Here is a 55,627-nt window from a genome sequence, read left to right on the forward strand (position 1 = left end):
CCAATGGAACACCTTCCCCCGCCTGGCTCGGTCTCGTCTCAGCCGCGTTTTGGAAGTTGTCGCAGTCTTCGTAGACCCTGGAGAGATAAGGGCGAGGGGCCAGCCCCTGCGGACCGGCCCCTCACCCATCTACCGATTACTCGTCAGCGGACTCCTCCGAGTCGCTTTCTTCGCGGGTGCGAGTGCGACGGCGACGACGCTCGCCGCCACGCTTCTCGCCATCCTCGCGGCGGTTACGGCGACGCGGGCGATCCTCTTCTTCCTTCGCGCTCTGCTCGGCCTCAGCGGCCAGCTGCTCGTCGGTGAGGACCGCGTGGAGCGAGAGCTTGCCACGCTGATCGATCTCGGCCAGCTCGACCTCGACCTTGTCGCCAACGTTGAGCACGTCCTCCACGGCGTCGATGCGCTTGCCACCGACCAGTCGGCGGACCTGCGAGATGTGCAGGAGGCCGTCCTTGCCCGGGGCCAGCGAGATGAACGCACCGAAGGTGGTGGTCTTGACCACCGTGCCCACGAAACGCTCGCCCACTTCCGGCATCTGCGGATCGGCGATCGCGCTGATGGTCTGGCGGGCGGCCTCGGCCGACGGGCCGTCGTTCGCGCCGATGTAGACCGTGCCGTCGTCCTCGATCGAGATCTCCGCGCCCGTGTCCTCCTGGATCTGGTTGATCATCTTGCCCTTCGGGCCGATGACCTCGCCGATCTTGTCCACCGGGATCTTGATGGAAATGATGCGCGGGGCGGTCTCCGCCATCTCGTCCGGGGCCGGGGCGGCTTCCTCGATGAGGTCGAGGATCGCGAGGCGGGCCTCGTGAGCCTGGGTGAGCGCCTGGGCGAGGACCGCGGCCGGGATGCCGTCCAGCTTGGTGTCAAGCTGGAGGGCCGTCACCATGTCACGCGTGCCAGCCACCTTGAAGTCCATGTCGCCAAGCGCGTCCTCGGCGCCGAGGATGTCGGTAAGCGCAACGTAGCGCTGCTCGCCCTCAACCACGCCGGAGATCAGGCCCATGGCGATACCGGCAACCGGAGCCTTGAGCGGCACACCCGCGTTGAGGAGCGACAGGGTGGAGGCACAAACCGAGCCCATCGACGTCGAACCGTTGGAGCCGAGAGCCTCAGAAACCTGGCGGATCGCGTAGGGGAAGTCCTCGCGCGCGGGCAGGACCGGGACCAGGGCGCGCTCGGCGAGCATGCCGTGGCCGATCTCGCGGCGCTTGGGCGAGCCCACGCGGCCCGTCTCACCGGTCGAGTACGGCGGGAAATTGTAGTGGTGCATGTAGCGCTTGGCCGTGACCGGCGAGAGGTTGTCCAGCTGCTGCTCCATCTTGAGCATGTTGAGGGTGGTCACGCCCAGGATCTGGGTCTCGCCACGCTGGAACAGGGCCGAGCCGTGAACGCGCGGAAGCACCTCGGTCTCGGCCGTGATGGTGCGGATCTGTGCCGGGGCACGCCCGTCCATACGCACGCCTTCGGTGAGGACGCGGTAGCGCATCTCCTCCTTCCAGTGCTGGTTCACAGCCAGGGTGAGGGCCTGCTCGCGGTCCTCGAAGCGGTCGGACAGCTCGGAGACGATGGTCTCGGTCAGCTCGTTGAGGGCGTCGTCGCGCTCGTGCTTGTCCACGATGCCCCACAGGGCCTCGAAGCGGCCGTTGATCTGCTGGCCAACAGCCTCGAACTCCTCGTCCTCGTACGGCAGGAAGCGCGGCAGGTCAAGCTCTTCCTTCTCCACCTGCTCGGCGAGCTTGAGCTGCGCCTCGCACAGGGTGCGGATGAAGGGCTTGGCGGCCTCGAGGCCCTCGGCAACCGAGGTCTCGGTGGGCTTCGTGCCGCCCTTGGCCACGTTGTCCAGCGCCTCATCGCCAGCCTCGGCCTCGACCATCATAACGGCGATGTCGTCGCCAACAATACGGCCGGCCACCACCATGATGAACGTGGCATCCGGAAGCTCGGAGTAGCGCGGGAAGGCCACCCACTGGCCGTCGATGAGGGCCAAGCGCACGGCACCAATCGGGCCCGAGAACGGCAGGCCGGAAATCTGGGTGGACATCGAGGCGGCGTTCATGGCGACGACGTCGTAGGCGTCATCCGGGTGAACCGTGAGCACGGTGGCCACGATCTGAACCTCGTTACGCAGGCCCTTGGCGAACGCCGGGCGCAGCGGGCGGTCGATGAGGCGGCAGGCCAGGATCGCGTCGGTGGACGGGCGGCCCTCGCGGCGGAAGAACGAGCCGGGGATGCGGCCGGCCGCGTACTGGCGCTCTTCGACATCAACGGTCAGCGGAAAGAAATCGAACTGTTCCCTCGGCTGAGAGGAGACGGCGGTGGCGGACAGGATGGTCGTCTCGCCGTCGAGGTAAGCAAGTGCCGAGCCGGCAGCCTGGCGGGCAAGCAGGCCGGTCTCGAAACGAATGGTACGGGTGCCGAACGAGCCGTTGTCAATAACGGCTTCGGCGAACTTCACGTCTGGACCCTCCATGGATCTCCTTTTCATCTGCCCGCGGTCATCGATTGTCATTGACGCTTTCGTGAGCGGCAACCACAACCGAGGACCGACGGGGATAACTTCTTCTACGTTCGCCCACCAGGCGGTGAGACGAACAATCGGCCCGCTCCATGGGGAGCGAGCCGATCGGGCGTCTAGCGGCGCAGGCCGAGACGCTTAATCAGCGAACGGTAGCGCTCGATGTCTTCGTTCTGAAGATACGTCAGAAGACGCTTGCGCTTACCGATGAGGAGCATCAGGCCGCGGCGCGAATGGTGATCGTGCTTGTGGGTGCGGAAGTGCTCCGTGAGTTCAGAAATACGAGCCGAGAGCAGAGCGATCTGCACTTCGGGAGAGCCGGTATCGCCCTCATGAGTCGCGTATTCCTTAATGATGTCGTCCTTACGCTCCTTGGACAGAGCCATACGATTCTCCTTCTACTCGTTGCGCGGAGCCTGGGGCATGTTCTCCCAAGCGATGACGCTCCGCGGCCGATCGAACGGCTTAGCTAGTCTAGCACGGCGCGCAATCACGCCTCCGTGGCCGCATGGGTGATATGCGCCTCTGTCAGTTAGCGGGCCGTGACGTCCTTCGGGTCCACCCTGTGCGAGACCGGCACGCCGAGGATCTCCGCGCTCTTGCGCAGATCGTCATCCATCTGGGCCTGCAGCTGTTCCACCGAGTCCATCTTCATCATTGGGCGCACGTAATCTACGAAGTCGATCGCGATCTCCTCCCCGTACAAGTTCAGGTCGGCGCGCCCGAGCACATGGGCCTCCACCGTGCGCTCCTCGCCGTCGAACTGGGGGTTCGTGCCGATCGAGATCGCGGCGGGAAGGTGGACTGTCGCCGTCGATCCCTTCACCTGCCGCACCACCCAGCCAGCGTAGACGCCGTCACGCGGCACCTCCCCCACGCCCGAGCCGGGCAGGTTCGCCGTGGGGAATCCGAGCTCGCGCCCGCGCTTGAAGCCGTGCTGGACGATCCCGCGCAGCCGGTGTGGCCGGCCGAGGATCTTCGCGGCCTTACGCACGTTGCCCGCCTCGAGCAACTCGCGCACCCACGTGGAGGAATAGCGCCTGCCGGACGGCCCGCCCAGGTCGTCGATGAGCGTCACGTCGATCCGGCCCTCGCCGTACTCGACCAGGAACTGCCCGTCCCCGGCGTTACCCTTGCCGAAGCGCACGTCCTCGCCGACGACGACGGCCACCGCCTTCAGCTTCCCGATCAGCTCCTCGTCCACGAAGGCCTTAGGGGTCGTCTCGGCGTAGTCGAGGTCGTACTTTTGCACGACGACGCCGTCCAGGCCTGCCGCCTCCAGCATATTGAGACGGTCCTCGAGGGTTGAGATGAGCGGGAGGTCGACGTCGGGACGGTGGACGTGGCTGGGGTGGGGGTCAAAAGTGAGCGCCACGGAGGCAACGCCGCGCTCGCTAGCCTGCTCCACGGTCTGGGCGAGAATCTCGTGGTGTCCGCGGTGGACGCCGTCGAAGATACCGATGGTCACAACCGAGGGGCCGAGGTCGTAATCCTCGGCCGAGTGAAACACCTTCACTGCCCGCGCAATCCGAGCTGCATCCGGCCCTCGGAACGATCGTCTGGGGCGCCCGCGGGGGTGTTAGCCGTGCGCACGCCGTGGTGCTTACCCTTGCCACCGCAACCGCAGCCGCCACGGCCCTGCCCGTGCCCGTGGCCGCCGCACCCGCAGCCGCCACGGCCGTGGCCGTGTCCTTCGTGGCCCTTGCCACCGCATCCACATTGTTCACTCATAGGTTCATCCTAACGGATGCCGCCGCCGGATCCCCCACCGAACGAACCGCCACCGCCGCCGGAGGAGGAGAAGCCGCCCCCGCCCGAGGACGAGGAGGTGGCGTCGTTGTACGCGGAGCTGAGCGAGGAGGAGATCGAGGAGGCCATGGACACCGAGTTCGGGGTGAAGCTGGACTGTGTCGCGTAGTCCGGGTCCACGATCTTGAACTGCTCCTGGACCTCCTGCGCGATCCCGAGGTAGCCGGCCCACACCATGTACTGGTCCCACAGCAGCACCTGGGAGGCGCCGCGTTCGGCGAGCAAGGAGAAGTCCGTCAGGTAGTTGCGCAGCATGACGACGCGGCGGGCGAGCTCCTTGCCGCGGCCGGTCGCGTCGTACTTGGTGGTGGGGAACACACCCAGCACTCTCTTCTTCGTCTTGACCATGAGGCCCTGGTGGATCATCTCCAGGCGTGACTGATCGAGCGCTTCTTCCCGCCACCGCTTCATGGTAGAGACATTCCTGCGCGTGTATCGCTCGATCTCGCTGGCCTGCAAGATCCCGTCCTCGCCGGCAGCTGCCATCATTATGGACCACAGCCATTGCTCGGTGGGCCCTTGGATCACGGGCTCGCGCTGGATAATGAAGGCCGGCTCGTCGCGCTTGAAGAAGCGGCCCCGCTCCATCGTCGTCTCACGCACGGCCCCCTGCCCCACCCAGGTGAGGAAGAGCGCGGTGGCGAGTCCGGGCAACGGAGAGCCATAGAGGGCCACGAGGTCCTCCAGTCGGCCGTCGTAGGGGATGTCGCGCCAGTACTCGTCCTTTTCCACCCGGCCCGCGAAGCCGTGCTTCGTCGAGTTCTTCGACCTCCTGGCCACATCGAGCCCGATCGCAACGAACGCGATGGTGAGAAGCGCGGGGATGGGGATCGACAGCAACTTGCCCGTCGATGACGATTCTCCCGTGACCAAAAAGTCGCCCTCGGAATCGTCGCCGCGATCGGAAAAGTCCGAGCCCTCCTTCGCCTTCGCCTCGAGGGACTCGGCGGTGTGGTCGAGCTGCGAGGTGGTGGCGAAGGGCCCCTCGGGGAAGATCGCGAGCATGACCATGTGGTCCGAGGAGTCGATCGGCCCGGAGGAGCTGGCCGTTAGCGCGCTAGCTGTGATCGCCGTGCGGCCCTCGTAGCCGAACCCCCACACGCGCGAGTTTTCCTGCGTGTAGGTCATGCCGATCGCGTTCGTCAGTGAGATCGAGATCGACTCACTGTACGTCATGTTGTAGGGGATGAACTCCCAGTACACGGCCTGGGCGCCGTCGGTGAGGTTCTTGACCACGTTCGTCACCGTGTACGTCATGACGGCGGTGTGGGTGCCGTACGTGCCAAAGCCGAAGGCGAGCTCGTAGCCGTCGTCGAGGGTCACGACGCCCGACTGGCCGGCTTTCTCCTCCAGGCTGCGGTCCACGTCCCACTCGCCCACGTCGGTCAGCAACTTGCCATCGAGCACCACGGAGAAGTCCGAGACCTTCGAATCGGCGAGGTTGCCGAGCGAAATGTAGTGCTCGGTGCCGTCCTGCGCCGTGAACGTGCGGGTGTCGGTCACGCGCATCGACCCGTCCGATTGCAACTCGGCCACGATGTCGATGCTTGAAATCTCGGTCGCCTGTGCCGGGATCGGGGCGAAGAGCGCCGGGATCAGGACAAGTGCAAAGGCGAAGACGAGGCGTTTCATGACCAGCCCGGCATCTCGTTCTTCGTGGCCGTGTTTTCGAAGTAGGCCTCCTGCTTGAAGCCGAACAGCGCGCCGACGATCATCGAGGGGAACTGGCCGCGGTAGCGGTTGAGTTTGGTCACCGCGTCGTTGTAGAACATGCGCGAGTGGCGCACGTTGTCCTCAAAGCGCGTCACTTCGCCCATCGCGGACTGGTAGGTCTCCGACGCGCGCAGCTGCGGGTAGGCTTCCGCGAGCGCGTTGAAGCGGCCGAGCATCGAGCCGAATGCCTGGTCGTCCGCCGCCACGTCGGCCGGGGTGGAGGTGGGGCGCAGGGGCGCGCGCTCCTTCGTCACGGCCAGAAGGGTCTCGGCCTCGTGCTCCGAGTACTGTTTGGCGGCGGCGATCACCGAAGTCAGGGCATCCCAGCGGGATTCGATCTGGGTGGCGATCTGCCCCATTGCGTTGCGAACGTTCTCCCGCAACGCCACGAATCGGTTGTAGGTGACGATGACCCACCCCATGAAGGCCAGGAGCAGGAATCCGATGATAAGAATGATGAGCAATAATGTAGGCATGGCCCCCATTATGACATCATGGCGCACGCCACTGCACCAGGGGAGATCTGGCAGATACCCCTAAGCGAACTGACGTCAGGATTGCGCTTCCACGAACCAGCCGTACGTGAAGACCACGCCGAGCTCTTGCCCCACCTCTCGCGTCCGCATGGTTTCCGGCTCGGTCACCACGAGGGTGCCGAGCGGCGTCTCCACCTCGTACTCCATGTGCGTGCGCGCGAAGATGGCACGCATGACCCGGCCGGTCACCATCCCCTGTTCCGGTTCGGTGAGCGCAAGGGTCTCCGGCGGCACGACGACGTCGGCCCGGCCCGGTACGAGTTGCTGGACGGTGGGCAGCCCCAGCCAGACTCGCCCAAACTCCACGTGTGCCACGCCCTCGCTGGCCCGGCTGATCTTGGCGCTCAGGATGTTGGGGATGCCCATGACGCGCGCGCAGAATGCGGTGGCGGGCTGACGGTAGAGCTCGGCCGGCCTTGCGCACTGGACGATGCGCCCGCGATCCATGATCGCCATGGTATCTCCAAGCCGGCATGCCTCCTCCACGTCGTGGGTGACGTAGATGGCGGCGATCTTGTTGCGCCGCACCTGCTCGATAATCGTGGATTGGATCGAGGCGCGCAGGGAGGGATCGACGTGGACGAGCGGCTCGTCGAGGAGGAGGATTCGCGGTCGGCGAACGAGGGTGCGGGCGAGGGCCACGCGCTGGGTCTGCCCGCCCGACAGGTGCTCCACGCCCACGTGTGCCAGGCCCAGGATGTTGAGTTGGGCGAGCGTGAGGTTGACCAGGTCCTCGCACTGGGAGGGGGCAAGGCCGGTGTCGTCGAGCCCGAAGGCGACGTTGTCCCACACGTCGCGGCCGGGAAAGAGCACGGAGTCTTGGAAGACCGTGCCCGTGGGGCGCCTGTGCATGGGCAGAGAGTCCAGGTCACGGCCGAAGCTGATGCGCCCCGAAGCCCGGATGGCCCCCGAGATGGCGTGGACCAGGGTGGACTTGCCGCACCCGGATGGCCCGACGATCGAAAGGACCTGCCCGGGTTCCACCCGCAACGACACGTCCTGCACTATCCCCGCGCTCACACGGTCGACGACGAGCGCCATCGCTTCCTCCTCACTTCGATCCACAGCACGCCGGCCACCGCCAGCAGGGAGATCACCAGCATGCTCATGATGATGCTCAGGCCGAACGCTTGCCCGTCTGCGGCGGCGGCGACCTGACTTTGGACGGCCAGAGGGGTCAGGGCAAGTCTGCCCCCGACGTCGATAAAGATGGCCGGCGCGCTGCGCGTGAGGACCAGGCCCGTCAGCAGCGCGACCGCGATCGTGAGGGTGGGCCACACGATCGGGAGAAGCTCGCCGGCCAGGCGCAAGCGGTAGGCCCCCGCGTCACGCATGGCAGCAACGAAGGGCCGGATGTCGAGGCGGACGATCACCATCGCCAGCACCGCCAGCGGCAGCACCAGCAGCAGGTAGGCCAACACCACCCCGAGGAAGCCCTGGTAGAGCGAATCGACGCCCACGATCGGCGGCACCAGCTTCGCGCCGGCCAGCTCCATCCAGTCGCTGTGCAGGGCACTGACGAACACCCCGCCGGTGGTCTGCGCACTAAGGACGAGCACGAGCGAGGGATAGACGAGCAGGTGTGCGCGGCGCACGGGCACGGCCATGACGATAAGGCCGGCGAGGATGAGGGCGACGGTCACGACGACGAGGAGGATGGCCACGGTCGTCGTGACGGACAGGGAGGCAGAGCGCCTCGCGTTGGCCGCCACGATCCAGGCGAGCGCCACCAGGGGAACTGCGAGCGCGAACAGCAGGCCAGCCCAGGGCTGCGGGGCCGGCGGGCTGGGTGAGCCGGGGTCGACACTGCGGATCCGCGCCGTCAGCGCCCGGCTGAGCGGGAGCGAAACGAGCGCCGCGATCGCACACGAAATAGCGAGGGCCGCGGGCATGGCACCGGGCCGGTTGGTCGACATGCCGATGAGGATCTCGGAGGCGAAATACCGCCGCGTGCCACCAAAGACAAGGGTGAGCGTGGGGTCGGTGAGGGTGAGCAGGCCGGCCACGGCCGTGGCCATGAGAACGCCCCGGGCCGCTTGCGGCGCCACCAGCCTGGCGGCGATCGCGGAGCGCGGCAGACCGAGTGCCCTGGCCTCGATGAGATGGCGATCACCCACGGCCGCCAGGGCCAGGAGCGACACAGCAAAGCCGATCGGCACCGAGGAGATCGCGCTGGCGAGGATCACCACGCCCGTACCGTCCACGTCCAGGCCGAAGGGAGGGTAGGTCAGGGCCAGCGCCCACGTGGCCGGCGGCAGAAGGAAGGGCGTGACGGCCAGCATGGCAGTGAGCACGCGGAAGCGGCCGAAGCGGTAGCCGAGCGCCAGGGCCATGCCCGCCAGCGCGGAGACGAGCCCGGCGGCCAGCGCCACGACCAGGCTGCGCGGCAACGCCTCCAGGTAGGGCGAATCGCCCAGCCGGTCACGCTCCCACGTCGCGATGAGCTCGGAGCGGTGGGCGCCCGCCCGCTCGATGTCCTCCCCGAAGATCGGCACCGCCACGGCATCGAGCGTGGTGCTCAGGTTACCAGCGAGCGCCGCCGACGTCGGATACTGCGTGGAAGCCGCCGCACTCACCATCTGCCCCTCATCGGCGATGGCGTAGCCGACAAAGGCCTCGGCCAGCTCGGGGCGCGTGGTCCCGGCCAGCACCCCCACCGAGCCGATCTCGAAACCGACACCGTCGGCGAAGTAGACCGGGTGGACCGCCTTGCCAGCGTTCCGCTCCGCCAGACAGTAGGAGTCAAAGGTGAGAGCCAGGGGAAGCCGCCCGCCGGCCACGATCGGCGCGGGGAACGTGCCCGACGTGGTGTAGGTGCCCACATTCTTCTCCAGCGCCCGATAGTAGGCCCGTGCCCCGTCCTCCGAGCCAAGCCGCTCGACCTGGCTCCACAAGATCGTGGCCGCCGTTCCCGACGTCGACGGGTGCGGCATCGCGATCGCATCGGCGTAGGCCGGGTCGATGAGGGCGTCCCACGAAACTGGCGCCACGGCGTCGTTGGCCACGCACAGGCTGAGTACGCCGCCGTAAATCCCAAACCAGCGCCGGCCGGGATCCTTCCAGCGCCCCGGGATCGAGTTGGCCGGCTCGCTCGCAAGCGGGCGCAGCAGACCGTCGGCGGCGGCCTGGGTGTAGGCCTCGGCTGGGCCGCCCATCCACACGTCGAACTCGCCGCGCGCGTTGGGCGAGGAGATGTGGGCGAGGGCCTGCGACGTCGGCACGCGCACCACCAGCGCATTCACCCCCTGAGCCGCCTCGAAGGAGTGCGCCACCGCCTCGCACGCCTCGGCCTTGTTCGAGCACAGGATGGTCAGGTCCGGCTCCGTCTGACGTGTGAGGAGCGCCCCGATGATTCCCACCGCGATCAGCGGCGCCACCACGAGCCAGGCATGGCGGTGGAACCAACGGGAATGACGCATAGAAGAGAGCATAGTCGCGCTACTTCCTTCTATGCGCCATCCCGCACTCGCCGATTACTCGTTGCCCTGAGTCTCCAGGCGTATGAGTTCCTCGCGAGCCTCCATCATCTTCCTCTCATCCTTACCCACGATCATCATGAGGACGAAGGCGAGGACCACGATGGCGGTCAGCGTGGCGTACGTGACGTTCCAGCCGAAGCGGTCAATGAGGATGCCGACGCCGGTCGAGGCGAGCGTTGCGCCGAGCAGATAACCGAACATGCCGGTGAAGCCCGCCGCGGTGCCCGCCACCTCGCGCGGCGAGAGGTCAATGGCCTGCAGGCCGATGAGCATGACGGGGCCGTAAATGAGGCCACCGATAATGGCGATGAGCACGTAGAAGATCCAGATCGGGGCGGTGGCCGGCAGCTGCCAGTAGGCCACGAGCGCGATACCCACGCCGGCGATGAACAGCATGCCTGCGCCCGAACGCCAGCCCTTGAACACCTTGTCCGAGATCCAGCCGCACAGGATCGTGCCGACAATGCCCGCCAGCTCGTAGATCGCAAACCCGATGATGCCGGTCTTGATGTTCGCGCCATGGATGACGTCGGTGAGGTAGACCGGGATCCAGGACAGCACGCCGTAGCGCAGTGTGTAGACGAACACGTTGGCGATGGCGAGCAGCACCACCACGCGGTTGGTGAGGACGTGCTTGAACAGCATCGTCTTCCACGGCAGGTTCTTCTCCTTGCTCTCCACCTTCGCCGGGTCGTTACGGTACTCCTCGATCGGGGGCAGGCCCACCGCCTCCGGCCGATCGCGCAGCATGAAGAAGATGAGCACGGCGATGACGAGCGCCACGATGCCGGGGACGAGGAACGCAGGCGTCCAGTCCGAATCGGAGGTCTGGAACTGGTCCAGCGCCCACACGGCCAGCAGGCCCAGGCCACCGGCGCCGACGTTGTGAGCGGTGTTCCACAGCGACGTCATCCAGCCGCGCTCGGAGGTGGAGAACCAATGCACGAGGATGCGGCCCGACGGCGGCCAGCCCATGCCCTGCGCCCAGCCGTTGATGAACATGACGGTGGCGAAGATCCCCACCGACCCCACGATCGAGGGCACGAAGGAGATGACGATGTTGATGATGGCCGACAGGGCCAGGCCGATCGGCATGAAGTAGCGGGCGTTAGCTCGATCTGAGAGCATCGCCATGAAGAACTTCGACAGGCCGTAGGAGAAGAGAACGGCGTTGGCCACAATGCCAATCCCGACCGTGTTCATCAGGTCATATTCCTTGAGCAGGCCCGAGACCAAGGAGACGTTGTTGCGGATGAGGTAGAAGGCTGCATACCCGATGAAGATGCCCATGAAGACCTGCCAGCGCATGCGCTTATAGGTCTTGTCAATCTTCTCTTCGGGGAGCCGGGGCGCGGCCGGCGGTGCTAAGAGCACACCGAGCCCGCGTGATGTCTGTGCCATGATTGTCCCTTTCGCATGAGCGCATCGTTGCGCCGATACGTCGATGCTAAAAGGGGGCCAGTAACAGCGCCGGAAGGCAAAGTTACACTTGGTAACCGGCCCGTTACTCTTGGGCCGAGGCTTGCTCCTGGACCGAGTAGCCCTCCCCGCGGTGCGAGCGGATCACGACGCCGACCCCGGACTTCTCCAGCGTCTTACGCGTGCGGTAGATCGCGGTTTTGAGCATCTCGCGCCCGCCGTGGTGGTCGGGGGCGCCCCACGCCTCGTTGAGGAGCTGACGGTGGGTGACCACGGCGCCGGCGTGGCGAATGAGGGTGGTGAGGAGGCGGACCTCGGTGGCGGAGATGTTGAGGCGACGCCCGCGCCACGTGGCCTCGAGCCGGTCCGCGTCCACCACCAGCTCGCCGATGGACTCGCGCACCTCATCCGGGTAGCTGCGCCGCAAGAGGGCCTGGGCGCGCAGCGCCAACTCCTGGGGCGAAAACGGCTTGGTGATGTAGTCGTCCGCGCCGGCCTCCAGGCCTCTGATGCGGTCCTCCACGTCCGAGCGGGCGGTGAGCAAGATGATCGGCAGGTCACCGACCTGGGAGCGGATGCGCGCGGTCAGGTCGAGCCCCGAACCGTGCGGGAGCATGATGTCGAGGACCGCAAGGTGAAAGTGGGAAGTGGACAGCAGTTGCCACGCCTCGGCGGCGCTGGCCGCCGTTAGGCACGTAAATCCTTTGGATTCGAGGGCGAAGGTGACGATGGCGAGCATCTGCGGCTCGTCGTCCACCACAAGGACGCGCGGCATCATTCACCTCCCGGATTGCCCAGCGGCAGGAGCACCACGATCGTGGTGCCGACGTCGGGGCGGGTATCAACCATGATCTTTCCGCCGTGTGCCGCCACAATTTCCTGTGAGACGAGCATACCAATGCCCGAACCCGGCCGGCGGCTCGATCCGGTGGCGAACGGGGTGAAAAAGCGTTCCAGATCCGCGCTGTCCATCCCGTTACCGTGGTCGGTGACCTCGAGCAGGGCTCCCCCGTCCTCCGCCTGGTTCACCCGCACGCGCACCCCGTCCTCGCCCTCCGAGTGGCGGATGGCGTTGTTGACGAGGTTCCACACGAGCTGGCGGATGAGCTGCTCGTCGGCATACAGCGGCAGGATCCCACCACGCACGTCCACCAGGATCGGGATGTCAGTGGTGCGGCGCAGGGACTGGGCGGCATCCCCCACGACGTCGCGGATATCCACCAGGTCGAGCCGTAGCGCCGCCCCGTCCTTAAGCCGGCGCTGGACGAGCGAGTTCTCCGCGATTCCGATCGCCTGGGTGGCATTATCGAAGATCGTGGACACGAAGCTAGCCTGGGTCTCGTTCAGCGGGCCGGGGCTCTCCCCCATGAGGAGCTCGGCCGAGGCCTCGATGAGCGACAGCGGCGTGCGGATCTCGTGGGCGACCACCGCCGGCTGGCTCTCATACCGCGTGACTTCCACGCGCGCACGCTCCAATTCTGAGGTCAGGCGACTGTTGAGGACGGCGAGCCTGGCAATGATCCCCGCCGCGACCACCGCGATGATGATGGCCGCGATCATAGCGTGAGCTGCAGATCCGGCTTGAGCTTGCCCGAGCGGGGCGAGACCAGCGCCGCCGGCTCGTCGCCCACGAACGTGGCAGCAGGCCAGGGCTCGCCGCGCGTTCCCTCCGTGGAGGCCGTCCGCTTGTCGATGAACAGACCGTTGCGCAGGGCGCGGGCCTCGGCGTCGTCGATCGCCATGACGGGGAAGACCTGCCGGCACACTTGCGCCATCGAGGCCGCGGGCAACTGCTCCCCTATGCTTGCCAGGTCACGCAGCTGGGCGACCGTCCGCGCGTCGTCGACGTGCCAGGGCCCGATCTGCGTGCGGCGCAGGGAGGTTAAGTGCGCGCGGGTTCCGAGCGCCTCGCCGACGTCGCGGGCAAGCGCCCGCACGTACGTTCCGCTCGATGCGGTGACGACGACGTCGAAGTCGGCAACCGCCACATTCCGCCCGCCGAGCTGGATCTGACTGCGCTCGACCAGGCCGGTGCGCTCGAAGCGCTCGATGCGGATGGGGCGGGCGGCGAGCTCGACGCTCTCCCCCTCACGCGCCAAATCATGGGCGCGCTTGCCATCCACCTTGATCGCGGAGACCGTGGAGGGCACCTGCATGATGTCGCCCGTGAGGGCGGCCAGCGCCGCGTCGATCGCCGCGTCCGAGGCCACCGGCGGTTCGGCCGGCGTCAGCTCGCCCTCGGCGTCGTCGGTACTTGATCCGACCCCGAGCCGGATGCGCGCCTCGTAGGTCTTGTCCGCGCCCACGAGGTACTGGATGAGCTTCGTCAGCCGGCCGGTGGCCACGATGAGCAGGCCGGTAGCCATCGGGTCAAGCGTGCCGGCGTGGCCCACCTGCCGGGTGGCGCCCAGGCGGCGCAGCGCGCCGACCACATCGTGCGAGGTCACGCCGCGATCCTTGTCGATCAGCAGCAGCCCCTCACACGGCGCCTCGCCGCGCGGCAACTCGCCCCAGGGCTTCGGGCGCGCCTGGCGGGCGATGGCCCGCTGGCGGTTCCGCTCCCGCCCCTTCGGCACTACTCCTCGCCCTCGGCGTCCTCGAACTGGCTGCGGTAGGGGTTCTCCCCGCCCGCGGGCACGGCGCCCTCGGCGCGCTTGCGGATGTCATCATCGCGCTGGCGGGCAGCCGCGAGCAGGTCCTCCATCGCGCGGGACGATTCGGGGAGGGAATCGAGCAGGAACTCGATCGACGGGGTCAAGCGCAGGCCGAGCTGCTTGCCCACCGCCGAACGGATCATCCCCTTCGCCGACTCGAGCGCGTGGCCCGACTGACGGCGCTCCTCCTCCGATCCCATCACCGTGTAAAACACGGAGGCATGCTGGAGGTCCCCCGTCACGCGCACGTCGGTCACCGTCACCATTCCCAGGCGCGGGTCCTTCAACTTGGTATCGATAAGCCGGGCAACGATCTGGTGAATCTGATCCGCTACCCGATCAACACGTGTATTGGCCATGGTTCTCCTTTGCGTCAGGCGCCCGCATGCGGGCGCGAATGCCGCGGGGCGCCTCCCCGGCGCCCCGCGTGCCACTTAGTCGCGCGGCTTTTCGCGCATCTCCCATGTCTCGATGATGTCGCCCTCGGCGATGTCGTTGAAGCCGAGCGTGATACCACACTCGTATCCCTCACGAACCACCGTCACGTCATCCTTCTCGCGGCGCAGGGACTCGATCGTCAGCTCCGGAGCAACAACCACGCCATCGCGCACCAGGCGCGCCTTGTGGCCACGGTTGATCGTGCCGCTGCGCACGATCGAGCCCGCGATGTTGCCGAACTTGCCCGAGCGGAACACCTGGCGGATCTCCGCGGTGCCCACCTCGACCTCTTCGTAGATCGGCTTGAGCTTGCCCTTGAGCGCGGCCTCGACCTCGTCGATCGCGGAGTAGATGACGTTGTAGAACTTCATCTCCACGCCTTCCTGGTCGGCCAGCTCCTGCACCCGCTCGGCGGGGCGGACGTTGAAGCCGATGATGACCGCGTTATCCACGGTCGCCAGGTCCACGTCCGACTGGGTGACAGCACCCACGCCGCGGTGGATGACCTGCAACTCGACCTCGCCCTGGCCCACCTCGATCTCGAGGAGGCTGGCCTCGAGGGCCTCAACCGAACCGGAGGAGTCACCCTTGATGATGAGGTTGAGGGTCTCAACCTTGCCCTCCTCGATCGCGGCCGTGAGGTCCTCGAGCGAGATGCGCTTGCGGCGCTTGGCCAGCGTGGCGGCGCGCTTGGCCGCCTCGCGGCGCTCGGCGATCTGGCGGGCGGTGCGGTCGTCGTCGGCAACAATGAGCTGGTCGCCAGCACCCGGCACCGAGGTCAGGCCCAGCACCTGGACGGGGCGCGACGGTCCGGCCTCGTCCACGTTGTTACCGTGCTCGTCAATCATCGCGCGCACGCGGCCGTAGGCCGTGCCCACCACGATCGAATCGCCAATGTGGAGCGTGCCGTCCTGAATGAGGGCGGTGATGACTGAGCCGCGGCCCTGGTCGAGCTTCGCCTCGATCGCCACACCGCGCGCGGCCTTGTCCGGGTCCGCCTTCGGCTCCACGAGGATGTCCGAGGTGGCGACCACGGTGGACAACAGCTCGCCGATGTTGATGCGCTGCTTGGCCGAGATGTCCACGAACGGCACGTCGCCGCCGTAATCTTCCGCCACCAGGCCGTACTCGGTCAGCTGTGCGCGGACCTTCGCCGGGTTCGCGCCGTCGACGTCGATCTTGTTGACGGCCACCACGATCGGCACGTCAGCCGCCTGCACGTGGTTGATCGCCTCCACGGTCTGCGGCATGACGCCGTCGTTCGCGGCCACCACGAGGATGGCGACGTCGGTGACGTCCGCACCGCGGGCACGCATCTGCGTGAACGCCTCGTGACCCGGGGTATCGATGAAGGTGATCGAGCGGCTTTCGCCCTCCACATCCACGTGCGTCTGGTAAGCGCCGATGTTCTGGGTGATGCCACCAGCCTCGCCCAGCGCCACGTCCTCATTGCGGATCGCGTCGAGCAGCTTGGTCTTACCGTGATCGACGTGACCCATGACCGTGACCACCGGCGGGCGAGGAAGCAGATCCTCCGGATCGGTCTCCTCGCGCTCGGCTTCCAGATCAATATCGAAGGCCTCGAGGATCTCGCGATCCTCATCCTCCGGGCTCATAATCTTGATGTCGTAGCCGAGCTCGGCACCCAGCAGCTGGAACGTATCCTCATCAAGCGACTGGTTGGCGGTGGCCATCTCGCCCATGCGGAACAGGACTGTCACCAGCGCCGCCGGATCGGCGTCGATACGCTCAGCGAAGTCAGCCAGCGAGGAGCCCGCGCGCACGCGCACAGTCTGCCCGTTGCCGCGCGGCACCGAAATGCCGGCGACCATCGGATTTTGCTGCTCCTCCCACTCCTGGCGCTTCATCCGCTTCGACTTGCGACGGCTACCGCCGTTGCGCTTACCAAACGCTCCGGCCGTGGAACCGCCACGCGCCTTACCGCCGGAGCGGACGAAGCCGCCCCCGCGCTGGTTGTTCGACGTGCCGAAGGTGTTACCACCGGTGGTGGCCGGCCTGCCGCGGCCGCGGCTACGGTTCGCGTCAGTCTTGATGTGCTCCGGCATCATGTTCGGCGACGGGCGCGGACCGCCCGCCGGCTTCGGAGTCTTCTTCGCCGAATCCGAACGCATGCCCTGCTTCGGCGCGAACGGCGAGTTACCCGGACGCGGGCGCCCCATCCCCTGCTTGGACGCAAACGGCGAGTTACCCGGACGCGGACCGCCACGGCGCGGCTGCGGGCGCGGCGGGGCCGCATCGCGCGCGGCCTGGGCCGAGCGAGCGGCCTCACCCGGGGTGGCGATCGTACGCTTGTTGGCCGAGGCCGGGGTGGCCTTCGGTTCGGCTGCCTTCGCCTCGGGCGCCTCCTGCGCCGCATCCTTGTTTTCGTCAGCGACGCGCGGGCCCGGGGCGGGCTTATCGGACGGCTTGGAGGCCATCGCGGCCGGAGTCGGGGCCGACTTCGCGGCAGGCTGAGCCTCCTGCTTGTCGCTGATAGCCGAAGCCGCGGGGGCGGCCTGGGCCTTGGCGGGCGCTTTCTTTGCGCCCTTACCCGAGGGCTTCTTCACATCCTCAGGATGCTTGTCAAAATATTCGCGTGCCTTACGCACGACAGGTGCCTCGATACTCGAGGACGCCGAGGTTACAAATTCGCCACTTTCCTTCAGCACTTCCAAGAGCCTCTTGGACGTCACGCCGATTTCCTTGGCGAGTTCATGTACGCGGACCTTTGCCACAGTTCTCCTTATTCTTTGGTCCGCGCGCTCCGGCGTCAGACCTCTTGCAGACAGCTCATCGCTGGGTACTCATCGGGTGCCCATCGGCTTTCTACCCGCTTTCATCTCTTGGGCTTGCGCCCATCGGTCATTTCTCGAGCCAAGAGGTGCATCGCCTCGTCACTGACCTCGCACCGAAAAGCACGATTCAGCGCACGTTTACGCAACGCCAACTCGACACATTCGGGCGTGGGATGGACCCACGCCCCGCGCCCTCCCGCCGCGCGATCAGGATCGGGGACAGCCGCCCCATCCTTCAGCGCGATACGAAGAAGTTCGTGGGAATGTACAACACCTCGGCAACCGACGCATGTGCGCATGGATACGGAACGAGAGTGTGATGACATACCTAAGCTAGTCTATCCCACCCGCGAAGTACTGGGCACGGCCGGCCCGGGTGAGTTAGCTCAACTCTTGAGCCGAACGCTTATCCTCGGACGCCTTGCGGATGTCGATCGACCACCCGGTCAGCTTCGCGGCCAGGCGCACGTTCTGCGCCTCCTTGCCGATCGCGAGCGAGGCCTGATCGTCGGGCACGATCGCCCGCGCCTGACGCGTGTCACGATTGAGCACATCTACCCGGATGGCGCTGGCCGGCGACAGGGCAGCGGCGATGAAAAGCGCGATGTCGTCGTCGTAATCGACGATGTCGATCTTCTCCCCCTGCAGCTCCTGGGTCACCGCTCGCACGCGCTGCCCGTTCGGGCCGATGCACGCGCCCTTGGCCGCGACAGTCGGGTCATTCGACCACACGGCCACCTTCGAGCGGTGGCCCGCCTCGCGCGCGAGCGCCACGATCTCCACCACCCCGGACTCGATCTCCGGGACCTCGGTGGCGAACAGCTCGCGGACGAAATCCGGGTGCGAGCGCGACAGGCGGATCGACGCCCCGCGCGGGCCGACGTTGATGTCAAGGATGAGGGCGCGGATGAGGTCCCCGTGCTTAAAACGCTCGGTGGGCACCTGCTCCTCAGCCCGCAGCAGGCCGCGGTTGTCGCCCAGCTCCACGAACAGGTCGCGTGATTCGCCCGGGCCGGCCGTGGTGTCCACCGTGCCGGCTACGATCTTGCCCTGCTTGCCCTTGAAATCGCCCAGGATGCGGGCCGATTCGGCGTCACGCAGGCGCTGGGCAATGATCGAGCGAGCGGTGGAAGTGGCAATCCGGCCGAAGTCGTTCGGCGTGTCGTCAAACTCGCCGATGACGTTGCCCTCCTCGTCCTCCTCCGGCGCCCACACCGTCACCACGCCCGTGGAGCGATTGAGCTCGATGCGCGCGCCGCGGATCGCGCCGGGCGCGCGGTTGTAGGCGTGAAGGAGGGCCTCCTCGATCGCGCCGAGCAGGATATCCAGGTCAACCCCGAGCTCGCTTTCAACGATCTTGAGCTCATTCATTGAGATGTCCATGGTTCCTCCTAAAACTCGATCTGTACGTGAGCCTTGGCGATCTGCTCCAGCGCGATCACGCGCTGTTCGCCATCCAGAGCAAGTGTTACGTTATCACCTTCGATGTCCTCAACCCGGCCGGTGAGCGCATCCCCACTCGTGAGCACCACGTTGGCCAGGCGCCCCTGGGCGCGCGAAAAGTGGCGGGCGTCGTTCAGCTTGCGCTCGGCTCCGGGCGTGGAGACCTCCAGCGTGTAGGCCCCCGAAATCGGATCGGCCTCATCAAGCGTGGCGGAAACGGCCCGCGTGGCATCAGCCAGCTGCTCCGAATCCACGTTCCCCGGGCCGGACGGCAGATCGATGGTCACGCGCAACACCGAGTGCTTGCCGGCGCGCGTGAGCTTCACGTCCTCCAGGAAGAGCCCCCGGCCCTCGATGGCGGGCCGGATGAGATCAACGATTTCAGTTACCTTTGACATGCGTGAAATTCTACCCGCGCCGTGTGGCAGGATAAAGTTATGGCACATCGGCAAGGTTCCACGCTGGCATTTATCGGCACACTGTTACTCGGGATCGCGCTGTTCGCGCTCGTCATGGTGGTCATGGGCGCGCACCTGGACCGCGACGTCTCCCCCGCCCCCGCCTCGGACGCCGAGGTCGAGCGCCAGATGCTCGCCGCGCGCGCAACCGTCATCAGCGACGACCCGGCGTTCGCCGACGTCGCCGCGCACTGGGCCGAGGCCCTCGGCGGTGTGTGGGTGCCGTGGCCCGACGGCGCCCCCGAGGGTTACACCAATCCTGTCGAACCCTACGTGGCCGGCAGCGACACCCACGCCGAGCTCCTCGAGCTTTCCCGCGCCGCCCTCGATTCTTCGCTCGGACCGATCGCCACCTCGGTGGGGATCTCCGCCCTCACGCTGGGCGCCACCGATGCCGACCAGTGCGGCGAGTACGAACTGTCCGACCTGGCCCGCTCCCTCAACTCCGGGGTGTCAGTAGCCAACATCGAAACGGCACGCCAGTGGCTCGAGTGGCACGCCGCCACCATCCCGGCCGGCCAGCGCGACGCCGAACTGGCCCGCATCGACGAGCTGACCGACCTGCTCGACGCCCAGCTCGCCTCAGGCGCACCCGACGACCGCCCGGTCATCGCACCCGAACCCGAAGGGCCCTACGTGGAGGACGCCTTCAACCTGCTCATCGACCAACTGGCCTTCTCCGCCACCCAGGCTGACCCGGCTGGCAAGCAGGCGATCGCCAGCTTCGTGTGCCACATGGCGAAGACCCCGGACGCGCCTCTCATCGAGGCGCTGCCCGGGATCGAATTCGCGAATGCGGAAGGCTAGCCGATCATCGCGGTGACCTCGGCCACCGCGTCCGCGAGCGCCACCTCGCGCCGCTCGCCGCTGCGCCGATCGCGCAGCTCGACCTTTCCGTCCTTCAGGCCGCGCCCGACGACCACGCCGTAGGGCACGCCGATGAGCTCGAAGTCCGCGAACTTCACGCCGGCCGAGACCTTCTGGCGGTCGTCGTAGATGACCTCCACGCCGGCCGCGTCCAGCTCGGCGGCAATGGCGGAGGCTGCCTCGAAGATCTCCGCGTCCTTGCCGGTGGCCAGCACGTGTACCACGGCAGGGGCGACGTGGGCGGGCCAGATGAGGCCGGCGTCGTCGTGGTTGAGCTCGGCGAGGGCGGCGACCGCGCGCGAGACGCCGATGCCGTAGGAGCCCATGGTCACCACCACGGACTTGCCGTTCTGGTCGAGCACCGTCAGATCGAGCGCCTCGGCGTACTTGCGGCCCAGCTGGAAGATATGGCCGATCTCCATGCCGCGCTCGATGCGCAGCGGTCCAGACCCGTCGGGGGCCTGGTCGCCGTCGCGTACCTCCACCGCCTCCACGAAGCCGTCCGCCTCGAAGTCGCGGCCGTAGACCACGTTGAAGGCGTGGCGCTGTTCGGCGTCTGCGCCCGTGATCCAGGACGATCCGCGGGCCACGTGCGGGTCAAGGAAGTAGCGCACGGAGCCGGAGATCTCCCCGTCTTCGCCCACCACGCGGTCGGGCGAGTTGGGTCCGATCCGGCTGGGGCCGATGTAGCCGGGCACGAGCTCGGGGTGGGAGGCCAGGTCATCGGCCGTGGCCATCTCGATCTCGGCAGGCGCCATGTTCGCTTCGATGCGCTTGAGGTCCGCCTCGCGGTCACCCGGCATACCGATGACCACGAGCTCGCGCTCCCCGGTGGGGTGGGTAGCCACCACGACCACGTTCTTTAGCGTGTCCGAGGCCTGCCAGGGCCGGTCCTCACGCGGCATGACGTCGTTCGCCAGGTCCACCAGCGCCTCGATGGTCTTGCAGTCCGGGGTGGCCACGACCTCCTGCTCGGGCACGCCCGCGAAGTCCAGCTCCGGTAGCGGCGCGGTGGTCACGGCCTCTGTGTTGGCGGCATACCCGCCGTCGGAGACCACGAACGTGTCCTCGCCCACCTCGATGGGCGAGAGGAACTCCTCCGAGCGCGAGCCGCCCATCGCGCCCGACGTGGCCGCGCAGATGACGTAGGGCAGGCCAAGCCGGGTGAACGTGCGCTCGTAAGCATCGCGCATGATCTGGTAGGAGACATCCAGGCCCGCGTCATCCACATCAAAGGAGTAGGCGTCCTTCATCACGAATTCACGCGTGCGCAGCAGGCCGGCGCGCGGGCGGGCCTCATCGCGGTACTTGGTCTGGAACTGGTACAGGTTCAGCGGCAGGTCCTTGTACGAGCTGCACTGGTCCTTCACCGCGAGGGTGAACATCTCCTCATGCGTGGGCGCCAGCAGGTAGTCGTTCTCGCGGCGGTCCTTGAGTCGGAACAGGTTCGCGCCGTACTCCTCCCAGCGGTTCGTGGCCTCGTACGGCTCGCGCGGGAGCAGGCCCGGGAAGAGCATCTCCTGAGCGCCCGCGGCGTCCAGCTCTTCACGGATAATCTGCTCAACCTTGCGCAGCACCCGCAGGCCGAGCGGCAGCCAGGTGTAGATGCCCGGCGCCACGCGGCGGATGTAGCCTGCGCGCACCAGTAGCTTGTGGGAATCGACCTCGGCGTCGGCCGGATTCTCGCGGAGGGTCTTAACAAAAAGATGAGACATTTTCAGCACAAAGCCAAGTGTATATGCCCCGGCCGACAATTCCGTATTCGGCCACCATGTGTACCGAGCGCACGACGCCGTCGCTCACCTCTACGCCCGAATGCCCGACTCTCCGCGCGCAGCTCCCGCACCGCCCGTCTCACAGCAAGATCGTCGAGTACTCCCCCACGGTCTTAAATCCCGCCTTCTCGTACACACGTACGGCGGGCAGGTTGTAGTCGTTGACGTAGAGGGAGACCGTGGGCGCGATCGTGGCCTGAACCAGCCGCGCCACCTGCACCATCGCGGCGGTGGCAATCCCCTGCCCGCGCAGGTCGGGCGCGGTCCACACGCCCTGGATCTGCGCCACTCCCCCGGCCAGCGCCCCGATGTCGGCCTTGAACTCCACGCGCTCGCGCCCATCCGTGCCCCGCCCGAGCCGCACGAAGGTGTGGCCCGCCCGCACGAGCCCGTGCACCCGGTGCGAATACCCCGAGCCGTAGGTGAGGGGATCGTAGCCGACCTCCTCGGTGAACATCGCCACCGACGCCGGCAACACGATCGCGCCCTCGCCGATGCGCGCCGGGCGCACCTCGGGATCGGGCGCCACGCTCTCACGCCCGGCGTATACCATCGACAGCTGGCTCTCGCGCACCTCACGCGCCACGCCCACCCCGGATTCGATCCGCTCCCACAGGGGCATCACCTGCTCGCGCGGACCCACCAGCGAGGAGAAGATGCGGCGGGTGGACAGGACATGGCCGGCGAGCAGGTCCAGGCCGTCGTCGTCGAAACCAAAGGGGACCAGGTTCGCGCCGTTCCAGGCGACGGCCGTGAGTACACCGGCGTCGTCGAAAAGACCAAGCGCGTGGCTGGGACGCGGCCATCCCTCCTCGATCGGGACGCGGGCCAGGATGGTGGCGACGGGGTCAGTGGCGAGGAGGTCGATGGCCGCCTGCCGGTCGGCCGGTCCCAGCCGGCGTAGCCGCCCGGGCCTGCGCAACCAGCGCACTAGACGATCACTTCGACATGCGAGTCCGGATCCTCGGCAAGCCCCAGCTCCTCGGCCACAATCCGGGCGCGCGCGATGAGGGTCTCCACGATATCCGCCTCCGGCACCGTGTCCACCACCTTGCCGCGCACGAAGATCTGGCCTTTGCCGTTGCCGGACGCGACACCGAGGTCCGCCTCGCGCGCCTCGCCCGGGCCGTTGACCACGCAGCCCATGACGGCCACGCGCAGCGGGAACGTGATGTCTTTCAGGCCTTCGGAGACGTTATTGGCCAGCTCATACACGTCCACCTGCGCGCGCCCACACGAGGGGCAGGAGACGATCTCGAGCTTGCGCGGGCGCAGGTTGAGCGAACGCAGAATCTCCTCGCCCACCTTCACCTCTTCCACCGGCGGGGCGGACAGGGACACGCGGATCGTGTCGCCAATCCCCTGGGAGAGCAGGGCGCCGAAAGCCACGGCCGACTTGATCGTGCCCTGGAACTGCGGGCCGGCCTCGGTCACGCCCAAGTGCAGCGGCCAGTCCCCCGCCTCCGAGAGCAGCTCGTAGGCGCGGACCATCGTCACCGGATCGTGATGCTTGACCGAGATCGCGAAGTCGTGGAAGCCGGCCTCCTCGAACAGGCGCGCCTCGTTGACTGCGGACTCCACGAGGGCCTCCGGGGTGGCCTTGCCGTACTTCTTCAGCAGGCGCGGGTCGAGCGATCCGGCGTTGATGCCGATGCGCATCGCGGTGCCGTTCGCGTTCGCGGCGGCCGCGATCTCCGGGATGCGGTCGTCAAACTTCTTGATGTTGCCCGGGTTCACGCGCACGCCCATGCCCGCATCGATCGCGGCGAACACGTAGCGCGGCTGGAAGTGGATGTCGGCCACCACGGGGATCGTGGCCTGCTGAGCAATGATCTTCAGAGCGTCGGCGTCCTTGTCGGTGGGGCAGGCCACGCGCACGATGTCGCATCCGGCGGCCGTCAGCTCCGCGATCTGCTGGAGGGTGGCGCCGATGTCGTGGGTCTTCGTGGTGGTCATCGACTGCACCGTCACGGGCGCGTCGCCTCCCACGAGCACGTCACCCACCTTGATCTGGCGGGTTTTCTTGCGCCGCCGCAGCACGGCGGGCGCCTCTTTGACGGACGGCATTCCAAGAGAAACTGGTGTATTCACGAACACGATTATGTCACTTCCCGCAAAGATTCCCTACCGAAGGCACGCTAGACGACCGGGTTCACGATATCGGCCACGATCAGCAGGATCGTCATCGCGATCAGCGCGAAGAACACGGCGTTGCTCAGCGGCAGGAGGCGGGCGGTATCGAACGGCCCGGGATCAGCCTTGCCGCGTGCCTTGGCGATCGTGCGCCGGGTGCCTTCGAGGATCGCGCCGAGGATGTGCCCGCCGTCCAGTGGCAGCAGCGGGATCATATTGAACACGAACAGCGACATGTTGAGCCCCGCCAGCAGCATCGTCAGGTCCGCCACCCGGTCCGCCGCCGTGTAGTTCACCGCGTTCGAGGAGGTGATGTTACCGGCGATGTCCGCCACGCCCACGATCCCCACAACCCCGGTCTGGTCGCGCTCCCCACCCGTCACCAGGTTCGTGGCCATGTGCCACAGCTGGGCGGGCAGGGTGAGGACCACCTTGGCAGTCCCTGCGGCGATGGTGGCGGTCACGTCCGCCGCGCGCGTGAACGGCTGGCGCTGGCGCTCGAAGGCCGGCGCGATGCCGGCATACGGCACCTCCCGCACCTCGGCCTCGCCCACTTCGTTCTGCTTGGTCTGCTCCACCGGCACGGGTGTGATAACGACGTCGGCCGGCTCGCCCCCACGCAACACCCGGACCGTCACCTGCCCGGTGCCGCCCTGGGCGATCGCGGCGGAGAGCTCGGGCCACGTGGCCACCTCGCGCCGGCCCCATTCGACGATGACGTCGCCAACCTCCAGCCCGGACAGCGCGGCCGGGCTTGGCTCCTTGCCCTCGCACTGGTCGGCCTCGGCCTGCCCGACGCACGGCATGATCGCCCCCACCGCGGTGGTCGGCTGGGAGATCCCGATGCCGGAGACGACCCCGGCGATGAGGAGGGCGGCGAGCACCAGGTTGGTCAACGGCCCGCCGAACATGACGGCGAGCTTCTTCGGCGCGGTGAGGCGCCAGAAGGCCTGGTGCTCCTCCCCCGGCCCGAGTTCGGCGGCCGAGGCCTGGCGCGCCTCCTCGGCCACCGTGATCTGGCCGTTCTTCTCCACGGGGGTGCCCGGCCTGGCCGGGGCCAGCATGCCCGCGATCCGCACGAAGCCACCGAGCGGGATCGCCTTGATGCCGTACTCGGTGCCGCCCCGGGTGGTCGACCACAGGGTGGGGCCAAAGCCGATGAAGTACTGCGAGACCTTGACCCCAAAGCGCTTGGCGGGCAGCAGGTGGCCCAGCTCGTGGATCGCCACCGAGGCCAGCAGGCCAAGAATGAGGAACGCGATGCCGAGGGCGGCCATCAGCCCAGCCGCTCTCGCGCGGCGCGGCGCGCCCAGGCGTCGGCCGCAAGCACGCCGGCAAGCGAGACCTCGCCGGTCCCATCGAAGGAATCAAGCACGGCCGCCACGGTGTCCACAATGTCGAGGTAACCGATCTGGGAGGCAAGGAAGGCATCCACGCACACCTCGTTCGCCGCGTTCAGCACCGCCGGGTGGAGGGCGGAGGCCGCCACGGCGGAACGGGCCAGGTCGATCGCTGGGAAGACATCGGCGTCGTAGGGCTCAAACGTCCAGGCGGCCGGCACATCCCACGCGCACGGGCGCGCCACGTCCTCCAGGCGCGCGGGCCAGGACAGGCCGAGCCCGATCGGCAGGCGCATGTCAGGCGGGGAGGCCTGGGCGATCGTGGAACCGTCGATGAACTCCACCATCGAGTGAATAATCGACTGCGGGTGGACTACCACCGTAATGTCCGCCGGTGCCACGTCGAACAGCAGGGCCGCCTCGATAAGCTCGAGGCCCTTGTTGATGAGGGTCGAGGAGTTGATCGTCACCACGGGGCCCATCGCCCACGTGGGATGGTTGAGCGCCTGCGCGGGCGTCACGTCCTCAAGCTCGGCGCGGGTGCGGCCGCGGAACGGGCCGCCCGAGGCGGTCAGCACCAGCCGGCGTACCTCGCTCTTGCCGGTCACCACCGGGCTGGTCAGCCCCTTTTCGTGGCGGCCCGAACGCAGGGCCTGCGCGAGCGCCGAATGCTCCGAATCGACCGGTACGATCTGGCCCGGCCACGACATCGCGTCCTTAATCAGCCCGCCGCCGATCACCAGCGACTCCTTGTTCGCCAGCGCCAGCGTGGCGCCCGATCGCAGCGCGGCGAGCGTGGGGCGCAGCCCGATCGAGCCGGTGATGCCGTTGAGCACCACGCCCGAATCCTCCGCCGTGCCGGACAGGAAGCCGGCCAGCTCCACCATCGCCTCCTCGCCGCACGCCACCTCCGGCGCGGGCGCGTCGCCCGCCACGGCCTTCCATGCCTCGGCGAATTCGCCGGCGCGGTCGGCGGCGATTGCCACCCGATCGACGTCGTGGTCAAACGCCTGGCGGGCGAGCAGCTCAATGTTGGCGCCGCCAGCGCCCAGCCCGCGCACGCGGAAACGGCCCGGGTGGGTGGCGATGACGTCGAGGGCCTGGGTTCCGATCGAGCCAGTGGATCCGAGCAGGACGACGTCGCGCATCACTCCACCGCCAGCAGGACGGAGACGGCGTGGTCCAAGAAGACGTCAACCACGGACTCGCGGTAGGCATTGGCACCGCGGGCCGAGCCGAAGGTGGCCCCGCGCACCTCGGCCGACGTCAGCTCCGCCTTGCCCGCAAAGTACTCTGACAGGCGCTCGAGCAGCGCATCGACGTCCGCCTTCTTATAACCACGCCCATCGGCGTCGGCGAAGCGCTCCCCGGCCGGACGGAGCAAGCGCGGGTAGAGGGCCTGGGCCTGCTTGTAGGTGGCGGCGAGCCACGCCTCCTCCCCCTCGGCCTCCATGACCTTGGCCCGGCGACGCTGAACGAACGCCGACTCGAGGCGATCGAGGGCGGCGTCGACCAGCGCGGGCGTGTAACCCTTGCGCACCCAGTCGAACGCGACGCCGCGCACGGCCACCTCGTCAATGTCAATCGACTCGTCCCCGGCGTAGGCCAGCTTGGCCTGCTCAAGGAACTCATCGACCTGGGTCGGGTTGTAGCCGTTGTTGAGGCCGCCGACCCGCTTGAATGTATCCGTCATTTTCTCCCCTGTTCCATCACAGCGAGTTGATCAGCCAAATCGACAGGCTCGGCACGGTGCTCAGCCAGGCGCGCCTCCACCGCTTCCTGGGCCTGCTTCGCGCGACGCGCCACGTTGTCCCGGTCCACGACCTCCGCGGCGAGCTGCCCGCACGCACCGTCGATATCCGAACCGCGCGTGTCCCTAATCGTTGTCGAAATCCCGGCATCGATCAAGGTCTGGACGAACGTGCGTGTCGCCCGATCCGTCGACGCCGTCCAGATGCTTCCCGGCGTGGGGTTGAGCGGAATGGGGTTGACGTGCGCCCAGCCGCGCCCGCGCGCATTGAGCTCAGCCGCCAGCAGCTCCGCCCGCCACTGATGATCGTTCATGTCCTTGATGAGGGCATACTCAATCGAAACGCGCCGGCCCGTGCGCACGAAATAGTGCCGCGCGGCGTCCAGCAGCTCACCCACCTTGTAGCGCGAGTTGATCGGAATGAGGTCATCGCGCAGGCCGTCGTCGGGAGCGTGGAGTGAGACCGCGAGCGTCACCTGTAGCCCCTCCTCGGCCAACTTGAGGATCGCCGGCACCAGGCCCACCGTGGAGACCGTCACGTGGCGGGCCGCCATGCCGAAGCCCTCCGGGGACGGGTCGATCATCCGATGCAACGCCGCCCGCACGGCCGGGTAGTTCGCCATCGGCTCACCCATGCCCATGAACACCACGTTCGTCACCTTCACAGACTCGCCGAGCGCGCCCGACTCGGCGAGCGCCATGTTGAGGCGCAGCTGCTCCACGATCTCGGCCGTGGACAGGTTGCGGGTCAGGCCCGCCTGGCCCGTGGCGCAAAACGGACAAGCCATGCCGCAACCGGCCTGGGAGGACAGACACAGCGTAGCCCGATCCGGGTAGCCCATGAGGACCGACTCCACCACCGCGTCGTCAAACAGCTTCCACAAAACCTTGAGGGTGCGCCCACCATCGGCATACTGCTCGGAGACCTTCTTCACCAAGGGCGGCAGGAGCTGGGACACGATCTCCTCGCGCTGACCTTGGGGCAGGTCTGTCATCTGCGCCGGGGCAGCCGTGCGGTGGTCGAAGTAGTGACGCGAAACCTGGTCGGCACGGAAGGCCGGCAGGCCCATGTCGGCCACGAGGGCGCGGCGCTGCTCGCGATCGAGGTCGGCCAGATGACGCGGAGGCTTGCCGCGCCGCTTTTGCTGGAAGGTGAGCGTGGGGCGCTCGCCGCTCTCCACGCGAGGCTTAACTTGCTTGGGCTGAACGTTCATCATCGTGCCTGCACTATAGCAACCCCAGGCCACCGGCAAACATGAGGTAGCACGCAGGGGCACAAAAAAGGATGGAGTCAATCCGGTCAAGCATGCCGCCGTGGCCGGGGAAGATCGAGCCCATGTCCTTGATCGCGAGGTCGCGCTTGAGCAGCGACTCGGAGAAGTCCCCGGCGGTGGACATGACGGGGGTGACGAGCGCGAACAGAACCACCCACGGCCAGGAAAGGCCCACCATGGACCCCACGAAGAACCAAGCCACGAGGAAGCAGGCGATCACCGAGCCGGCAAAGCCCTCCCAGGACTTCTTCGGCGAGATCGACGGCGAGATCGGGTGCTTGCCAAACAGGACGCCAGCCAGCCAGCCACCCGTGTCGTTCGCCACCGGCAACAGGATGAAGGCCGTAATCACCCAAGCCCCGTGCGGCATCGTCGCCATCGCCACCGCGAAGCTGCCCATGAGCCCGATCCAGCCCAGCGAGAAGCAGCCCGCGAGCGCGTCCGTCACGCCCGCGGCGCGCGCATACCCGTTGACCAGCAACGCTAGGACGCAGGTCACCATGTAGATGATGAGCGCGGCCTGAATCCCGTAGAACCAGGTGCCCACCGCCATCGCTGTCTGGCCCGCGATCAGAACGAGGAGCGGGATCTTGAAATTGCGCGCGAGCAGGGCGCCCGCCATCTCCCACTGCGCGATCCCGAGCGCCACCACTACCAGGCCCGCGAAGACCTCGATGCGGATGAAGATCGACGCCGCCACGAGGGCGAGCAGGATGAGCGCAGTGGGGATGGCCGCCTTGAGGTTGCGGCCGGCCCGAGAATGGGACTCCTCGGGTGGCTTGGGTGGACGCGGAGCAAGCCGCGAGAAAATCGCGGCTTGCGGCTGATCTGAGGGCATCAGATCTCCATGAGGTCTTTCTCTTTGCCCTCGAGCAGCGCGTCCACCTGGTCGGTGAAGCGCTTGGTCAGGGCCTCGAGCTCCTTCTCTGCGCGCTCGACCTCGTCCTCTCCGGCCTCGCCGTCCTTCTTGATCTTCTCCAGGACGTCCTTGGCCTTACGACGCGCGGAGCGCACCGAAATCTTCGACTCCTCGGCCTTCGTGCGGGCGAGCTTGACGTACTCCTTGCGGCGCTCCTCGGTGAGGGCCGGCAGGTTGATGCGCAGCACCTGCCCGTCGTCGGTGGGGTTGACGCCCAGGTCGGCGTCGCGAATCGCCTTCTCGATGTCCTTCATCGCAGTGCGATCGTAGGGGGTGATGATGACCGTGCGCGCCTCGGGCACGGTCACCGAGGCGATCTGCTGCATCTGCGTGGGCGAGCCATAGTAGTCGACGATGAGGGAGGTGAACAGTTCGGGGTTCGCGCGCCCGGAGCGGATCTTGGAAAACTCGTTACGCAGGGCGCCCAGAGCCTTCTCCATCATCTCTTCGCCTTCGAGCAGTGCATCTTCAATCATGGTGTCCTCAGTTCTTTGTTACGAGTGTTCCGATATTTTCGCCGCGCAGAGCACGGGTGACGTTTCCAGGTTCCACCATGCCAAAGACGCGCATTGTCATTCCATTATCTTGACACAGCGAGAATGCGGCCGCGTCAACCACACGCAGGCCCTTGCGAAGCGCGTCGTCGTAGGTGAGGTAATCGAGCTTGACGGCCTCCGGATCCGTGCGCGGGTCCGCGCTGTAAACGCCGTCCACTCCGTTCTTGCCCACGAGTAGTTCGTCGCAACGCAGTTCGAGGGCGCGCTGGGCCGAAACGGTGTCGGTAGAGAAGTAGGGCATGCCGGCGCCGGCCCCGAAGATCACCACGCGCCCCTTCTCCAGGTGGCGGATCGCTCGCAGCGGGATGTAGGCCTCCGCGACCTGCGCCATCGTGATCGCGGTCTGCACGCGGGAGGGAACGCCTGCGCTTTCAAGAAAGTCCTGGAGAGCCACGGCGTTGATGACCGTGCCGAGCATGCCCATGTAGTCGGCACGCGCGCGGTCCATCCCCGCCTCCTGCAGTTCAGCCCCGCGGAAGAAGTTTCCGCCACCGACAACGACGCCGACCTGCACCCCGTCGTTCACCGCCGCGGCGATCTCCCCCGCCACTCGCGTCAAGACCGAGGTGTCGAGTCCAACCTCCCCTCCTCCGAAGACCTCTCCGGAAAGTTTAAGCAGGACACGGCGTCGCCTTTGCGAGTCAGACATGGATGAACCTTTCGTCGGGTGATGACCAGTTTACCGCATTCGCCCGTAGTTCGAATCCCGCCCAAACAGCCGGTCCAGTTCGCGACGCTCGCGCTTGGTGGGCCGCCCGGCGCCGGGCTCGCGCGTGGCGATCGGCACGCAGACCTTGGGCCGGGGCAGGGTCAGGTCCGTGTAGGCTTCCCGGGCCACGGGCGCGCCCACGCGCTTGAGGAGCAGCTGCTTGACCTCGAGGATCCGGTCCCAGCCCTGCACGCGGTAGCGCACGACGTCACCCACCTTCACCTTCGTGGCCGCCTTGACCGGCTCGTCGTTGACCCGCACGTGGCCGGCCCGGCACGCGGCGGTGGCCGCCGAACGGGTCTTCGTTTGCCGCACGGCCCACAGCCACTGATCGATGCGCACGCTTTCCATGACAGACAGTGTAGTCGGTGTCGCGCACCACTCCTCGCCGGTGACCCACGCAACTGACCACCCGGGACCTTCCTCACTACGATCAAAACAGAGGTGCTTAGTGCGCCATTTTTGTTTGTGAGGAATCGATGGCAGAAAACGTCAGCAGGCAACCGAACCAACCCGATTCAAACCCCCGCCACATCCGCGTTCCCGGATCAGATCGGGTCTACGACCGCAACAAACTCCTCTTCGTTCTCCTCGTCCCACTCATGATGACCCTGTTGCAGGTCTCCTCCGTCAACAACATCCTCACCTCGATCGGCCACGCCATGAGCGCCTCCGACTCCCAGCTCCAGTGGGTGCTGTCGGGCTACGCGCTCGCCGTCGGCATCATCCTGGTGCCCGCCGGCCGCCTCGGTGACATGTTCGGCCGCTCCTCGGCCTTCGTGGCAGGATTTTCGCTCTTCACCCTGTCCTCGCTGCTCGTGGGCCTGGCCACCGACGCCACGATGCTCAACTTCATGCGCGTCCTCCAGGGTGCCGGCGCGGGCATCCTCTCACCCCAGACCACGGGCCTCATCCAGCGTTACTTCGTGGGCCAAGCCCGCGCGAAGGCCTTCGCCATGTTCGGCCTGGTCGTGTCGATGTCTGTGGCCGCCGGCCCGCTCATGTCCGGCGCACTCGTGGGGATCCTGGGCGAAGCGGCCGGCTGGCGCTGGTCATTCATCATCAACTTCCCCATCGGCATCATCGGCCTCATCCTGGCCTTCCTTTGGCTCCCGTTCGGCAAGGAGCGCCGCCACGTGGGCCCGCACCGCGCCGAGGCCCGCAGCGAGTACATCGAGATGCAAGAAGAGGAGGGCCGCTTCTACGAGCGCCCGAAGATCGACCTCGACTTCCTCGGCATGGTCCTCCTTGCGCTGGCCGTGGTCGGCATCATGCTGCCCTTCATGTCCACCGGCTGGGCGTTCGCCTGGGCGCTCCTTCCCGCCGGTGTCCTCCTGCTCGCGGCCTGGGTGGCCTGGGAGTCGTACTACAAGAAGATCGGGCGCGAGCCGATGGTTAACCTCGAGCTGTTTGGCATCTCCACGTTCTCCTGGGCCACGGCGATTACCGTCTTCCAGTTCCTTGGCATGACGTCGATCTTCGTAGTCCTGGCCCTCTTCCTCCAGCGCGGGCTTGACGTCTCAGCACTCGAGGTCGGCCTGGTCACGCTACCCAACGCGTTGGTCTCCGCCTATGCGGCAGTGTGGGCCGGCAAGCGGGTCCTCCTCAAGGGCCGGGCCGTGCAGGCCATCTCGCTCGCCCTCATGGTGATCGGTGTGCTCGGCATGATGGGCGTGATCTGGGCGATCGGGAAGGGCCTGCCCTTCTGGTGGCTCATGGTCCCCGTCAGCGTGCTCGGCTTCGGCCAGGGCGCGATCGGCTCGACCAACCAGACCCTGTCCATGCTCGACGTGCCCGCCGAGCACGGCGGCACCGCCGGCGGCATCGTTCAGACCGGTCAGCGCATCGCCACCGCAATCGGCATCGCAATGATCACCGCGGTCTTCTTCCAGGGCCAGCACGCTGGTAGCGGCGACACGGCGTGGTACAACGCGATCTACATCGCCTACGCGCTGGTGACCTTCATCCTGCTCATCGCCCTCGCCCTGGCCGTCATCTTCTGGCGCAAGGGCACGGCGGAAATCAAGGCGTAGGGGCTCAGCCCTCGCGGTACTCGATCCCCATCCCGCCCTCGGGGTAAACCCAGCTCAGGGCCCCGGGGGTGGCGACTGCGAGGCACGCCCCGCACTCCAGGCACGCGGCGAACTCGGCCGAGATCGTACCGTCGGCCTCCTCGCGATACACGTGCGCCGGGCAGACCGCGATGATCCGCTTGGCCGTGCCCGTGGAACGCACAAGCTCCTGGTCGATGACGATGTGGCTCTCGCCCGTGTGGTAGACGTTCTTGGCGAGGCGCTCGTTCACGCCGCCCGGATTGAAAGACATCCCTGCCTCCTAAAGCGCTCGCAGCGCACGATAGCCGGTCTTGACCAGGTCACCCACGCGGATCCCCGAGCCCTTGAACGCGTCAAGGGCCACCTTCGCCAGGTGCCGGCGCGGACTGAGATCGTGGTGGTAGGCGCCGTAGAAGACGTCCGCCAGCAGCTCGCCCGCCGGCCCGAACATCAGCTGATCATTGCCGAGAAATCCGGGGGCGTGGCGGTAGGTGTGCATGTCCTTGCCCACGAAGCTCGCCTCGTATTCATCCACGTAGGCCTGCAGGGCCAGGCGCGAGTAATCGCCCGCCTCGATGGCCGCGTGGACCGCCTTCGCGGCGGCCAGCGCCGATCCGGCCGCCAGGTCCATGCCGCGCACGGTCAGGCCCGTGTTGAGGGTGAAGCCGGCGGCGTCGCCGATGAGGACCAGGCCATCGTGAACGATCCCCTCCTGCATCGCCTGCCCGCCCTCGGCCACGAGGTGGCAACCGTACTCGAGCAGCTCCCCGCCCTCGAGGAAGGGCGCAAGGAACGGGTGGGCCAGCAGGTGGTCATGGATGTCGGTGGAGGCCAGACCCGAGTCGGTCAGCCGCTCGAGCATGAGGACCACGCCCATCGAGACCGAGTCCCTGTTGGTGTACATGAAGCCGCCGCCCGGCACGCCCATCGTGGCATCCCCCACGATCGCGTAGGAGGCGCCTTCGTTGCCTACGAGGTTGAAGCGCTCCCGAACGGCATCCTCGCCGATCTGGATAACGGACTTGATGCCGAGTCCCAGGTTCTTCGTGGGCTGCTTCGGACGCACGCCGGCGCCCTGGGCGAGGAAGGAGTTGACGCCGTCGGCGGCGATGACCACCTTCGCCGTCATCTCCTCGCCCGCGGCCTCGATGCCGCAAAAATGCGTGTCGCCGCGCATCAGCCTATCGACCTTGACGCCGCTAATAAGGCTGACGCCGGCCTCCTCGGCCTGCTGCGCAAGCCACGGGTCGAGGTGGGCGCGCAGCACGCTGACGGCATTGACGGGCTCGGCAAGGCGCTGGTCCCAGTAGTCAATATTGACCGCCGAGGTGGTGTTCAAGAAGCTCAGCGTGTTGCGCGTGATGACGCGCTCCACGGGGGCCTCCTGGGCGAAGCCGGGGAAGATCTCCTCCATCACGCGGCTGTAGAACACGCCGCCGGAAAGGTTCTTGGCCCCCGGCTCGGTGCCGCGCTCAACCAGCAGCACCTCGCGCCCCTCGCGGGCGAGCGCCGTGGCAGCCACGGTTCCGGCCACCCCCGCGCCCACAACGATGACGTCGAAATCCTCCATGTCGGCCCCTCCCCTACGCCTTGAGCGCCTCGATCATCTTCGGTAACACCTCGTACAAGTTGCCGACGATCCCGTAGTCGGCCAGCTCGAAAATCGCGGCCGTCTCGTCATTGTTGATGACCACGATCGTCTGCGCGCCGCCGATGCCGGCCGTGTGGTGGATCTGGCCGGAGATCCCCACCGGGATGTAAAGGTCCGGGGAGACCGAGTGGCCCGAGACCCCAAGATACGAATCGCGCTCGAACCAACCGTGGCCTTCAACGAGCGGGCGGGTGCACCCGACCTCGGCGCCCAGCGCGTCCGCGAGCTCGCGTGCGAGCGCCAGGTCCTCCTCGGCCACGAATCCGCGCCCGACCCCCACGATGCGGGTGGCCGCGCCCAAGTTCACCTGCGCGCCCTCGTGGATGTCTTCACTGGCCACGCTCACCGTGTAGCCCTCGCCAGCCACGGTTTCTCCCGCAACCTCGCCCGGCACCGCCTCGCCCTCGCTGACGAGGACCACGGCCGGGCCGGCGAACTCCACGGTCTCCTCGACCATGCCGCCGAAGCGGCTGACCGTGGCGGAGGTGGTCGACAGCTCGCTCACGTTGCGCAGCAGTGGCGCGCCCTTCGCGGCGCACAGCGCACCCGCCAACGAGCGGCCTGCGGGGTTGTTCACCACGAGAATGAGGTCGCCCGCCTGCGCGTCCACCGCGGCCACGACCGCCGGGGCCAGCGCCTCGGCCGGGGCGTCGCCCGTCTCGATCCGGATCACGCGGTCCACCCCGCCCACCGGGGCATCGCCGACGACGACACTGACCTTCTCCCCCTGGGCCAGCTCAACGAGCGTAGAAATCTCAGAAACGGTGGTCACAATCCAGGTAGTCATTTACAGCACCCCGTCCTCACGCAGGGCCGCCACAAGCTCGGCGGCCGTACCAAACATCTTGCCCTGGCGCACGCGCTTGTCCGGGCGCTTGCGGCCCACCACCTCGAGCGGGGCACCCGCGCTCTCCACGTCCGCGGCCGTCAGCACCTCCACGGGCTTCTTGCCGGCCGCGAGGATGTCCTTCATCGACGGCACGGCCGGGGTGGTTGCATCCGAGGTGGTGGCGACGACGGCCGGGCCGGTCAGGCGCAGCGTGCGGCTGCCGCCCTTGATCCGCTGGGTGAGAACGAAAGCATCGCCGTCGACCTCCACCTTCGCCACGTCGAGAATCGCCGGCCAGCCAAGGTACCCCGCGATGAGCGCGGGCGTGACTCCAGCCGCCTCATCCACCGAAGAATCGGCCGTGAGCACCAGCGAGACGTCACCCACCTTGCTCACCAACTGGGCCAGGGCGGCGCCGACCTGGGTGGCAGACCAGGCCGAGACGGCGTCGTCGGCAAGTATCAGCCCGCGGTCAAAGCCGCGCGACATAGCGTTCTTGCGCGCCATCGGGGAGGCAACCTGGGCAGAGCCCACCGAAATACCCACGAGCTGCGTGCCCGCGGCATCAGCGACCCGCCGGCCCATCTCCATCGCCACCGGATCCGACTCCGACACGGCGGCCTTCGCGCGCGTCCAGTCAACCGTGCCGTCGGCAAGCACCTTGGCATCTTGCGGATTAGGCGCGTACTTGTAGGCCACAACAATACTCAACGTCGTTCTCCCCTTCATCAAACCCTCATTATCGCGCGGGTCGCGCGCAGCCGCGCCCGGGGCACGGCTTTTCATCTGCGAGCAAATACTCGACTTAAGCCAGTGTGGGGTGCGATTACCTCGCACCCCACACCAGTGAACTAGCCCTTACTCCTGGCCAACGCGCACGCGCTTAAAGCCCGTGATCGTGGCGCCGGCGGCCTTGGCAACCTCGCCCACCGAGTGCTTCGGATCGCGAGCGTAGGGCTGGTCAAGCAGGCAGACCTGCTTGAAGTAGCCCTTAAGGCGGCCTTCGACGATCTTCGGAACAGCCTGCTCCGGCTTGCCCTCGGCGATCGTCAGCTCGGTGGCGATGCGGCGCTCGTTCTCGAGCTCCTCCTCCGGCACGTCGCCCTCAGCGAGGTAGGCCGGGGACATGGCGGCCACGTGGACGGCGACGTCGTGGGCGATCTCCTTGCCCGCGGCATCGGTGGCGACGATGACGGCCACCTGGGCCGGCAGGTCAACAGCCGTCTTGTGCATGTAGGCCTCGACGTGCTCGCCAGCGAGGTACTCAACCGCACCCACGCCCAGCTTCTCGCCGATGATGCCGATCATGTTGTCCACGGCGTCCTTGACAGTGCCCTCCGGGTGAGCGGCGGCCAGGACCTCATCGGTGGTCTTGGCACCAGCCTCGACGGCGGCGGCGAGGATGCCCTCGGCGAAAGCGATGAACTTCTCGTTCTTCGCCACGAAGTCCGTCTCAGCGTTGACCTCGACGATGAGGCCGAATTGGCCCTCGTCGTTCGTGCCGATGTGGGACAGGACCAGGCCGTTCGAGGCCGTGCGGCCCTCACGCTTGGCGGCGACCTTCAGGCCCTTGAGGCGAAGGATCTCCTCAGCCTTGGCAGTATCGCCCTCAGCCTCGGTCAGCGCCTTCTTGACATCCATCATGCCAGCGCCGGTCTTCTCACGAAGAGCCTTGATATCTGCAACGGTAATTGCCATGTTGATCTTCCTTAGGCGTTGTCGGTCTCAGCCGGGGCCTCAGCGGCCGGGGCCTCGGCGGGGGCTGCTTCAGCCTCGGCCGGAGCCTCAGCCTCGTCACCCTCGAGGAGCTCGCGCTCCCACTCGGGCATGGGGTCCTCATCCTTAGCGCCACCGCCACGGGCCACCAGGCCCTCAGCGACTGCGTCGGCGATCACGCGGGTCAGGATATCGATGGAGCGGATCGCGTCGTCGTTCCCCGGGATGCCGTAGTCGACGTCGTCGGGATCACAGTTCGTGTCGAGGATCGCACAGACGGACATGTTGAGCTTGTGGGCCTCAGCGACCGCCAGGTGCTCCTTGTTCGTGTCAACGATCCAGATGGCCGAGGGAACCTTGCCCATGTCGCGGATACCGCCGAGCGTGCGCTCCAGCTTCTCCTTCTCACGACGCATCATGAGCAGTTCCTTCTTCGTGCGACCAGAGCCGGCCACGTCGTCGAAGTCAACGAGCTCCAGCTCCTTGAGGCGCTGGATACGGGCGTTAACGGTGGAGAAGTTGGTCAGCATGCCGCCCAGCCAACGCTCGTTGACGTAGGGCATACCCACGCGCTCCGCCTGCTCGCGGATCGGGCGCTGGGCCTGACGCTTGGTGCCAACGAAGAGGATGTTGCCGCCGTGGGCCACGGTCTCCTTGACGAACTCGTAGGTGCGGTTGATGTCGTCAACCGTCTTACGAAGATCAATGATGTAGATGCCGTTACGATCGTTGAGGATGAAACGCTTCATCTTGGGGTTCCAGCGACGGGTCTGGTGCCCGAAGTGGACGCCGGCTTCAAGCAGCTGGCGCATGGAAACGACTGCCATGGTCGTCCTTTCTCACAGCGCGGGTGTGCCGCGCTTGGTTTTACGGTTCTTTGCCCACCACACCCTGTGGCAGGCCCTGGTGCCCCATTCCACGCTCCATCGGACCGATGCGCGGAAGGCCTTGCGGCGAGCGAGCACGCGTAGTCTGTCTTTCGACAGCCTTCCTAGTTTATCCAGGGCCCGCACAGTTCTCCAACACTAAAACTTGGCGCGCGCGGTGGCGTTGCCTACATCGCACCCGGGCCATGCCGGGCTGACATTTGGCGTCCCCGCGGGGCACAATGAATCGGATGGTCATTTCTTGCAGGGAGGTGCGGCATGGATCCTGAGGTTCTCTTCCGTATCGTGGACGTCGCGGGCGTCATCGCCTACGGGGTCATCGGCGCATCCCTTGCCCGCAAGCTCGAATACGACATCATCGGCTACCTCACCCTCGGCATCCTGACCGCGCTCGGCGGTGGCATGATCCGCGACTCCCTGCTTGGCGTGGGCTTCCCCGTGGCGCTGACCGACCCGTGGTACCTCGCCGGCGCGATCGGCGCCTCCGCCTTTGCCTACCTCGTGCCGCTGGATGGGCCGTGGGCGCGACGCGGTCTCACCCTCGCCGACGTCCTCGCTCTTGGCTGCTGGTCCGCCACCGGCGCCGCGAAGGGCATCTCCGCCGGGCTCGCCCCGATCCCCTCGATCTTCCTCGGGGTCATCACCGCCACCGCCGGCGGCGTGATGCGCGACGCGCTCGTGCGCCAGACCCCCGCTATCTTCGGCTCCAACCCCCTCTACGCCACCATCTCCATCGCCGCCGCCGGGATCATGGTGATCTTCCAGCAGCACGACATGTACGAGGTGGGGATGGGCCTAGCGATCCTCCTGTGCCTCATCTTCGGGCTCGCCGCCCGCCGCTTTAACTGGATCCTGCCCGTGCGGCAGATGAACCTGCTAGCCGATTCGCGGCGCATCCTGCGCCGCGAGCACGTGACCAACCTGCGCAAGTTTTCCCGACGCAAGGACTCCAAGTAGCGCCAACCACGCCGTGGCGCAAGCTTGCCGGTCGCTCCGACACAACTCGTGAATCTGGTGCCGCCCTGGCGGCGGTAGCGATCGTTAGCCGGTATTTTCACGAGTTTCGTCGGCCGCCCCAATCGGGACGAGTCCCTGAATTGGGAAGAGCGTGTTTCTCCACAGATTCCCTGCCGGGTGGCCCGACCACATCGGGCACATTATCGGCGTGGGGCTTTCGGCGATTTTGAGAGCCTGGTGGCATGAAGAAGTTTCTTGTTGCACTCGCTCTCGTCTCCCTCGGCGGCGTTGCCGCCCTCACCCTACCCTCAGGCCCTGCGCCTGCTGAGCTCTCGGAGAGTGTGGCGCCCTCGGCGAACTCGGCACTCTCGGCTGACTCGGTGGGCTTGGCCGGCACGGTAGACGCGGACAGCTTGGCTGGCTCGGTGGGCTTGGCCGGCTCGGCGCCCACGGTCGAGTATGCCTGGCCCTCGGGCGCCGAGGTGCCGGTGCTCCGGCCGTTTGCGCCCGGGCCAAACAACTGGGACGCTGGGCACCGGGGCGTGGACCTGGCGATCGCCGCCGGCCAACCCGTGTATGCGGCGGCGAGCGGCCGCGTCATCTACGCAGGCAAGCTCAATGACCGCGACCTAGTGTCGATCGGGCACGCCGACGGGATCCGCACCACCTATGAGCCCCTCTCCCCTGCAGTCACACGCGGGGACACGGTCACGCGCGGCCAGCTCATCGGGCACGTGACCGGCGAACACTGCGCGCCCTCCTCGTGCCTGCACTGGGGAGCCAAGCGCGCAACGAGCGACTACCTCGACCCGCTATCGCTTCTATGGGGTCCGATCATGCTCGTCGAGTAGCACGCCCACCTGCCGTGAGCGCATCAGGCGAACTTGAGGCGCGGCGGTAGATTGCGGGCGCTCCCGGGGCGGGTGCGCCCGCCGTGTACGCACCCCTTCTGTTAGGCGCGCGGGTGGGCCTGGCCGAAGGCGGCGCGCAGGCGCTCGGCGCTCACATGGGTATAGCGCTGGGTTGTGCCGAGCGAGGAGTGGCCGAGGATCTCTTGGACGTTGCGCAGGTCCGATCCGCCGTCGAGCAGGTGGGTGGCCGCCGAGTGCCGCAGGGCGTGAGGCCCGATGTGCGGCAGGTCCGCAAGGTCGGTGAGCCGGTCGAGGACCGTACGTACCATGCGCGGGTCGATCCTGCGTCCTGCCTTGCCCACGAACACCGCTGGCGTCGGCCCCTTGAGGAACTGGGGGCGTAGCGCCAGCCATTCCGACAGCGCCTCGCGGGCGGGCCTACCGAAGGGGACGATGCGCTCCTTATCTCCCTTACCCACCACCCGCAGCGTCATGTCGGGCTGGATGCTGGACACGTCGAGGCCCACGAGCTCGCTGACACGGATCCCGGAGGCGTAGAGCAGCTCGACCATCGCCCAGTCCCGCACCGTGAGCTCGCCGTCCTCCGCCGCGCGATCCGCGGCGATATCGAGCAGGCGCTTGGCCTGGGCATGACTCAGCACCTGGGGTAGCTTGTTCTCCGCCTTCGGGGAGGTGAGCCGCTGGCCCGCGTCGGAGTCGATGTGCCCGTTCTTGTACAGCCACCGGGTGAAGCTACGGATCGCCGCCGAGTGGCGGGCCATCGAGGCCCTCGAGTGGCCCTCCTGCTGGAGGGAGGCAAGCCAGGAGCGCAGGTCGGCAAGCTCCACGAAGCGCAACGCTCCCGCCACGTCGTCCGAACTGGTGCCGAGGAAGTCGAGGAAGGAGCGTGCCTCGGTGGCATAGGCGGCCACGGTGTGCTCGGACAGCCCGCGCCGCACACCCAGCTCGCGCACGTAGTCGTCCAGAATCGTCTCGATGCTCATGACTTCACCTTAGTGCGCCGGTAGCGCCCGTCGCGCTCTTCCACACGCCCGGCAAGTACCAGCCGGCCGAGCGCCGCCAGGGTCTCGGGCAGGGCCATGCCCGCTGTCGCCGCGATCGACGCCGCGCCCTTACCGCGGACGAGGGGCACGGCATCGAAGGCGCGCTGCTCGCGCATGTCGAAGCCGTCGTCCACCCCGCCGGAGAAGAAGTCGGCGGCCAGTGGCTCTTGGACCCCGATTGGCCCCATGAGCTCGCGCAGGTGGCTCACACTGCCGATCGCAGTGGCGCCGTTGCGAAGCAACTCGATGCAGCCCTGGCTCTGCACGGAATCGATTGGGCCGGGGACAGCGCCGACCGGCCGGCCGATCGCGAGCGCGTGGCGCGCGGTTGACAGAGCACCGGAGCGCACGGGCGCCTCGACCACTACGGTGGCCTGGCACAGCGCCGCGATGATGCGGTTGCGGGCCAGGAAACGGAAGCGCTGCGGGGCGGCCCCCAGCGGGGATTCGGACACGATCGCGCCGCCCGCCTCCAGGGTCTTAGCGAAGAGCGATTCGTGGGAGCGGGGGTAGACCCGGTCCGCGCCGCCCGCGCTGACAATAAGGGTGGGACGGCCGGCGATGAGGGCACCCTGGTGGGCGGCGGCATCGATGCCGAAGGCCCCGCCGGAGACCACGGTGGCCTCCTCGGAGATCTCGAAGGCGAAGTCGCGGGCCGTGCGCAGGCCGGTGGAGGTGGCCGCGCGTGAGCCGACGATCGCCACTGCCCGCGCCTCCAGCGCCGTTGGATTACCCTTGACCCACAGTAGGAGCGGCGCGTCGGCGCCCAGGTCGTTCAGTTGGCTCGGCCACCGCGAGTCCTCCGGCCCGATCACGCTCACCCCGGTCATCTCCAGCGCCCGCATGTGGAACGGCTCTTGGTGGGCAAGCCGGTGGCGCCAGCGCTCGATCTGCGCGCGCATGCCCGGCTCGAACTCCCCGTCGCGGATAGCCTCGAGTGCCCCGGCCGGGCCGAGGTTCTCGATGAGGGTATGGGCGATGGGGTCAGCTCCCTCGGTCATGCGCGACCATTCGATGCGCGCCTGCAAATCGTTCACGAGTCCATCCTTCCGCTCAACATGAAGGCCGCCGCCACGTCGTCGTCGGTGGGCCTGCCGTGCCCGGCGAGGTCGGCAATCGACCAGGCGAGGCGCAAAATCCTGTCATACCCGCGCAGCGAGAGCAGGCCCGAGGCCAGGCCCTTGTCGATCCGGGCCAGTGTCACGCCCTGGAGCGGGGTGTTGCGCCGCAGCCAGGAGCCGGGCACGTCGGCGTTACGCTCGAGTTCGAGGCCGGCCAGGCGGAAGGCCTGCCGCTCCCGGGCCTCGGCCACGGCGCTCTTCAGCTGCGCGCTCGAGGCGCTTCCGCCCCGGCGCAGGTCTGCCTTCGACGGGCGACGCAGGGTAACGTGGATGTCGATACGGTCGCGCACCGGGCCGCCTAGCGAGGCCTCATACAGCCGGATGTCGCGCGAAGTGCACGTGCACGCCGAGCCCGGGTCGAGCCTGCGCCCGCACCTGCAGGGGTTGGCCGCCGCAATGAGCTGGAAGCGTGCCGGGAAGCGCACGCTCGCCTTCGCCCGCGCCACGTCAATCCACCCCTCCTCGAGCGGCTGGCGCAGGGACTGGATCGCTCGCGGGGCAAACTCGGGAAACTCGTCCATGAAGAGCACGCCGCGGTGCGCGGCTGTGATCGCACCCGGCCGCGGCATCCGCGATCCCCCGCCCACCAAAGCCACCGTGGTGGCCGTGTGGTGGGGCGCGGCGAAAGGCGGATGGACGGGCAGGGACGTGACCCGCTCGCCCGTGAGGGAGGCGATCGCCGCCACCTCCAGCGCGTCAGCCTGGCTGAGGTCCGGGAGGATGCCGGGCATGCGGCGGGCGAGCATCGACTTACCCACCCCGGGCGGGCCGACCATGAGCATGTGATGCCCGCCCGCGGCCGCCACCTGGAGGGCGAGGATCGCCTCCTCCTGCCCGCATACGTCAGCCACGTCCGCCATCGCCTCCGGCACGTCAAGCACCTCGGCACTGAGCTGGGTTGGGGGCGGGACGACGACACCGGGCACCCCGCACATCTCGGCCACCTGGGCCAGGTGGTGCACGCCGATGACCTCCAGCCCGTCCACGAGCATCGCCTCGTCCTGGTTGGCCTGGGGCACGATCGCCACCTGCGCGTCCTTAGCCGCGAGCAGGGCGGGCAGGACCCCGCGCACCGGCCGCACCGAGCCGTCCAGGCCGAGTTCGCCCATGACAACCGCCTCGCGCCCGAAACCGAACCCGATCGAGCCGAGGATCGCCACCGCGATCGACAGGTCAAAGCCGGTACCCGATTTCATGACGTCGGCCGGCGATAGGTTGACCGTGAGGCGCCGATTGGGCCACGTGATCCCGATGGCGTGAAAGCCGGCCCGCAGGCGTTCGCGCGCCTCATTGACCGCCGCGTCGGGAAGCCCCACGATGTGGAAGCTCGGCAACCCGTTGAGCTGGACGGCCTCCACGAGGATCGGCACCGCCTGCACGCCCACCACCGACAGGGTGTTGGCCCGCCCCACCGTTCCTGCGATCGCTTTCATGACTCCACCCCCTTGAGGTGGGTCAGCTCATGCCTATCGCCGGCCAGATCCACCGTCACCACGTCCACGCCAATCTGCGTGCCGAACGAGCGGTGGTCAAGGAGCCACTGCAACAGCAGCCCTTTGATCCGATTGACCTTGAGCGCGGTCACCGCCTCTGCGGGCGTGCCCGCCCGGTGAGTACGCCGTGTCTTGACCTCAACCGCCACGATCGCGTTACGTTGCGGGTCGAAGCCCACGATGTCGATCTCGCCCCCGCGCGTACGCCAGTTGCGGGCGAGGATCGTCCAGCCCTGTTGCGTCAGATATGTTGCCGCGAGGCTCTCGCCCCACGCGCCTAATTCATTGTTCGTCATAGGACGATTTCAGCAGGAATCGCCGGCGCCTGATTTCGCAAAAGCCCCAAATGTGGGTAAAGCTCCCGCAAGGGAAAATGTGGATAATGTTTTTTCGCGAAATAACGCTATTCGAAGTCGAGCCCGCGCGAGAGATCGGGCTTGTTCAGCTCCTCCACGTTGACGTCCTTAAAGGTTACGATCCGCGCGCCGCGGATGAACCTCGAGGGGCGGAAGATGTCCCACACCCACGCGTCCGTGAGCGTCACCTCGAAAAAGACGTCACCGGCGGCCGAGGCGCGAACCTTGACATCGACGTCGTTGGCCAAATAGAAGCGCCGCTCGGTCTCCACCACAAACTGGAACAGGCTCGCCACGTCCCGGTACTCGCGGTAGAGCGCGAGTTCGGCGTCCGCTTCGTAGTTCTCCAGTTCGCTCATCGTCCCTGCTCCAATCCAGGTAGTTTCCAGCTCGTTCGGTGGTGCTCGCTCGCGCCGAGCGCTCCCAGGCCCGCGATGTGGGCCGGCGAGGAGTATCCCTTGTTTCGCTCCCAATCGTAGCCCGGATACTGCGCGCCGAGCCGGGTCATGATCTTATCGCGCTCCACCTTCGCGAGCACGCTCGCCGCGGCCACCACCGCGCAGCGCGCGTCGCCCTTGACCTCCATGTGCACAGGATAGGGCGGAAGTTGCGGCCCGATCGGCAACTCCGACGGCGACCACCAGTCGTGCGTGCCGTCCAAGATCACCGCCGAAATCGGCAGATCCAGCTGGGCGAGCGCCTCCCCGGCGGCATACCGCAGCGCGCCGATGATCCCCCACTGGTTGACGACGTCGGCGCCCGCGTGCCCCACCGCCGCGGCTTCCACCCACTCACGGACCTGGCCCACTGCGCGGGTCCGCGCTATCGGCGTCATGAGCTTCGAATCGCGCAGTCCCGCGGGGAAGTCATCGGGAGTACCCAGGGAGACGACCGCGATGCCCACCGTGGCCGGCCCGGCGAGCGCCCCGCGCCCCACCTCGTCAACCCCCGCCACGTAGCGACCGCCGCGCTCGCTCACCTCGCGCAACAGGGCGAGCTCGACCTCGCGATCAGGGACTATCAACGCCTGCGAACACCTCTCTGGCCGAGGGGATCTTACCCATCCGGTCGAGCGGATACATGGTCAGCCACGCTCGCCCCTCGATGTTCGAGATCGGCACGAAACCAAAGCCGGTGGCTTGCTGGTGGTAGCGCGAATCCTTCGAGCGGTCGCGGTTATCGCCCATGAGCCACACGTGCCCATCAGGAACCACCACGTCGAACTCCGTGTCCGACGGCGAGGATCCGGGCTTGATGTACGTCTCCGTAATCGGCTCGCCGTTGACCGTGATGAGGCCGTCATGACAGCACTCCACGTGATCGCCGGGCAGGCCAATGATGCGCTTGACCAGATGGTCGCCCACGTTCTGTGGGACCACGCCCACGAGTTCGCCCACACTGATGAGCACCTTCTGCACCCCAGAATAGTGCGGCTTCGCCGAGTCGGACAGCCAGTTGCCCGGGTCCACGAACACGACCACGTCACCCCGGTGGAGGTCTTCCTCCGAGTCCGCCAGCTTGTTGACCAGGATCCGATCCCCCGGAATAAGCGTGTTCTCCATCGACTCAGACGGGATGGCGAAGGCCTGCGCGAAGAAGGTCTTGATGATGACCGAGATGAGGAGAGCTACCGCGATGATCGTGGCAAATTCGAGCACGGTGGATCCCAGGCGCTTCTTGGCGCCCACTTCGCCCTTCTCGCTCCGACTCGGTTCAGCACGGTGCTCGGGCGGGTACGACGGCGGCATCGCGTCCGCCTGGTCAAGTTCCTCCATCGCGCTCCTCCTACTGACCACTACACTACGTCACCGGCCGGGCACGTTCGCCGCCGAGCCGGGGTGTCTCCACGTGACTTCGCCGACAGCGTTCGGGCTGTGGATAAAAAAGAAGCACCCTCGCGGGTGCTTCCAGCTTGCGACACCCTTAGGCGTCTGCACGCATCTCGCGGATCTTCGCGGCCTTGCCGTGACGATCGCGCAGGTAGTACAGCTTGGCGCGGCGAACGCGGCCACGGCTGACCACCTCGATTGAGTCAACGTTCGGGGAGTGCAGCGGGAAGCGACGCTCCACGCCAACACCGAAGGACACCTTGCGGACCGTGAAGGTCGCACCAATGCCGTTGCCGCCCTTGCGGTCGATGACAACGCCCTGGAAGACCTGGATACGGTGACGCTGGCCTTCCACAACCTTCACGTTGACCTTGACCGTGTCACCCGCGCGGAAGTCGGGGCGCTCGGTCAGCGATGCTTCGTTAATCTTGTCGATAATGTTCATTATCTTCTCAACCACCCTGCGCGCAGGTCAGAGTGCTTTCCGGGCTTTCGCCCGTTCGTCGGAAAGAACTTGCAGCCGGATCGTGCCCCCTGCGGCAGGCCGCGAATCCCATACAAGCCCTACAATTGTGGCACACGCGCCCGGATCGCCAAAGTGACATCCTTGTTGATCTGCTCACCCACAACGAATTCGCGCGCGCCCACAACCCTGAAGCCGGCCCGCTTGTAGGCCCGGATGGCACGTTTGTTGGCGGTGTTCGTCCCTAGCCAGACGTACGGCTCGCCACCCTCGGCCCGCCGCGCCACCTCGGCCAGGGCCTCGCGCATGAGGATGTCGAACACGCCCGTGCCGCGCCACGGCGTATCGACGTAGAGCTTGGACAGGTACACGAGCTCGCCCTCACGCGGGGTGTCCTCCAGCACGACGTCGACCGGCGCCCCCGCCTCGATCGCCTCGGCCTGGTCCTGTGCGCTCGCCGGGAAGAAGGCCATCGCGTAGCCGGCGAGCTTGCCACCCACGCGGGCCACGAGCACGAGGTAGCGCGGGTCGGCGACGTAGTTCGCGAACCGCTCCGAGCTCAGGTTTTCGGCCACGAAGGCCGCGATGTCGGCGTCGGCCATGCCGGGCGGGCAGGCGTGCGGGAAGAGCCGGCCGGCAAGGGCAGCGACCTCTCCCGCCTCCGCCGGCCCAGCCTCGTTCACGACTACGCGCTGCAGGCCCTCCCCGACCACCCAGCCGAGCCGGGTCAAGGTCGCGCGATCCCTCTTGCCCAAGCCAGCCACGTCGAGCACGGCGATCATGTCCGGGCGCCGGGCGGCCGTGCGCTCGAGGGCGCGGTCGCGCCGCCAGCGAGCCACCTTCCCGTGGTCGCCGGAGGTGAGGACCTCGGGCACGTCCAGGCCGCGGAAGGAGGTGGGCCGGGTGTAGACCGGGTACTCGAGCAGGCCGGCCACCCCGTGCGATTCCTCGCGCAGCGACTCGGGGTTGCCCACCATCCCCGGCACGAGCCGCGAGACGGCCTCGACCAACGCAATCGCGGCCACCTCTCCCCCGTTGAGTACGTAGTCGCCGAGCGAATACTCGACCACCTCCATGCCCGCCGCACGGTAATGTTCGGCCACCCGGGCGTCGATCCCCTCGTACCGTCCGCACGCGATGACGATTTGGTCAGCCTCCGCCAGCTCCCAGCACGCCTGCTGCGTGAGCATCGCGCCCGAGGGCGTCGGGATCGCAAGTACGGCACGGCCGGGGCCCACGACGTCGTCGATCGCCTTGCCCCACACGTCCGGCTTCATCACCATGCCGGCGCCCCCGCCGAACGGCGAATCGTCCACGGTGCGGTGGACGTCGGCGGTCCAGGTGCGCAAGTCGTGCGCGGCGATATCGATAAGGCCGCGGCTGCGCGCCTTGCCGACAAGCGACAGGTCGAGCACGGAGAAGAACTCGGGGAAGACCGAGATGATGTCAAAGCGCACGCCTACCGCCCCTCGGTCTCCTCGGAGATCACGAGCTCGTCGGGCGAGAAGAGCCCGGGAGGGGCGTCGATGATCACGCAGTTATCCTCGAGGTCCACCTCGGTGACGATCTCCTTGACGAAGGGCACCCGGGTGATGATCCCGTCCGGCTCGCGCACCACCAGCAGGTCCTGAGCGGGCATCGGCTCGAGCCCGACCACGATGCCGAGCTCGTAGCCCTCCGGGTCAAGCACCTCCAGGCCCTTGAGCTCGTGCGGGAACCAGGCATCTTCTTCCGCCTCGTCCTCATCCGACTCGATGACCAGCTTCACCCCGCGCAGCGACTCGGCGCCCGTGCGGTCGGCGTACTCGGCGAAGCGCACGTACTGGGTGCCCTTGTATTCGCGCCGCGCTGTGATCGTCACCGGGCCCATGTCGGCCGGGTCGGTCTCCAGCGTGGTGCCCACGGCGAGCCGCCGCTCCGGATCGTCCGTGCGCACGTCCAACTTCACGTCACCCTTGAGGCCGTTCGCGGCACCAATGATCGCCACCGTCAACTGCATGACTCCCCCTTTTTCTCTTCCTTCAATCTTGCCTGGATAGCAAAGGACCCGCCACACCTGGCGGGTCCTTCACGGAAGTTATCACAGATCGGTTTCGATCACGTCAACGCGTACCGGGCCCTGCGTTGCAAGCGCGCCGATCACGGAGCGCAACGCCTTGGCCGTGCGGCCGTTGCGGCCGATCACACGCCCGAGGTCCTCGGGATTGACTCGGACTTCGAGGAGCTCACCGCGGCGGTTGTTGCGCGAGGTGACCTCGACGTCGTCCGGATTGTCCACGATTCCGCGAACGAGGTGTTCCAAGGCGTCAGCAAGCATTACGCTTCCTCAGCCTCTGCCGGAGCCACGTCAGCCTCGGCCTCAGCCTGTGCAGCCTCCGCTGCGGCGGCCGCCTCGGCCTCCTCGCGAGCCTTCGCCTTGTCGGCGCGGCGCTTCTCGGCCTCGGCCTGGACGGCCTTGGTGGCCTCCTCGCGCTGCGCGGCGATGTCCACAACCTCGGCGGTCTTCAGGGTGGAGCCACCCTCGAGACCCTTGGCTGCCTGCCAATCACCCGTGATCTTCAGCTGAGCCAGCACCGGCTCCGACGGCTGGGCGCCGACCGAGATCCAGTAACGAGCACGCTCCGAGTTGATGTCGATCACCGACGGCTCGGTGTTCGGGTTGTAGTAACCGATCTCCTCAATGACGCGGCCGTCACGCTTCTTGCGAGAATCGACGACGACGACGCGGTAGTGGGCCTCACGGATCTTGCCCATACGCTTCAAACGAATCTTGACTGCCACTTTAGCGGTCACTCCTAGTTCATGTTTGGTGGGTTCCAACCGGAAACGTGGGAAATCATGCGTCTGGTTTTTACCCGGACTGAGACGCCGCCAGGGTGAGAGGGACCCGGTGATGCCTGAGTACAACGAACCATGATGCCAGACTTTGCCCACTTTTTGCACTCCCTGCTCGCTTTCCGCTCGGTGGTAGTGGTCACGTGCCGGGTTTTCAGGAGCCCTAAACACGGCGTTTCATTGTAGCGAAGTGTGCGAAAGGTCCCTCAACTGTTAGTTCCCATCGCCGCTGGCAGGAACGACAATGGAGTCATGCCCCAAGACACCCGCCACAGGGAGAACCTCGCGCCGTACGCGTGGCTCTCGATCGGCGTCGCTATCGTGACCATCGCGCTCAAAGCGGGAGCCTACCTCGCCACCGGCTCTGTCTCCCTCCTGTCGGACGCGATGGAGTCAGTGGTCAACCTCGTCGCGGCGGTCATCGCCCTCATTTCGCTCATGCTGGCCGCCAAGCCCGCCAGCTCGCGCTACACCTTCGGGCGCTCGAAGGCCGAGTACTTCTCCACCGCCATCGAGGGCGCCATGATCTTCGGCGCGGCCGCGCTCATCATCTTCGCCGCGATCATGCGCCTCGCTCACTCCAAGCCCGTGGAGAGCCTCGGGATTGGCCTGGTCATCTCCGCCATCGCCGCCCTCATCAACGGCGCCGCCGGCATGTACCTCATTCGCGTGGGCCGTAAGAAGCGCTCGATCACGCTCGAGGCCGATGGGCGCCACCTGCTCACCGACCTCATCACCTCCGCCGGCGTCATCGTCGGCCTTCTCCTCGTCCTGGCAACCGGCTGGTCCATCCTCGATCCCCTCATCGCGATCGCCGTCGCCATCAACATCGTGTGGACGGGCCTCTCGCTCCTGCGCACCTCGCTCTCCGGCCTCATGGACGTCACACTTCCCGACGACGAAAACGCGGCCATCGTCGAGGTCCTGCGAAGCTTCAGCCAGCCGGGCTCGATCAGCTTCCACGGTCTGCAGACCCGCCAGTCCGGCCGCGAGCGCTTCATCAACGTCGACCTCCAGGTGCCGGGGCTGTGGACGGTCAAGCAGGGCCACGACCTCGCGATGGAGGTCGAGCGCGCGATCCAGGCCCGGCTCGACAACACCGACATCGTCATCCACGTCGAACCGATCGAGGACGAGGCCTCGTATGAGGATATCCCCGAGGGCTTCATCCCGCTCGGCGACGAGTACTGGTCCTAGCCCGCCGACCTGACGGGCCGGCGCGGCCTAGATGACGCGCACCCCTGAGGCGAACACGGCCAGCGGCTCGCGTAGCGTCTCGATGTTGACTTCCGGGTCTTCCCGGTACACGACGACGTCGGCCGGCTCCCCTTCCGCCCACACGTCGAAGCCGATCTTGGCTCGCCCATCAAAGGTGGCGGCCGCCATGACGAGGTCGGCCGGCATCCCGTCCTCGACCGCGTCGATGAGTTCGTCAACCAGGTTGACCTCCGCCACGTTCTCCGCCGTGTCGGAGCCCATGAGGAAGTGCGTGTCTGTCTCGACCATGAGGGCCAGGTGCTCGCGGCGCCTCGCGTCCATCCCCAGCATGCGTTCCACGTAGGTGGGGAACTTCGCGCCTTTGGCCGCGAACTCGGGGAAGCGGCGGATCTGGTGAACCGTGGGGGTGATGAGGATCCCCCGCGCGGCGGCCTCCAGCAGGTGGTCACGGGTCATACCCGTGCCGTGCTCGATCCCGTCCACGCCCGCCTCCAGCAGGTCATCCACCGTCTCGGTGGCGAAGGTGTGGGCGGTGACCTTGCCCCCGGCGTCGTGAACGGCGGCCACAGCGTCGATCAGCGCCCTGCACGGCCACAGCGGCGTGGTGTCGCCGACCTCGCGGTCGATCCAGTCGCCTACGATCTTGATCCAACCATCCCCGCGCTCGAACTGGCGCACGGCCTCGGCGGGGAGGCCTGCGGGTTCGACGTCGACAGCGAGGTGGCGTTCGTAACGCTTGAAGCGCGCAATGTGCTGGCCCGAATGCATGACGCGGGCCAGCCCCGGCTCCCACGCGACCTTCGCATCGTGCTGGCCCCCGGCGTCGCGAACAGTGGTGATCCCGTGCCGGGCCAGCACCTGCAGGCGACGGCGCATCTCAGCCACCGGGAGCGGCTCGGGCGTGCGGCGCATGCCGGGGGGGGTGTGGACGTCGAGGAGGCCGGGGTAAGCGAAGCCCGCAATCTCCTCTCCCCCACCGGAGCGCGGGGGCGAAAAGGCGAGGCGACCGCCGTCGATCCAGGCTTGGCTCGCGTCGGTCCCACGGAGGGTACCGCGAAGATGAACGGTCATGATTCCTCCCCGCCTACTTGAGGAAGCGCGCCAGCTCCTCCATGTCGACCTCGGGCTTGGCCTGCGGGCCGCCGAACGCGCTGCCCTTCTTCGCCTCGGCCTCACGCTGGGCGGCGAGTTCCTGCTGGCGGCGCTTGGCCGGGTTGCCCGAGCGGCCCTTCTTCGAACCGGAGGTGTTGCGCTTCTTCTTGTTCTGCCGCTTCGTGTAGCCACCGCCCATGCCCGGCATGTTCGGCATGCCCGGGATGTTCGGCATCCCGCCGCGCGACATGCTGGTCATGACCTTCTTCGCCTGCTCGAAGCGGTCCACGAGCTGGTTGACTTCCGTGACCGTGGTGCCCGAGCCGTTGGCGATGCGCAGGCGACGCGAGCCGTTGAGGATGCGGGTGTCGGCGCGCTCGGCCGGGGTCATCGACTTGATGATCGCCTCCTGGCGGTCGATCTCCCGCTCGTCGAACTCCTCGAGCGCCTCGCGGTACTGGCCCATGCCGGGCAACATGCCCATGAGCTTCTTCATCGAGCCCATCTTGCGGATCTGGTTGAGCTGCTCGAGGAAGTCGTCAAGCGTGAAGTCGCCGCCGGCCATCTTCGAGGCCAGGTCCTCGGCCTGCTGCTCGCTCCACGTGCGCTCGGCCTGTTCGATGAGGGTGAGCAGGTCACCCATGTCAAGGATGCGGGAGGCCATACGGTCCGGGTGGAAGCGTTCGAAGGCGTCCAGCTTCTCGCCCGTGGAGGCGAACAGGACCGGCTGGCCGGTCACCCCGCGCACGGACAGCGCGGCGCCGCCGCGGGCGTCGCCGTCGAGCTTGGAAAGGACCACACCGGTGAAGCCCACCCCGTCACGGAAGGCGAGGGAGGTATTGACCGCGTCCTGGCCGACCATCGCGTCCAGCACGAACAGGATCTCATCAGGGTTGACGGCATCACGGATGTCGCGCGCCTGGGCCATCATCTCTTCGTCCACACCGAGGCGGCCGGCCGTGTCGACCACCACCACGTCGAACGTATTTTCCTTCGCGTAACGAACCGAGTTGCGGGCCACCTCGACCGGGTCGCCGATGCCGTTGCCCGGCTCGGGGGCGAAGACGTGGACACCGGCCTGCTCGCCGACCACCTGGAGCTGGTTGACGGCGTTGGGGCGCTGCAGGTCCGAGGCCACGAGGAGCGGGCGGTGGCCGTTCTCGCGCAGCCAGCGGCCGAGCTTGCCGGCCAGGGTGGTCTTGCCCGCACCCTGGAGGCCGGCGAGCATGATGACCGTGGGCGGCTTGGGGGCCCAGTTCAGCTCGCGGGTTTGACCGCCGAGCACCTCGATGAGCTCCTCGTTGACGATCTTGACCACCTGCTGGGCGGGGTTGAGCGCCTGGCTCGCCACCGCACCCACCGCCTTCTCACGGACCGCGGCGGTGAACTGCCGCACGACGGGCAGGGCCACGTCCGCATCCAGCAGCGCGCGGCGAATGTCGCCGATGACCGCTTCGACGTCCTTCTCCGACAGGCGCCCTGCCTTGCGCAGGTTGCGAAGCGAACCGGTGATCCGATCAGAAAGCGAATTAAACATGCAGACCTCAAACGAAGTAATAGAACGAGCAAAAGTCTACCCCAAGCGCGCCGCCGGCCAGGTGGCGCGCTTGGGGCAGGAGATTAGGCGAGGAGGGAATCGACGAAATCCTCCGGGTTGAAGGGTGCCAGATCGTCGGCGCCCTCCCCCAGACCGACGAACTTCACCGGCACGCCAAGCTCGCGCTGGACCGAGACCACGATCCCACCCTTGGCTGTGCCGTCCAGCTTGGTGAGCACGATGCCGGTGATCCCGGCGACCTCCGCGAACACCTTCGCCTGTGTCATGCCGTTCTGGCCCGTTGTCGCGTCCAGCACCAACAGCACCTCGCGTAGCGGGGCGCCCTTTTCCATGACGCGTCGGATCTTGCCCAGCTCGTCCATGAGGCCCGCCTTGTTCTGCAGGCGGCCGGCGGTGTCGACGATCACGACGTCGGCCCCGGACTCGCGCCCGACCTTGACGGCCTCGAAGGCCACCGACGCCGGGTCTGCACCCTCACGGTCGGATCGCACGACGTCGACGCCAACGCGCTCACCCCACGTGGCAAGCTGGTCGGCGGCAGCCGCGCGGAACGTGTCAGCAGCGCCGAGCACCACGCTCTTGCCGTCGGCCACGAGGAGGCGGGCCAGCTTGCCGGTGGTGGTCGTCTTGCCCGTGCCGTTGACCCCGACCATGAGGATCGAAGCCGGGTGGCGGGCGTCGTCGGCGACGACGGGCTCAAGGTTAAGGGAACGGTCCATGTCCGGGCCGACGAGCGCGAGCAACTCCTCGCGCAGGATCACGCGCACCTCCTCCACGTCGGTGGTACCGCGCACCTTGGTCTGCGTGCGCAGGGTGTCCATGAGCTCGGTGGTGGCGTCCAGGCCGAGGTCGGCCATGAGGAGCGTGTCCTCGAACTCCTCCCAGTCCGCCTCGGACAGGTCGCCGCGCGACAGGATCGACAGGAGCGCGCGCCCGAGCGCGCCCGAGGCGGCAAGGCGCCCGCGCAGGCGCTCCATGCGCGAGCCCACCGATTCAGGAACCTCGACGGCCGGGACCTCGACCTCGGGGACCGCGGGCTCCGCAGGGACCTCGGGCTCGGCCGGCCCAGGTTCGGCCGGAACCTGCGGCGCTACCGGCGCCTCGACGTCGGGCTCAGCCTCGGCCAGCGCCTGCTGCTCGAGCTCGGGGCGCTGCTCCCAGGGCAGCTCCTTCGACGAAGACCTGCGCTGGCGCACAACCAGCGCCGTGCCAAGGGCGAGAATAGCAAGAATGCCAAGGATAAGAATGATGATCTGTTGAGTATCCACGGCTCTAGTCTCGCCTACATCGGGCGATATTCCAAAGAGTGACTCGCTCGGCGGACCGCGCCACCAGGCCCATTGAAAAACCTTGGACGGTTCCGGCGCGATGTCCCCATATAAAGAAGATCTCGCCGAAACCGTCCAAAATACTTTACTCGCCGCGCGGCATGAGGTCGATCGCGGCGCCGGTGAAGATCCGAACCCCGGCCGGTAACACCTTTTCCTCCACGCAGAACTTACGGTTATGCGCGCCGGCGGGCGAAGCGGTGAGCATGCGGATGAAGGTGGCCTTGCCGCCGTTGGCCTGGACCCGATCCATCATGAAGGCGTAGTCCTCCGATCCGGAGGCCTCCATCCAGTTCGGCTGGTGCGCCTTCAGGCCCAGCTCCGCTGCGACGGCGTCGATGCGCTCCATGAGCTCGCGGTCGGAATCGAGCGAGATCGACTCCCCCATCCGCACGATCTCATACTCGAGCTCGTACATCGCGGCCGCCGCCTTGATCACCGCCCTGGCCCGCTTTTCCATGTACTCGTTGGTCTCGGTGGTATCGCCCCGCACCTCAATCTCCAGGTGCGCCTTGTCGGCGATGATGTTGCGCCCACCGTCGATGATCACCTTGCCCACGTTGACCCGGCTGGGCCCGTGCGAGTGGCGGGAGATCGCGTACAGGTTGAGGATCGCGGTAGCCACGGCCGGCACCACGTTGCGCCCCTCCTCGGGCGCGCCCGAGGCGTGAGCCGAGCGGCCGAAGAAGTTCACGTCCATCTTCGTGGTCGCGAGCGCGCCGCCCGCTCCGGAGCAGATGTCCCCGTCCTGGGACTTCTCATCCACGTGCTGGGCGAGCATGAAGTCGACGTCGTCAAGGTGGCCCTTGGCCACGATCGACTTCGCCCCTCGCACGCCCTCCTCCGCGGGCTGGAAGATGATCTTTAGCGTGCCGGACCACGAATCCTTCATCTCGGCCAGTAGCTTGGCGGTGCCCAGACCGATGGTGATGTGGGCGTCGTGGCCGCAGGCATGCATAGTGCCCTCATGCTCGGAGCGGAAGCCCTTGGCGGCCGGCTCGAAATCGTCGTCGTCGGCCTCGTGGATGGGCAGGGCGTCGATGTCGAAACGCATGCCGACCGTGGGCCCCTCCCCGTTGCGCATGATCGCCACCGCGCCCGTGAACTGGTCCTTGATCCTCTCCAGCCACGCGGGGGCGGCGCCCTCGTCGAGCGCGCGCTGGAAGGCCGCGGCGTCGGCGTCGGGACCGGGCAGGCCCATGCGCTCGTCGGCCTCGCACACGTCGGGGCCGTAGAGCACCTCGTAGCCCCAATCGGTGAGGCGCTCCAGGATGATCACGGTGGTGCGGTACTCCTGGAAGCCAAGCTCGGGGTAGCGGTGGAAGTCACGGCGCCACTCCACAAGCTCGTCGGTCATCTGGGCGGCGGCGTCGTTGATGCGACGCGCAATATCGTCGGTGATAGCGGTCATGATGTCCTTATTACCGTTATGCCCGATGTTATCGGAGCCTCCTTCGGGCGTGATCACCGACGACGACGCACGGCGCCCGGGATCCGACGCGCACCGCGATACAGCGCCCTGCCGAGCCGAGCAGAGCCTCGCGCACCCTGCTTGGCCACCTGTGCCACCGTGCCAGCACCCGCCGAGCACGCCGCCCACACCTTCTGCGCGCGCGTGGACTGGGCCGGCGCCTTGTGGGAAGCGCGCTCCGAGTAGTCCTGCTTGACGTCCCCGGCAGCCTCGAGCGCCTTGATGACGGCAAGCTCGGTGGCGTCAAGGACTTTACGCGGGGCCG

Annotated in this window: 57 protein-coding genes (2 of these 57 running past the window's edge); 6 read left to right on the forward strand and 51 right to left on the reverse strand. The window is 67.1% G+C overall.

The features are described from left to right. On the forward strand, positions 1-74 hold the 3' end of the coding sequence (locus HMPREF3167_RS02945; RefSeq protein ID WP_062612111.1) for a hypothetical protein. It extends 619 nt beyond the left edge of the window; only the last 74 of its 693 coding nucleotides appear in the window; its start codon lies off the left edge, out of view; the stop codon is at positions 72-74. A 62-nt stretch (positions 75-136) separates the two neighbouring features. Here HMPREF3167_RS02945 and HMPREF3167_RS02950 read toward each other — a convergent pair whose 3' ends face one another. From HMPREF3167_RS02950 to rimP, 17 genes are all read right to left on the reverse strand, one after another. Then, the gene (locus tag HMPREF3167_RS02950; protein ID WP_062612108.1) at positions 137-2,476 is read right to left on the reverse strand and encodes a polyribonucleotide nucleotidyltransferase; all 2,340 of its coding nucleotides are present in this window, start codon (positions 2,474-2,476) and stop codon (positions 137-139) included. A gap of 161 nt (positions 2,477-2,637) precedes the next feature. Next, on the reverse strand, positions 2,638-2,907 hold the full coding sequence (gene rpsO / locus HMPREF3167_RS02955) for a 30S ribosomal protein S15 (RefSeq protein ID WP_062612106.1): 270 nt from the start codon (positions 2,905-2,907) through the stop codon (positions 2,638-2,640). Positions 2,908-3,053: 146 nt separating this feature from the next. Then, positions 3,054-4,037, reverse strand: a complete 984-nt coding sequence (locus tag HMPREF3167_RS02960) for a bifunctional riboflavin kinase/FAD synthetase (RefSeq protein WP_068538415.1) — start codon at positions 4,035-4,037, stop codon at positions 3,054-3,056. Continuing rightward, a complete protein-coding gene (locus HMPREF3167_RS09910; RefSeq protein WP_083200509.1) occupies positions 4,034-4,252 on the reverse strand; it encodes a hypothetical protein in 219 nt (72 codons plus the stop codon). Before HMPREF3167_RS09910 ends, HMPREF3167_RS02960 begins: the two co-directional genes overlap by 4 nt. 9 nt (positions 4,253-4,261) lie before the next feature. Then, entirely contained in the window at positions 4,262-5,962 is a 1,701-nt protein-coding gene (locus tag HMPREF3167_RS02965) for a DUF2207 family protein (RefSeq protein WP_068538416.1), read from the reverse strand. Further along, positions 5,959-6,519, reverse strand: a complete 561-nt coding sequence (locus tag HMPREF3167_RS02970) for a LemA family protein (RefSeq protein WP_068538525.1) — start codon at positions 6,517-6,519, stop codon at positions 5,959-5,961. Before HMPREF3167_RS02970 ends, HMPREF3167_RS02965 begins: the two co-directional genes overlap by 4 nt. Before the next feature lie 75 nt (positions 6,520-6,594). Next, complete coding sequence (locus HMPREF3167_RS02975) at positions 6,595-7,620, reverse strand: ABC transporter ATP-binding protein (RefSeq protein WP_070445413.1); 1,026 nt, start codon at positions 7,618-7,620, stop codon at positions 6,595-6,597. Then, entirely contained in the window at positions 7,596-9,998 is a 2,403-nt protein-coding gene (locus HMPREF3167_RS02980) for an extracellular solute-binding protein (protein ID WP_070445414.1), read from the reverse strand. The genes HMPREF3167_RS02975 and HMPREF3167_RS02980 overlap by 25 nt, the downstream gene beginning before the upstream one ends. A gap of 54 nt (positions 9,999-10,052) precedes the next feature. Then, the gene (locus HMPREF3167_RS02985; protein ID WP_068538418.1) at positions 10,053-11,459 is read right to left on the reverse strand and encodes an MFS transporter; all 1,407 of its coding nucleotides are present in this window, start codon (positions 11,457-11,459) and stop codon (positions 10,053-10,055) included. A 103-nt stretch (positions 11,460-11,562) separates the two neighbouring features. Further along, on the reverse strand, positions 11,563-12,255 hold the full coding sequence (locus HMPREF3167_RS02990) for a response regulator transcription factor (RefSeq protein ID WP_068538419.1): 693 nt from the start codon (positions 12,253-12,255) through the stop codon (positions 11,563-11,565). After that, positions 12,252-13,037 carry a sensor histidine kinase gene (locus tag HMPREF3167_RS02995; protein ID WP_068538420.1) on the reverse strand — a complete coding sequence of 262 codons (786 nt, stop codon included), beginning with the start codon at positions 13,035-13,037 and terminating at the stop codon, positions 12,252-12,254. Before HMPREF3167_RS02995 ends, HMPREF3167_RS02990 begins: the two co-directional genes overlap by 4 nt. Further along, the gene (gene truB / locus HMPREF3167_RS03000; protein ID WP_244899196.1) at positions 13,034-14,053 is read right to left on the reverse strand and encodes a tRNA pseudouridine(55) synthase TruB; all 1,020 of its coding nucleotides are present in this window, start codon (positions 14,051-14,053) and stop codon (positions 13,034-13,036) included. The genes HMPREF3167_RS02995 and truB overlap by 4 nt, the downstream gene beginning before the upstream one ends. Then, positions 14,053-14,490: a 30S ribosome-binding factor RbfA gene (gene rbfA / locus HMPREF3167_RS03005; RefSeq protein ID WP_062612087.1), complete on the reverse strand. Its 438-nt coding sequence runs from the start codon at positions 14,488-14,490 to the stop codon at positions 14,053-14,055. The genes truB and rbfA overlap by 1 nt, the downstream gene beginning before the upstream one ends. Positions 14,491-14,565: 75 nt before the next feature. Then, positions 14,566-17,304: a translation initiation factor IF-2 gene (infB, locus tag HMPREF3167_RS03010; RefSeq protein ID WP_070445417.1), complete on the reverse strand. Its 2,739-nt coding sequence runs from the start codon at positions 17,302-17,304 to the stop codon at positions 14,566-14,568. 101 nt (positions 17,305-17,405) lie between these two features. Then, positions 17,406-17,690 (reverse strand): YlxR family protein, encoded by a 285-nt coding sequence (locus HMPREF3167_RS10170; protein WP_083200511.1) that lies wholly within the window; start codon positions 17,688-17,690, stop codon positions 17,406-17,408. 55 nt (positions 17,691-17,745) lie between these two features. Continuing rightward, positions 17,746-18,747: a transcription termination factor NusA gene (nusA, locus tag HMPREF3167_RS03015; protein WP_062612082.1), complete on the reverse strand. Its 1,002-nt coding sequence runs from the start codon at positions 18,745-18,747 to the stop codon at positions 17,746-17,748. A gap of 8 nt (positions 18,748-18,755) precedes the next feature. Next, positions 18,756-19,205: a ribosome maturation factor RimP gene (gene rimP / locus HMPREF3167_RS03020; protein ID WP_062612080.1), complete on the reverse strand. Its 450-nt coding sequence runs from the start codon at positions 19,203-19,205 to the stop codon at positions 18,756-18,758. Positions 19,206-19,244: 39 nt separating this feature from the next. On the opposite strand from rimP, the gene HMPREF3167_RS03025 reads away from it, so the two are divergent. Next, positions 19,245-20,072: a hypothetical protein gene (locus HMPREF3167_RS03025; protein ID WP_068538422.1), complete on the forward strand. Its 828-nt coding sequence runs from the start codon at positions 19,245-19,247 to the stop codon at positions 20,070-20,072. Here HMPREF3167_RS03025 and HMPREF3167_RS03030 read toward each other — a convergent pair. The 11 genes from HMPREF3167_RS03030 to HMPREF3167_RS03080 all read right to left on the reverse strand — a co-directional run bounded on the left by HMPREF3167_RS03030 (position 20,069) and on the right by HMPREF3167_RS03080 (position 30,940). Beyond that, entirely contained in the window at positions 20,069-21,847 is a 1,779-nt protein-coding gene (locus tag HMPREF3167_RS03030; protein WP_068538423.1) for a proline--tRNA ligase, read from the reverse strand. The genes HMPREF3167_RS03025 and HMPREF3167_RS03030 overlap by 4 nt on opposite strands. A 139-nt stretch (positions 21,848-21,986) precedes the next feature. Then, positions 21,987-22,838 (reverse strand): GNAT family N-acetyltransferase, encoded by an 852-nt coding sequence (locus HMPREF3167_RS03035; protein WP_062612074.1) that lies wholly within the window; start codon positions 22,836-22,838, stop codon positions 21,987-21,989. After that, on the reverse strand, positions 22,838-23,974 hold the full coding sequence (gene ispG, locus HMPREF3167_RS03040; RefSeq protein WP_068538424.1) for a flavodoxin-dependent (E)-4-hydroxy-3-methylbut-2-enyl-diphosphate synthase: 1,137 nt from the start codon (positions 23,972-23,974) through the stop codon (positions 22,838-22,840). Before ispG ends, HMPREF3167_RS03035 begins: the two co-directional genes overlap by 1 nt. Before the next feature lie 71 nt (positions 23,975-24,045). Further along, positions 24,046-25,317: a M50 family metallopeptidase gene (locus tag HMPREF3167_RS03045; RefSeq protein ID WP_062612070.1), complete on the reverse strand. Its 1,272-nt coding sequence runs from the start codon at positions 25,315-25,317 to the stop codon at positions 24,046-24,048. Further along, positions 25,317-26,528 carry a 1-deoxy-D-xylulose-5-phosphate reductoisomerase gene (gene dxr / locus HMPREF3167_RS03050; protein WP_062612068.1) on the reverse strand — a complete coding sequence of 404 codons (1,212 nt, stop codon included), beginning with the start codon at positions 26,526-26,528 and terminating at the stop codon, positions 25,317-25,319. The genes HMPREF3167_RS03045 and dxr overlap by 1 nt, the downstream gene beginning before the upstream one ends. After that, positions 26,528-27,073 (reverse strand): cell division protein DivIVA, encoded by a 546-nt coding sequence (locus tag HMPREF3167_RS03055; protein ID WP_070445420.1) that lies wholly within the window; start codon positions 27,071-27,073, stop codon positions 26,528-26,530. Before HMPREF3167_RS03055 ends, dxr begins: the two co-directional genes overlap by 1 nt. Continuing rightward, positions 27,070-28,347: a dual-specificity RNA methyltransferase RlmN gene (gene rlmN, locus HMPREF3167_RS03060; protein WP_062612063.1), complete on the reverse strand. Its 1,278-nt coding sequence runs from the start codon at positions 28,345-28,347 to the stop codon at positions 27,070-27,072. The genes HMPREF3167_RS03055 and rlmN overlap by 4 nt, the downstream gene beginning before the upstream one ends. A 10-nt stretch (positions 28,348-28,357) precedes the next feature. Next, a complete protein-coding gene (locus tag HMPREF3167_RS03065) occupies positions 28,358-29,242 on the reverse strand; it encodes a phosphatidate cytidylyltransferase (RefSeq protein ID WP_062612061.1) in 885 nt (294 codons plus the stop codon). Continuing rightward, positions 29,242-29,799, reverse strand: coding sequence for a ribosome recycling factor (gene frr, locus HMPREF3167_RS03070; RefSeq protein WP_062612059.1), 558 nt, complete (start codon positions 29,797-29,799; stop codon positions 29,242-29,244). The genes HMPREF3167_RS03065 and frr overlap by 1 nt, the downstream gene beginning before the upstream one ends. A gap of 7 nt (positions 29,800-29,806) precedes the next feature. After that, the gene (gene pyrH, locus HMPREF3167_RS03075; protein ID WP_068538427.1) at positions 29,807-30,529 is read right to left on the reverse strand and encodes a UMP kinase; all 723 of its coding nucleotides are present in this window, start codon (positions 30,527-30,529) and stop codon (positions 29,807-29,809) included. Between the two features lie 30 nt (positions 30,530-30,559). Next, positions 30,560-30,940: an RNA-binding S4 domain-containing protein gene (locus HMPREF3167_RS03080; RefSeq protein WP_062612055.1), complete on the reverse strand. Its 381-nt coding sequence runs from the start codon at positions 30,938-30,940 to the stop codon at positions 30,560-30,562. A gap of 128 nt (positions 30,941-31,068) precedes the next feature. Between HMPREF3167_RS03080 and HMPREF3167_RS03085 the strand changes: the two genes are divergently transcribed. Continuing rightward, positions 31,069-32,622, forward strand: a complete 1,554-nt coding sequence (locus HMPREF3167_RS03085) for an MFS transporter (RefSeq protein ID WP_068538428.1) — start codon at positions 31,069-31,071, stop codon at positions 32,620-32,622. Between the two features lie 4 nt (positions 32,623-32,626). Here HMPREF3167_RS03085 and HMPREF3167_RS03090 read toward each other — a convergent pair whose 3' ends face one another. From HMPREF3167_RS03090 to rpsB, 6 genes are all read right to left on the reverse strand, one after another. Further along, positions 32,627-32,914 carry a ferredoxin family protein gene (locus HMPREF3167_RS03090; protein ID WP_062612050.1) on the reverse strand — a complete coding sequence of 96 codons (288 nt, stop codon included), beginning with the start codon at positions 32,912-32,914 and terminating at the stop codon, positions 32,627-32,629. Between the two features lie 9 nt (positions 32,915-32,923). Continuing rightward, positions 32,924-34,213, reverse strand: coding sequence for an FAD-dependent oxidoreductase (locus HMPREF3167_RS03095; RefSeq protein ID WP_070445426.1), 1,290 nt, complete (start codon positions 34,211-34,213; stop codon positions 32,924-32,926). 13 nt (positions 34,214-34,226) lie between these two features. Next, a complete protein-coding gene (locus tag HMPREF3167_RS03100) occupies positions 34,227-35,081 on the reverse strand; it encodes an electron transfer flavoprotein subunit alpha/FixB family protein (protein WP_068538430.1) in 855 nt (284 codons plus the stop codon). Then, complete coding sequence (locus HMPREF3167_RS03105; RefSeq protein ID WP_068538527.1) at positions 35,082-35,834, reverse strand: electron transfer flavoprotein subunit beta/FixA family protein; 753 nt, start codon at positions 35,832-35,834, stop codon at positions 35,082-35,084. A 147-nt stretch (positions 35,835-35,981) separates the two neighbouring features. Beyond that, positions 35,982-36,821: a translation elongation factor Ts gene (gene tsf / locus HMPREF3167_RS03110; protein ID WP_062612047.1), complete on the reverse strand. Its 840-nt coding sequence runs from the start codon at positions 36,819-36,821 to the stop codon at positions 35,982-35,984. Between the two features lie 11 nt (positions 36,822-36,832). Continuing rightward, positions 36,833-37,666: a 30S ribosomal protein S2 gene (rpsB, locus tag HMPREF3167_RS03115; RefSeq protein WP_062612045.1), complete on the reverse strand. Its 834-nt coding sequence runs from the start codon at positions 37,664-37,666 to the stop codon at positions 36,833-36,835. Positions 37,667-37,984: 318 nt separating this feature from the next. Between rpsB and HMPREF3167_RS03120 the strand changes: the two genes are divergently transcribed. Both HMPREF3167_RS03120 and HMPREF3167_RS03125 read left to right on the forward strand, forming a co-directional pair. Continuing rightward, the gene (locus tag HMPREF3167_RS03120; protein ID WP_062612043.1) at positions 37,985-38,683 is read left to right on the forward strand and encodes a trimeric intracellular cation channel family protein; all 699 of its coding nucleotides are present in this window, start codon (positions 37,985-37,987) and stop codon (positions 38,681-38,683) included. A 242-nt stretch (positions 38,684-38,925) separates the two neighbouring features. Continuing rightward, on the forward strand, positions 38,926-39,534 hold the full coding sequence (locus HMPREF3167_RS03125) for a M23 family metallopeptidase (protein ID WP_062612042.1): 609 nt from the start codon (positions 38,926-38,928) through the stop codon (positions 39,532-39,534). Between the two features lie 101 nt (positions 39,535-39,635). On the opposite strand, the gene HMPREF3167_RS03130 is transcribed toward HMPREF3167_RS03125, so the two are convergent. The 12 genes from HMPREF3167_RS03130 to rpsP all read right to left on the reverse strand — a co-directional run bounded on the left by HMPREF3167_RS03130 (position 39,636) and on the right by rpsP (position 48,641). Then, on the reverse strand, positions 39,636-40,538 hold the full coding sequence (locus HMPREF3167_RS03130) for a tyrosine recombinase XerC (protein WP_070445429.1): 903 nt from the start codon (positions 40,536-40,538) through the stop codon (positions 39,636-39,638). Next, positions 40,535-41,635: a DNA-processing protein DprA gene (gene dprA, locus HMPREF3167_RS03135; protein WP_083281059.1), complete on the reverse strand. Its 1,101-nt coding sequence runs from the start codon at positions 41,633-41,635 to the stop codon at positions 40,535-40,537. The genes HMPREF3167_RS03130 and dprA overlap by 4 nt, the downstream gene beginning before the upstream one ends. Further along, positions 41,632-43,152 (reverse strand): YifB family Mg chelatase-like AAA ATPase, encoded by a 1,521-nt coding sequence (locus tag HMPREF3167_RS03140; RefSeq protein WP_068538433.1) that lies wholly within the window; start codon positions 43,150-43,152, stop codon positions 41,632-41,634. Before HMPREF3167_RS03140 ends, dprA begins: the two co-directional genes overlap by 4 nt. Continuing rightward, the gene (locus HMPREF3167_RS03145; protein WP_070445432.1) at positions 43,149-43,508 is read right to left on the reverse strand and encodes a YraN family protein; all 360 of its coding nucleotides are present in this window, start codon (positions 43,506-43,508) and stop codon (positions 43,149-43,151) included. Before HMPREF3167_RS03145 ends, HMPREF3167_RS03140 begins: the two co-directional genes overlap by 4 nt. Positions 43,509-43,615: 107 nt before the next feature. After that, a complete protein-coding gene (locus tag HMPREF3167_RS03150) occupies positions 43,616-43,927 on the reverse strand; it encodes a DUF2469 domain-containing protein (protein ID WP_068538435.1) in 312 nt (103 codons plus the stop codon). Continuing rightward, a complete protein-coding gene (locus HMPREF3167_RS03155; RefSeq protein WP_068538436.1) occupies positions 43,924-44,592 on the reverse strand; it encodes a ribonuclease HII in 669 nt (222 codons plus the stop codon). The genes HMPREF3167_RS03150 and HMPREF3167_RS03155 overlap by 4 nt, the downstream gene beginning before the upstream one ends. Continuing rightward, the gene (lepB, locus tag HMPREF3167_RS03160; protein WP_062612023.1) at positions 44,579-45,343 is read right to left on the reverse strand and encodes a signal peptidase I; all 765 of its coding nucleotides are present in this window, start codon (positions 45,341-45,343) and stop codon (positions 44,579-44,581) included. The genes HMPREF3167_RS03155 and lepB overlap by 14 nt, the downstream gene beginning before the upstream one ends. Positions 45,344-45,491: 148 nt before the next feature. Continuing rightward, positions 45,492-45,842 carry a 50S ribosomal protein L19 gene (rplS, locus tag HMPREF3167_RS03165; RefSeq protein WP_068538437.1) on the reverse strand — a complete coding sequence of 117 codons (351 nt, stop codon included), beginning with the start codon at positions 45,840-45,842 and terminating at the stop codon, positions 45,492-45,494. 119 nt (positions 45,843-45,961) lie between these two features. Continuing rightward, entirely contained in the window at positions 45,962-47,317 is a 1,356-nt protein-coding gene (gene trmD / locus HMPREF3167_RS03170; RefSeq protein ID WP_068538438.1) for a tRNA (guanosine(37)-N1)-methyltransferase TrmD, read from the reverse strand. 2 nt (positions 47,318-47,319) lie between these two features. Then, entirely contained in the window at positions 47,320-47,859 is a 540-nt protein-coding gene (rimM, locus tag HMPREF3167_RS03175) for a ribosome maturation factor RimM (protein WP_062612018.1), read from the reverse strand. Between the two features lie 81 nt (positions 47,860-47,940). Continuing rightward, positions 47,941-48,177, reverse strand: coding sequence for an RNA-binding protein (locus HMPREF3167_RS03180; protein WP_062612013.1), 237 nt, complete (start codon positions 48,175-48,177; stop codon positions 47,941-47,943). Continuing rightward, complete coding sequence (gene rpsP / locus HMPREF3167_RS03185; RefSeq protein WP_068538439.1) at positions 48,177-48,641, reverse strand: 30S ribosomal protein S16; 465 nt, start codon at positions 48,639-48,641, stop codon at positions 48,177-48,179. Before rpsP ends, HMPREF3167_RS03180 begins: the two co-directional genes overlap by 1 nt. Positions 48,642-48,947: 306 nt before the next feature. Here rpsP and HMPREF3167_RS03190 point away from each other — a divergent pair, with 306 nt between their 5' ends. Next, positions 48,948-49,892, forward strand: coding sequence for a cation diffusion facilitator family transporter (locus HMPREF3167_RS03190; protein ID WP_070445435.1), 945 nt, complete (start codon positions 48,948-48,950; stop codon positions 49,890-49,892). A gap of 27 nt (positions 49,893-49,919) precedes the next feature. Here the strand turns inward: HMPREF3167_RS03190 and HMPREF3167_RS03195 are convergent, their stop codons facing one another. From HMPREF3167_RS03195 to HMPREF3167_RS03215, 5 genes are all read right to left on the reverse strand, one after another. Continuing rightward, entirely contained in the window at positions 49,920-50,984 is a 1,065-nt protein-coding gene (locus HMPREF3167_RS03195; RefSeq protein WP_070445438.1) for an amidohydrolase family protein, read from the reverse strand. A gap of 13 nt (positions 50,985-50,997) precedes the next feature. After that, positions 50,998-52,542, reverse strand: a complete 1,545-nt coding sequence (gene ffh / locus HMPREF3167_RS03200) for a signal recognition particle protein (RefSeq protein WP_062612004.1) — start codon at positions 52,540-52,542, stop codon at positions 50,998-51,000. 83 nt (positions 52,543-52,625) lie between these two features. Further along, positions 52,626-53,831: a signal recognition particle-docking protein FtsY gene (ftsY, locus tag HMPREF3167_RS03205; RefSeq protein ID WP_068538441.1), complete on the reverse strand. Its 1,206-nt coding sequence runs from the start codon at positions 53,829-53,831 to the stop codon at positions 52,626-52,628. 145 nt (positions 53,832-53,976) lie between these two features. Further along, positions 53,977-55,302 (reverse strand): amidohydrolase, encoded by a 1,326-nt coding sequence (locus HMPREF3167_RS03210; RefSeq protein WP_068538530.1) that lies wholly within the window; start codon positions 55,300-55,302, stop codon positions 53,977-53,979. Positions 55,303-55,355: 53 nt separating this feature from the next. Further along, on the reverse strand, positions 55,356-55,627 hold the 3' end of the coding sequence (locus HMPREF3167_RS03215; RefSeq protein ID WP_148132192.1) for a hypothetical protein. The gene runs 274 nt beyond the window's last position; only the last 272 of its 546 coding nucleotides appear in the window; its start codon lies off the right edge, out of view; its stop codon occupies positions 55,356-55,358.

The organism is Trueperella sp. HMSC08B05 (genome assembly GCF_001808405.1).
GTDB lineage: Bacteria > Actinomycetota > Actinomycetes > Actinomycetales > Actinomycetaceae > Trueperella > Trueperella bernardiae.

Excerpts from the sequence above, each read along its gene's own strand:
- ffh (WP_062612004.1), bottom strand. The coding sequence starts at position 52,542 with ATGTTTAATTCGCTTTCTGATCGGATCACCGGTTCGCTTCGCAACCTG.
- HMPREF3167_RS03095 (WP_070445426.1), bottom strand. The coding sequence starts at position 34,213 with ATGGAGGATTTCGACGTCATCGTTGTGGGCGCGGGGGTGGCCGGAACC.
- rbfA (WP_062612087.1), bottom strand. The coding sequence starts at position 14,490 with ATGGCCAATACACGTGTTGATCGGGTAGCGGATCAGATTCACCAGATC.
- HMPREF3167_RS03055 (WP_070445420.1), bottom strand. The coding sequence starts at position 27,073 with ATGACGGATACATTCAAGCGGGTCGGCGGCCTCAACAACGGCTACAAC.
- HMPREF3167_RS03195 (WP_070445438.1), bottom strand. The coding sequence starts at position 50,984 with ATGACCGTTCATCTTCGCGGTACCCTCCGTGGGACCGACGCGAGCCAA.
- HMPREF3167_RS03085 (WP_068538428.1), top strand. The coding sequence starts at position 31,069 with ATGGCAGAAAACGTCAGCAGGCAACCGAACCAACCCGATTCAAACCCC.
- HMPREF3167_RS03210 (WP_068538530.1), bottom strand. The coding sequence starts at position 55,302 with ATGACCGCTATCACCGACGATATTGCGCGTCGCATCAACGACGCCGCC.
- HMPREF3167_RS03030 (WP_068538423.1), bottom strand. The coding sequence starts at position 21,847 with ATGTCTCATCTTTTTGTTAAGACCCTCCGCGAGAATCCGGCCGACGCC.
- HMPREF3167_RS03090 (WP_062612050.1), bottom strand. The coding sequence starts at position 32,914 with ATGTCTTTCAATCCGGGCGGCGTGAACGAGCGCCTCGCCAAGAACGTC.
- HMPREF3167_RS03130 (WP_070445429.1), bottom strand. The coding sequence starts at position 40,538 with ATGAGCATCGAGACGATTCTGGACGACTACGTGCGCGAGCTGGGTGTG.
- frr (WP_062612059.1), bottom strand. The coding sequence starts at position 29,799 with ATGATTGAAGATGCACTGCTCGAAGGCGAAGAGATGATGGAGAAGGCT.
- HMPREF3167_RS03145 (WP_070445432.1), bottom strand. The coding sequence starts at position 43,508 with ATGACGAACAATGAATTAGGCGCGTGGGGCGAGAGCCTCGCGGCAACA.
- HMPREF3167_RS03180 (WP_062612013.1), bottom strand. The coding sequence starts at position 48,177 with ATGCTTGCTGACGCCTTGGAACACCTCGTTCGCGGAATCGTGGACAAT.
- HMPREF3167_RS03080 (WP_062612055.1), bottom strand. The coding sequence starts at position 30,940 with ATGGAAAGCGTGCGCATCGATCAGTGGCTGTGGGCCGTGCGGCAAACG.
- rlmN (WP_062612063.1), bottom strand. The coding sequence starts at position 28,347 with ATGATGAACGTTCAGCCCAAGCAAGTTAAGCCTCGCGTGGAGAGCGGC.
- pyrH (WP_068538427.1), bottom strand. The coding sequence starts at position 30,529 with ATGTCTGACTCGCAAAGGCGACGCCGTGTCCTGCTTAAACTTTCCGGA.
- HMPREF3167_RS10170 (WP_083200511.1), bottom strand. The coding sequence starts at position 17,690 with ATGTCATCACACTCTCGTTCCGTATCCATGCGCACATGCGTCGGTTGC.
- rplS (WP_068538437.1), bottom strand. The coding sequence starts at position 45,842 with ATGAACATTATCGACAAGATTAACGAAGCATCGCTGACCGAGCGCCCC.
- HMPREF3167_RS02970 (WP_068538525.1), bottom strand. The coding sequence starts at position 6,519 with ATGCCTACATTATTGCTCATCATTCTTATCATCGGATTCCTGCTCCTG.
- HMPREF3167_RS03140 (WP_068538433.1), bottom strand. The coding sequence starts at position 43,152 with ATGAAAGCGATCGCAGGAACGGTGGGGCGGGCCAACACCCTGTCGGTG.
- dxr (WP_062612068.1), bottom strand. The coding sequence starts at position 26,528 with ATGCGCGACGTCGTCCTGCTCGGATCCACTGGCTCGATCGGAACCCAG.
- HMPREF3167_RS03120 (WP_062612043.1), top strand. The coding sequence starts at position 37,985 with ATGGATCCTGAGGTTCTCTTCCGTATCGTGGACGTCGCGGGCGTCATC.
- HMPREF3167_RS02975 (WP_070445413.1), bottom strand. The coding sequence starts at position 7,620 with ATGGCGCTCGTCGTCGACCGTGTGAGCGCGGGGATAGTGCAGGACGTG.
- tsf (WP_062612047.1), bottom strand. The coding sequence starts at position 36,821 with ATGGCAATTACCGTTGCAGATATCAAGGCTCTTCGTGAGAAGACCGGC.
- HMPREF3167_RS03065 (WP_062612061.1), bottom strand. The coding sequence starts at position 29,242 with ATGCCCTCAGATCAGCCGCAAGCCGCGATTTTCTCGCGGCTTGCTCCG.
- rimP (WP_062612080.1), bottom strand. The coding sequence starts at position 19,205 with ATGTCAAAGGTAACTGAAATCGTTGATCTCATCCGGCCCGCCATCGAG.
- HMPREF3167_RS03150 (WP_068538435.1), bottom strand. The coding sequence starts at position 43,927 with ATGAGCGAACTGGAGAACTACGAAGCGGACGCCGAACTCGCGCTCTAC.
- HMPREF3167_RS02980 (WP_070445414.1), bottom strand. The coding sequence starts at position 9,998 with ATGCGTCATTCCCGTTGGTTCCACCGCCATGCCTGGCTCGTGGTGGCG.
- HMPREF3167_RS02995 (WP_068538420.1), bottom strand. The coding sequence starts at position 13,037 with ATGATCGCGGCCATCATCATCGCGGTGGTCGCGGCGGGGATCATTGCC.
- HMPREF3167_RS02985 (WP_068538418.1), bottom strand. The coding sequence starts at position 11,459 with ATGGCACAGACATCACGCGGGCTCGGTGTGCTCTTAGCACCGCCGGCC.
- lepB (WP_062612023.1), bottom strand. The coding sequence starts at position 45,343 with ATGGAGGAACTTGACCAGGCGGACGCGATGCCGCCGTCGTACCCGCCC.
- HMPREF3167_RS03125 (WP_062612042.1), top strand. The coding sequence starts at position 38,926 with ATGAAGAAGTTTCTTGTTGCACTCGCTCTCGTCTCCCTCGGCGGCGTT.
- HMPREF3167_RS09910 (WP_083200509.1), bottom strand. The coding sequence starts at position 4,252 with ATGAGTGAACAATGTGGATGCGGTGGCAAGGGCCACGAAGGACACGGC.
- rimM (WP_062612018.1), bottom strand. The coding sequence starts at position 47,859 with ATGCAGTTGACGGTGGCGATCATTGGTGCCGCGAACGGCCTCAAGGGT.
- HMPREF3167_RS03025 (WP_068538422.1), top strand. The coding sequence starts at position 19,245 with ATGGCACATCGGCAAGGTTCCACGCTGGCATTTATCGGCACACTGTTA.
- ispG (WP_068538424.1), bottom strand. The coding sequence starts at position 23,974 with ATGCCGTCCGTCAAAGAGGCGCCCGCCGTGCTGCGGCGGCGCAAGAAA.
- HMPREF3167_RS02990 (WP_068538419.1), bottom strand. The coding sequence starts at position 12,255 with ATGATGCCGCGCGTCCTTGTGGTGGACGACGAGCCGCAGATGCTCGCC.
- rpsB (WP_062612045.1), bottom strand. The coding sequence starts at position 37,666 with ATGGCAGTCGTTTCCATGCGCCAGCTGCTTGAAGCCGGCGTCCACTTC.
- HMPREF3167_RS03190 (WP_070445435.1), top strand. The coding sequence starts at position 48,948 with ATGCCCCAAGACACCCGCCACAGGGAGAACCTCGCGCCGTACGCGTGG.
- HMPREF3167_RS02965 (WP_068538416.1), bottom strand. The coding sequence starts at position 5,962 with ATGAAACGCCTCGTCTTCGCCTTTGCACTTGTCCTGATCCCGGCGCTC.
- HMPREF3167_RS02950 (WP_062612108.1), bottom strand. The coding sequence starts at position 2,476 with ATGGAGGGTCCAGACGTGAAGTTCGCCGAAGCCGTTATTGACAACGGC.
- nusA (WP_062612082.1), bottom strand. The coding sequence starts at position 18,747 with ATGGACATCTCAATGAATGAGCTCAAGATCGTTGAAAGCGAGCTCGGG.
- HMPREF3167_RS03100 (WP_068538430.1), bottom strand. The coding sequence starts at position 35,081 with ATGACTACCTGGATTGTGACCACCGTTTCTGAGATTTCTACGCTCGTT.
- rpsO (WP_062612106.1), bottom strand. The coding sequence starts at position 2,907 with ATGGCTCTGTCCAAGGAGCGTAAGGACGACATCATTAAGGAATACGCG.
- HMPREF3167_RS03045 (WP_062612070.1), bottom strand. The coding sequence starts at position 25,317 with ATGGCCGCCCTCGGCATCGCGTTCCTCATTCTTGGCCTGCTGGCCTCG.